A 55,211-nucleotide genomic window follows, 5' to 3' on the forward strand; every position below is an offset into this window, starting at 1 on the left:
CGAACCGGTCGCTCACCGTCGTCGCCGGCTCGCTCGACGACCTGCGCGGCGACGACACGGTGGTGCTGACCGCGTCGGCGAACCTGCGGCCGTCCGAGCCGTACGTGGTGGTCTTCGCCGACGGGACACCTGTGTCGTTGCGCGTCGTCGCCGTGGTCACCGACGACTCGCTCCCCGGTGATCTGCTGCTGCCCCGGGCGGTGGTGCGCACGCACGACCCGTCGGCGCTGACGTCCACGGTGTTCGTCCGGGACCGGATCGCAGCTCCAGCCGGAGCACGGGTCGTCGACGTCGCCACCTGGGCGGCCGAGGCGGACGCCGCCGAGGACCGCCTCGTCTGGCTCTTCACGCTGCTGCTGATCGGTGTGTCGGCCGGCTACGGTGCCATCGCGGTGGCCAACACGGTGGTGCTGGCCGCTGCCGGCCGGGCTGCGGACCTGCGGCTGATCCGGTTGGCCGGGGCGACCCGGCGGCAGGCCGTCTGGCTGGTCACGGCCGAGTCCGCAGTGGTGGTGCTGATCGGGGCGCTGCTGGGTGGGGGCGTCGCCTTCGTCGGTCTGCTCAGCATCCGCGCCGGCCTCGCCGAGCAGGTCGGTGCCGCCGTCGACCTGGTGGTGCCGTGGTCGGTGATCGTCGGCGTGCTGGGACTGTGCCTGCTGCTCGCCGTGTTGGCGAGCATCCTGCCGACGTGGCGGCTCCTGCGGCACCGCCCCGGGCGGTCACCGATCGGCCTCGTGGGATGACCGGGTTCCCACCCCCCGCGTGGGCGGTCGGGCGGCTACCGTCCACAAATGCGATCCGCGCGGCCGCTCGGGCTGCTCCTCTGCGCTGTCGCCGTCGTGCTCTGGGCGGTGGGCATGACCGTGTGGCAACCCCTGACCGAGCCGATCGGCCCGTGGTCGGAGCGCCTGCCCGGCAACAACACCTACTGGGCGCGCGACCTGCGGTTCCTGGCGATCATCGCGGTGACGCTCGGGCTGGTGCTGGCCGGTCGGGGTCTTCGGCACTGGAGCCGGACGGCGGTGGTGCTCGGTGGTCTCTGGGTTGCCGCCGACATCGCGATCGACCGGGTCGACCCGGTCGGCGTCCAGGCGACGGTGCTGCTCGCCGTCGGCGGTGGTGTGGTGCTCGCAGTGCTGACGGTGGTGCTGCTGGGCTGGGAACGCGGCCTGCCCCCGGCCGTCGACCGGAAGGCCCTGACCGGCGCGGCCTGTGTGGCCGGGGTGCTGACGCTCGTGGCGGCCGCCCTGGAGTCGCCGACCGACCGGGAGCCGGAGCTCGACCAGGGCGCTCTGGCCGTGGCGGCGCTGCTTGTCGTCCTGGCCGTCGGTGCCGCGCTGGCGGCGGCCCCGGCGCGTCCCCGCGCCCGCGTCGGGCTGGCGGCCGGCCTCGTCGTGGTGGCCCTGGCCGGCGTCGGGCTGGTGCGCGCCGCCCCGCCCGGCGCGCGTCTCCTGCCGGAGATGGCCCTCGGCGCGGTGCTGCTCACCGGGATCACCCTGCTGGCCTGGGACTGGCCGGGCGGCCGGCCGGTCTGGCGGCACCACGCGCTGGCCGCCCTCGCCGCGCTTGTGGGGCCGGTGGCCTTCCTGCTCGTCGCGGCGATCCCCATGCTGGTGCTACTGCCGGTCGGCCCGCAGTTCACGGCGCTGGCCGGCAACAGTCCGATCAACACCGCCGACTCCGACCTGCTGGTTTCGCTGTGCGGGCTGCTCTCCGGGCTCGCGATGGCCCTGCTGCTGGCCCGGCCGAGCACCGGGGACCGCCGGTAGCTCACTCGACGACCGGCAGCACGACCTCGTTACGGCGCAGGAACCACGGCTTCCACGGCAGGTCGTAGCGCGCGTACCGGATCGCGCCTGTCGGTTGCAGCCCGGCCGCGGTGACCGAGCGGCCGAGCATGGTGGCCCGCTGACTGAACGCCTGCTCGGTCCACCGCCCGGAGAACCGCATCGCCGCCGCCAGGTGCGCCGGCACCTCGCGGATCCGCACCCTCGGGTCGACAGGTTCGGGCAGGGTGGCGGCCGTGCGGGCGACCGGCATCACGAACTGGATCAGGTACGCCCCCGGCCGCTCGCCCTCCACCTGGACCACCGGAACGGTCATCGCGATCTTCTCCGAGCCGCTGGCCGCGGGCAGCGCCGACGCGGCCGTTCCGATCGGGTGCCGGGCCCGGTTGGCACCGCCGATGTACGCGGCCAGCGGCCGGAACGCCTCGATCGGCGCCCGGGTGAAGGACGCCTGGACCTGCATTTCGGCCACCAGGTGGGCCGGGTACCGACGCAGCTCGAAGCCGGGGTGTCGGGACACCACCCGGTACGGCTGCTGTTCGGTCATCGCGCGTCTCCCAGGGTCTGCTGGGACAGACGCTACCGCCCGTCCGGCTCCCGCTCGGCCGAAGTCGACTCCTCGGCCCCACCGGCGACGGCCCGCGCGGTCAGCCGCCAGTACTGCCGCTTGCTCTCGTCGCGCAGCACCACACCGAGCTGGGCCAGCTCGCGGCGCAGCTCGCGGGCGTCGTCGCGGCGGTCCCGCTCGATCGCCCGTTCCCGGGCACGCAGCAGCGCGTCCGCGGCGGCGGGCAGACCGGGCAGGTCGGGCACCCACAGCCGGTACGCCGACCGGTGCGGGTCGTCGTCCACCCAGCTCCAACCGTGCGTGCGGAACGCCTCCGCCAGTTTGGCGGCCGGCAGGTCCGTCGACTCCCGGACCAACTCCGCGCCGTCGCCGTCGAGCAGCACCAGGTGCTTGTCGGCGAGGAAGACCACCCGGGCGTCGGCCCGCGCGACGGCCCGGTCCTGGTCGGAGCGGCGCAGCCGGGCCTGCACCGCGTCGACGGTGACGATCAGCCGTTCGGCGGTGCCGATCCCGGCGACGACCAGGCCGGCCAGGACGCCCACCGCGACCGTGCCGGCGGTGGCCTGCGGCTCGGGCAGCCGGTCCAGCCACTCGACCAGGTCACCGAACGGCACCCAGGGCAGCCGGGCGAGCCAACCGGTCGTCGCCGCGAGGAGCCAGCCGAGGCCCGCACCGACCAGCGGGAAGCCACCCCACATGACGACCAGCTCGGTGACGCCGCCGCTGACGACGGTGCGTGGTCGGTAGCCGGACACGTCCATGGTCAGGACACCTCGCGGCGCAGCGTCCGGTACAGGCCGGCGGCCAGCGGGAGGACCATCCAGAACAGCAGGGACACCACCAGCCGCCCCCACTGCCCGCCGGTGACGGCGTCGCTGCTGAACAACGGTTCCATGGTCTTGCTGGTGTCCAACCACTCGGACGGGCCACGCAGGGGCCTGACCATCTCGCCGAGCACTCCCCAGATGGTGGGCAGCAGGAGATAGCCGACGATCGCCAGCGGCGGGTTGAGCAGCAACAGACCGAAGGCGGCACCCATCAGCACGCCGGTGACCTGGAGGATCGCCGCGTTCAGCAGCAGGGACCAGTCGAACTGCCAGGTGCCCGCGCCACCGGTGGCCGAGGCCACGAGCGTGCCGACGGCGGCGAAGACGAGGCTGGCCAGCACCGAGGCGAGTGCCGTCAGCATCACGGCGATCAGTTTGGCGACGACCACCCGTTCCCGGCGGGGCACCAGGGCGTACGTGGTGAGGGCCGTCCGCTGCGACCACTCGCTGGTGATCGACAGGATGCCGAGCACCGGCAGCAGCACCGACACCGGCAGCAGCGACGGGACGAAGAAGTTGGGGAAGGTCTGGTCGGCCTCCTTCGAGTAGATCAGTTGCAGGGTGACGATCACGGCGGTGACCAGGCCGATGGTGATCACCAGCCAACGGCCGGCCCGGGTGTCGACGAGCTTGCGCACCTCCACGGCGCTGAGCCGGAGCAGCGACGGACGGCGTACCGGAGTGTGCTGCCCGGGCGCGACGGTGCCGGTGGTGGGCGCGGTGGTGGTGGTCATCGGACGGCCTCCTTGGTGGATTCGCCGGCGGTCAGGGTGAGGAAGAGCTGTTCGAGGCCACCGCCGCCGGCCGGTCGCAGCTCGGCCAGCGCGACGCCGGCGTCGGCGGCGGCCTGGCCGACCGCCTCGGCGTCGGCCTGCACGAGCAGCCCCTCGGAGCTGTCGGCGGCGCTCAACCCGGCCCTGTCCAGTGCCCGGCGCAGCGACGCGTCGTCGCGGGCCCGGACCACCGTGCCGCCGCCGGCCAACAGCTCGTTCTTGTCGCCCTGGGCCACGATCCGGCCGCCCCCGATCACCACCAGCCGGTCCGCGACCGCCTCCACCTCGCGCAGCAGGTGGGAGGAGAGCAGCACCGTGCCGCCCCGGTCGGCGAAGTCGCGCAGCAAACCGCGCATCCAGAAGATCCCCTCCGGGTCCAGGCCGTTCGCCGGCTCGTCGAGGATCAGCACGCGGGGGTCGCCGAGCAGCGCCTGCGCCAGGCCGAGCCGCTGGCGCATACCCAACGAGTACGCCCGTACCCGACGCTTCGCCGCCACCGCGTTCAACCCGACCAGGTCGAGCTTCGCGGCGACCTCGCGCCGGTCCAAACCCATGGTGTACGCGGACAGCGTCAACGCCTCGCGGCCGGTGCGCCCGGCGTGCTGGGCGGAGGCGTCCAGCAGCACCCCGACCTCCCGCCCCGGGTTGGGCAGCTCCCGGTACGGGTGACCGGAGATGGTGGCGCGGCCGGCGGTCGGGGCGGTGAGCCCGCAGATCATCCGCATGGTGGTGGACTTGCCGGCGCCGTTGGGGCCGAGGAAGCCGGTGACGGTGCCCGGCTCGCACTGGAACGACACGTCGTCCACGGCCGGGTGTGGCCCGTATCGCTTGGTGAGGTTCTCTACCGTGATCATGCGGTTGAGCCTGCCCGCGCCGCCCGGCCATCGGCTGCGGCCACCGGTCGGTGCCCCGTCGACCTTGGTCGACGTTCGGGTCTCGACTTTGGTAGCTGGTCGTGGTGCCCGTCGGCTGCCTAGCATGGGGCCGTGACCAGCCTCGCCGTCCCGGAGCACCCCTGGCTGCTGCCAGGGGAGCTGGTGGTGCCGGCTGACCGTGCGCGTACGCGTCCGCGCCGCACCACCCGCGACTGGATCGTGGACAGCGTCGCGTTCCTGGTCTCCCTGGTCTGGGTGCTGTTCGCCACCGCCGACGCCCTGTCGGCCGACCCGTCGATGACCACCCCGCTCCCGCACGGCTGGATGACCGGCGCGGACGCGCTGCTCGGGCTGGTCTGTTGCGGGCTGCTCTGGGTGCGCCGCCGATGGCCGCTCGGGATTGTGGTGGCGACGACACCGCTGACCCTGTTCTCGATGGCCGCCGCCATCCCACTGTTGATCCTCTACTTCACGGTGGTGGTGCACCGCCGCACCGCGATCGCGATCGCGGTCACCGGTGCCGGCCTCGCCACCAACATGGTCTTCAGTTGGCTGCGCCCGGATCCGAACATGCCGTACTGGGCCACCGCGGCGTGGGGCGTGGTGCTCAGCTTCGCCGTGCTGGCCTGGGGGATGTTCGTCCGGGCCCGCCGGCAGTTGATCGTGTCGTTGCGGGAGCGGGCCGAGCGGGCCGAGGCGGAACAGCAGCTCCGCGTCACCCAGGCCCGCCACCTCGAACGCACCCGCATCGCCCGGGAGATGCACGACGTGCTGGCCCACCGGATCTCCCTGCTCAGCCTGCACGCGGGTGCCCTGGAGTTCCGCCCGGACGCGCCGGCCGACGAGGTGGCCCGAGCTGCCGGGGTGATCCGGGGCAGCGCGCACGCCGCCCTACAGGACCTGCGGGAGGTGATCGGGGTGCTCCGGGCCGAGGACGACGGTGCCGGCGACGCCCCCGAGCCACCCCAGCCGACCCTCGCCGACCTGCCGGCCCTGATCGCCGAGTCGCGGTCGGCCGGGGTGCGCGTGAACGTCAGCGACAGCGTCGCCAACCCGGGGCAGGCGCCGGCGGCGCTGGGCCGGGCCGCGTACCGGATCGTGCAGGAGGGGCTGACCAACGCCCGCAAGCACGCGGCCGGCGCGGCCGTCACCGTGGACGTGGCCGGCGGGCCGGGCGCCGGCCTGACCGTGGCCATCGGCAACCGGTGGCCGGTCGGCGCGCCGCCCGGGGGCACGCTGCCGGGCGCTGGCACCGGCCTGGTGGGCATCAGCGAGCGCGTCACGCTTGCCGGCGGCCGGCTGGCCTACGGTCGGGACGACGCGGGCGACTTCCGGCTCGCCGCCTGGCTCCCGTGGTCGGCGTGACCGGGCCCTCGGGTGTGGCCGGGCCCTCGGGCGTGGCCGGGCCGTCGGGTGTGAGTGGGCCGTCGGCGGCGGAGTCGGCCGTGCCGTCGGTGCGCGTGTTGATCGTGGACGACGACGCCCTGGTCCGGGCCGGCCTCTCGATGATCCTCGGCGGCCTGCCGGACCTGACCGTGGTCGGCGAGGCGGCCGACGGCGGCGAGGTGCCCGCCGCGGTGGCCGCGTACGCCCCGGACGTGGTGCTGATGGACATCCGGATGCCCCGGGTGGACGGGTTGACCGCCACCGAGGCGCTGCGCGCCCAGCCGCACCCGCCGGAGGTGCTGGTGCTCACCACCTTCGACGCCGACGAGCAGGTGCTGCGGGCGCTGCGCGCCGGGGCGGCCGGTTTCCTGCTCAAGGACACCCCGCCGGCGGAGATCGTGCACGCCGTACGACGGGTGGCGGGCGGTGAGGCCACGCTCTCCCCGACGGTGACCCGGAAGCTGATCGCCCACGTGACCGCCGCCACTGGAGGACCAGCCGGTCCCGACCCGCGCCGGGAGCGGGCACTGCGGCTGCTCAGCGGGCTCAGTGAGCGGGAGCGGCAGGTGGCGGTCGCGCTGGGGCGAGGTCAGACCAACGCGGAGATCGCGGGGGAGTTGTTCATGAGTGTGGCGACGGTGAAGGCGTACGTCTCCCGGCTGCTGACCCGACTGGACCTCAACAACCGGGTCCAGGTGGCCCTGCTCGTGCACGACGCCGGCCTGGTCTGAGCCCGCCGAAGGTCGCGCCGAGGCCCGTCTGTCGATCGCGGCAACACAGATGAGGTTACACTCATTCTTGGTTGTTTCATTTTTGGTTGTGTCAGGAGTGGTCATGGACGGCTTTGTCGGACGGGACCGTGAGCTCCAGCTCCTGGGCGGCATGCTCGATCGAGTACGGCGGGGTGGCAGAGCTGGCCGCCCAGGTCGCGCACTCCTCATGCGCGGTCGCCGACGGGTGGGCAAGTCCCGCCTGGTCGAGGAGTTCGTGGAGCGGGCCGAGGTGCCGTACCTCTTCTTCACCGCCTCCGCGCAGCCGAGCGTCGCCGCCGACCTGGCTCTCTTCGTGGAGGAGGCGGCAGCCTCGACGCTGCCGGACGCACAGCTACTTCGCGAGCAGCAACCACAGACGTGGGATGCCGCGCTGAGCCTGCTCGCCGCCGCGCTGCCGGCCGACCGGCCGAGCGTCGTCGTCCTCGATGAGATGCCGTACCTCATCGCGGGTGACCCGGGCTTCGAGGGGACACTGCAGAAGATCTTCGATCGTGAGCTTTCCCGACGGCCGGTCCTGCTGATCTGTGTCGGATCGGACCTGGCGATGATGGAGGCCCTGAACGGCTACGGCCGGCCGTTCCACCAGCGGGCCACCGAGATGGTCATCCCGCCGTTGAGCCCGGCCGACGTTCGCGACATGTTGGACCTGTCCGCCGCCGACGCGTTCGACGCCTACCTGGTGTCCGGTGGTTTGCCGTTGATCCTCGACGAGTGGCCGACGGGCGTGCCGGTGCATGACTATCTGGCCGACGCCGTACGGGATCCGACCTCGGCCCTGTTGGTCAGCGGCGAGCGGGCGCTGGCTGCGGAGTTCCCGCCCCAGTCCCAGGCGGGCCTTGTGCTGCGGGCCATCGGCTCCGGTGAGCGGACCTTCTCGCTGATCTCCCGCGCGGCGGGGGATCTTCCGCAGGCGTCCCTCAACCGCGCCCTGCGCCTGCTGACGCAGAAGCGGGCCGTGGAGGTCACCGTTCCGCTGTCCACCAGGCCGTCGCGGGAAACCCGGTACGCGGTGGCTGATCCGTACCTGCGCTTCTGGCTGTCGTTCCTGGGGCCGCACCTCTCCGAGATCGAACGGGGGCGGGGTGATCTGACCCTGGCCCGGATCCTCCGGTCCTGGACGTCCTGGCGAGGGCGGGCCATCGAACCTGTCGTTCGCGAGGCACTGCGCCGGCTACCCGACGAGTACCTGCCGGCGGAGGCGGCGACGGTCGGTGGCTACTGGACCCGGACAAACGATCCGGAGATCGACATAGTCGGTGCTGACCGGGAGCCCGTCGCGCGGCGCATCACCTTCGTGGGGTCGATCAAATGGCAGGAGGGCCGGCCGTTCGACGCGCACGACCTTGGCCGGCTGCTCCTGCACCGGTCCCAGCTGCCTGGTGCCGACGAGTCGGTACCCACCCTTGCCGTGGCGCGCAGCGGCACCGCCGTCGACGGGCTACACGTTCTGTCGCCGGAGGATCTGCTTAACGCGTACCGGAATTGAACTTTCGTCGGGTGCCGGCCGTACCCATGGCCGAGGATGTCGGTGCGGTGAGTCCGCCGTACCGCTGCCGAGCTGCGGGAGGCCTGCCGTGCGAGTTGGTGAGCAGTCGACGGATCCCATCGATCAGGTACTGGGAGAGGTGCCAATGCCGGCATCGCTGACCCCGGAGGACGTTCGGCTCGCGGTCCGGGCGGTGGTCGTGCACACCGCCGAGGAGTGGCCCACCGGGCCACTGTGCCGCAACGACGGTGCCTCCTACCCGTGCCGCCTGCACCGCTGGGGACGACGGGTGTTGGAGACACACGGGCTCAACGAGCGGCAGATCGAGGCGGTGATCCGGCACGGCAACCCGTTCGTGCACGTGCCCTTCCCCTTCACGGCGACCGGGCCGTCGCGGCAGCAGGCCGCGCGGGTCGTCTCGCCGGGGGCACGGTCCACCGCTGTGGGCCGGCCGGTGACGCCCCCCGTCGCCGCGCCGCGCTGGCCCCGGGCGAGCTGAGTACCCGCCCGACCCGGGGCGACACGACGCCGGCCCGACGCGAAGACCCCTCCGCGTCGGGCCGACGTCGCGCTGAGCGGACGGTTCAGTTGCCGACCCCGCAGTCCGGCGCGGACCAGCTCGTCGTGTTCGAGCTCTGGTCGCTGTTGTTCTCCCGTCGCGAGTCGACGTGCACGTGGTCGTCGTGGTCGGGGTAGCCCGGCCCGTAGATCCCGCTGAAGCCGTTGTTGCGGGCACCGCGGGCGATCTGGCACAGCGAGGACGACCGCGCGGTGACGTCGGCCGCGTTGCCGTACAGGTGCTGGCTGTCGGACGCGCCACCGACCTGGTTGTTGCAGGCGCGGCTGCGGAAGCCGCTGGACACGTCGAGGGGCTTGTCGCCGAGGCTCTTGCGGAGCGCCTCCAGCTTCCACATGGTGCGCAGCGCGTTCTGCCGGGTCTGGGCCGCCGAGAGCGGTCCGCCGCTGTATCCGGACCCGCCGCACCCGTTGTCCAGTTCGCTGTGGCTGAAGTGCGCGGGCGTGCAGTCGTTGTCCTGTAGCTGGTACAGCTTGGCGTAGGTCTGTGGGCCGGCGATGCCGTCGGCACGCAGCCCGTACGCCTGCTGGAACCGCTTGACCGCGGCGGCGGTCTTCGGCCCGTACTGGCCGTCGTTCTCCACGATGTCCCGATAGCCGGCCCAGCCGGCGACCCGGATCTGCAACTGGCGGACGTCGTTGCCCGAGCGTCCCTGGTACAGGTTGCGGGTCCAGGTGTAACAGCCGTCCGCGTGTGCCGCTGGCGCGGCGACCACCGTGGCGATTGCTGCACCGGGCAGCGCCAGGGCGAATGCGACGGCGACCCGCTTCAAGGTGTTTACGCGCACAGAAGTCCTCCCGATAGGAGAGCGAATGGGGTGGCTCCAGGACATCGACCGAGAAGTCCCGCGATTTCCACCCTGACACTGATCGGTGCGGTTGGAGGTGATTAACGAGAATCGTCCTCACAAATCGTCGCCCCTGGGTATTGGCTGGGAATTAGGCTGATTTGCCAAACAGTCATCGACCACCGATCGGGACCGCGTCGGCCAACAACGACCCAAGCGCACCGAACGTCGCAATCAGTCCGACCGAGGGTGATGTTCCCCGGTCACCGGTGGGCGGTAACGTCAGGCGCGGACGACGGACTGGCGGAGGTGCACGTGGCACGCGGTGGCGTCTTCTGTGTCGAGGGTCAGTGGCACCGCGACCTCAACGAGCGGGGCTCCGTGTTGCCCACCCTGGAGTTGCTGGAGCGACTGGGCAAGATCCGCTTCATCCACAAGGACGCGGCCACCCGTGACGAGTTGTTCTACTTCCTGGACCGCTGGCTGCTCAAGCAGTACGCCGACCACCGGGTCGGCTTCTTCGCCATGCACGGAGAGCCGAGCCGACTCTGCCTCACCGACTGGCAGTCCGTGGAGTTGAACGAGGTGGCCGACCTGATGGCCGGCCGCGCGGAGGGGCGGCGACTCTACTTCGGCAGTTGCTCGGTGCTGCGGGCCTCGGACGCGGTGTTGCGTGAGTTCCTGGAGGTCACCGGAGCCGCGCTGATCTGCGGTTTCAGCCGAGAAGTCGACTGGGTCGAGTCGGCGGCCTTCGAGACCGTCCTGCTCGACGTGCTCGCCAACGGTCAGCGGCACAACGCCGCCGAGCTGCGGATGGGCTCCGCCCACTGGGCGCCGCTCGCGGCGTACCTCGGCTTTCGGGTGATCTACGCCAACGGGCGGGCCTGGCGCCCGTCCAGCCGCCCCCGGGTGCCCACCCAGGCGGTGCACCGCTCCGCGGCCCGGCCGCGCTGACCCACTGCCACCGCGTCGCCGCCACCCTGGTAGGAACGGGGAATGGCGCGCAGCATCGCACGGAACACCCGGGTCGACCGGGACAGCCTGCTCGACTTCCTCCGGCCGCGACACCGCGTCGTGCTGATGACCACCCGGGCGGACGGCCGCCCGCAGTCGTCCCCGGTCTCCGCGGGGATCGACGGGCAGGGCCGGCTGGTGGTCTCCACCTACCCCGAGCGGGCCAAGGTGACGAACATCCGCCGCGACCCCCGGGTGTCGGCGTGCGTGCTCAGCGACGACTGGAACGGCCCCTGGGTGCAGATCGACGGCACCGCCGAGGTGCTCGACCTGCCCGACGCACTGGAGCCGCTTGTGGACTACTTCCGCAGCATCTCCGGTGAGCACCCGGACTGGGACGACTACCGGGCGGCGATGGTGCGCCAGGGCAAGTCGCTGATCCGGGTCACCATCGACGCCTGGGGTCCGATCGCCACCGGTGGCTTCCCGGCCCGCCTCGCCGACTGACCGTTCCTTCGGGGGATCCACAGGCTGGTATTCATCCAATACGGTGAGCCAGGCAAGATCCACTGACACGAACGGGGACCCATGAACAACCTTTCTGCTCCTCGTCGGCTGCTCGCCTGGGCGGTGCCCGCCACCCTGGCGTTCGCCGTCGTCGCCCCGGCCCTGCCGGCCCAGGCCGCTCCGGCCAACACCCCGACCTCGGCCGTCGTCGGCCCGGTCGACAAGGACCTCAACGGTGACGGCGTACCGGACCTGGTGGTCGTCGGCGGCACCGCCGGGCTCGACTCCGGCGTGTGGGCGGCGCGGGGTCGGGTCAACGCGACCACCGGAGTCGGCACTGGCCGCGTGAAGGTCCCGCCGGTGAACATCGGCGTGTATGGCAACGGGGTCTCCGGCAACGACGAGCCGGCCGCGGATTTCGATGGCGCCCAGGTGATCACCGGCCGCTTCTTCGGCACCGCGAACCAGGACTTCCTGGCCTACTACCCGGGTGGCGTCAACGCCGGAGGCGGCAGCTTCATCGCGGGCGTCGGCGACGGCACCATGGTGGACCCGTACCGCGGCAGCGGACAGGTCACTCTCATCCGCGAATACTTCGTCGACGAGTACGACAACTCTCCGATCCAGCTCGTCAACGGGTACACGGCTGACGGCGTCGACAGCGGCATCGCGGATCTGCTGGGCACCGTCGGCGACTCGACGAACGGCTACCGCCTTACCTACTACCCGAACCTCGGGGCGCCCAGCCTCTACTTCCCTCGCGTGCCGCTGAGCAACGCCACCCCGACAGGCGGCAGTGACTGGCAGAACTGGACCCTGGCCAGCACCGAGCTGGCCTCGGGGGCGGCGCTGGTGCTGCGGAACGCCACCACCGGTGACCTCTACCTCTGGCAGGGCGTCACCATGACCGACAACGGCGACGGGACCGGCACGCTCTCCTACACGCAGTACCGGCTCGCCTCCGGCTGGAACGCCGGTGTCGCGATCAGCGGCCTCACCACCGCCGACCTGAACGCCGACGGCGTGGCCGATCTGTGGGCGGTGTTCCCGGACGGCACCGTGCGGGCGTACCTGATCTCGAACCTCTCCGCCACCAAGCCGGCGAAGATCCGGGCGATCGAGGCGCAGCAGCTCCGCTGACGTGAGGCGTGGGGTCCGTCAGCCGCGGGTGACGGGCCCCACGCCGCTCAGTCGACCAGGGCGGCGTAGACGAGCTGGCGCAGCTGGGAGCGGAGCGGGTAGGTGCTCGACGGCATCAGCTGCGTGAACAGCAGCGCGGTGATCTCCTCGGCCGGGTCGACCCAGAACGCGGTGCTGGCCACCCCGCCCCAGTAGTACTCGCCCACGCTGCTGGGCAGCCGGCTGGGGATCGGGTCGTCGACCACCGCGAAGCCGAGGCCGAAGCCGATCCCGTCCAGGGTGGTCTCAGCGAAGCCGCCGGTGGACAGGGTGCCCAGGTCCTGACCGCCGGGCAGGTGGTTGCGGGTCATGAACCGCACCGTGCGCGTCCCGAGTAGCCGGACGCCGTCCAGCTCGCCGCCGCGCAGCAGCAACTGCGTGAATCGGTGGTAGTCGGCGGCGCTGGAGATCAGGCCGCCACCGCCGGAGAGCAGCGCCGGCTTGCTGAACGCGAGCGACCCCAGGCTGTCGTAGCGGACGGCCCGGCCGGTGCGCGGGTCCGGTGCGTAGAGCGCCGCCAGTCGGTCGGCCTCGTCGCCGTCCACCCACCAGCGGGTGTCGGTCATTCCCAGCGGGCCGAAGATCCGGTCGGCGAAGAACGCGTCGAGGCCCTGCCCGGAGATCACCTCGACGAGCCGGCCGAGCACGTCGGTGGCGACGGAGTAGCCCCAGGCGGAGCCGGGTTGGAACAGCAGCGGCAACTCGCCGAAGGCCGCACAGGCACCCGCGAGGTCGACCTCCTCCGGCGGGTGCAGGTCGTAACCGGCGGCCCGGTAGAGCCCGTCGACCACCGAGGTCTGGAGGAAGCCGTACGTCAACCCGGCGGTGTGGGTGAGTAGGTGCCAGACCCGGATCGGCTCGACCGCCGGCACGGTGTACGGCTTGAGCGTCGACCCCTTGGAGTAGACCCGCAGGTCGGCGAACTCCGGCAGCCAGCGGCTGATCTCGTCGGTCAGCTCGAACCGGCCCTCCTCCCACAGCATCATCGCCGCGACCGAGGTGACCGGCTTGGTCATCGAGTAGATCCGCCACAGCGTGTCGGCCTCGACCGGTGCGCCCGACTCCCGGTCCGCCAGCCCGTAGGTCGAGGAGTGCGCCACCTCGCCACGCCGGGTGACAACCACCTGCCAGCCGGCCAGCCGGCCGTCGTCGACGTACCGGCTGAAGTGCTCGTCGATCCGCGCCAACCGCGTCGGGTCGAAACCGATCTGATCCGGGTCCGTGCTTCGCGCCACACTCACGCCGCCGAACCTACTAGTCGGTACTCCGACATCGGAAGAGGGTCGCCACCAGCGACGTCGGCCCGTTGGCTGTCGGTGCTGGCCACTAGCCTGACCGGATGCCGGAGCTGACCGAGGACGTGACCTTCCGCAACGAGGACTGGTACGGCGAGGAGCTGGTCGACAGGCACTTCGTGGGTTGCGAGTTCTTCGACGTGGACCTGACGGAGGCGGCGAGCCGGGGCGCGGTCTTCACCGGGTGCACGTTCGGCAACGTGCGGTTCAACGCCTCCCGACACGTCGACTCCGCCTTCACCCGTTGCGTCTTCCGGCGGTGCAACTTCTTCGAGGCCGAGTTCTCCGGCTGCAAGCTGGTCGGCAGCACCTTTTTCGAGTGCGACCTGCGGCCGCTGGCGGTGGACGGGGGCGACTGGTCGTTCGTCGCGCTGCCCGGTGCCGACCTGCGGGGTGTCCGGCTGACCGGGGTGCGGATGCGCGAGGCGGATCTGACCAGGGCCAACCTCACCGGTGCCACGGTCACCGGGGTCGACCTGTCCGGCGCGCAGTTGCTCAACGTCCGGCTCGGCGGTGCCGACCTGCGCGGCAGCGACCTCACCGCGCTCGATCCGACGGTCGTCGAGCGGGCCGGTGCCATCGTCGACGCCGAGCAGGCCATCGTCATCGCGCAACTGCTCGGCTTCCGGATCGGCTGACCCCGAAAGGCGTTCGCGGTCTCGCCGGTCCGGTCCGGGCGGTCCCGGTTCGACCGACTGCGTTCGGTCGCGGGCTGGACACGTCCGGCGGTCCGGATCTAGCGTGTCGTCCACACCGGGATAAACGTGAAACGGCTTACAGTGGACGGTCCGGTCCGCGGTGGTCGATGGCTGCCGGGTGGTGGAGGTGGAGGGGTCGGTGGCGGACGAGGACCGCATGCGGGCACAGACCCGCGCCGCGCTGCGCCGGGTCGCCCGTGCCCGGCAGCGGCGGCGCTGGGCGGTGGAGGGGGCTGCCGTACTCGTCTGCCTGGTGGTGTTGGTCTCGTATCTCGCCAGCCGGTCCGACCCGGAGCCCGGCGACGACCAGGCGGGCGACGCGCCCGCGGGTGCCGCCCGTTCCTCGGTGCGCCCGGGCACCGAGGGGCGCACCGGCGAAGCGGGGCCGGCGATGCCGGGCCTGCGTCCGCGCCAGCGCCCGCCCTCGCCCGACCCGACACCCTCAACCAGCGCACCCGCCGCACCGCCCGCGTCGCCGGTGTCGCCGGGGTCCGCGGTGCTGTCGGTCAGCCAGGGGGAGATGCCCGCCGAGGTCGACCTCACCGCGGTGGGCACCCGGGACTGGGTGCACTGGGGCGAGCGCGGCGGCACCTCGACGGTCCGTAAGCGCTCCGGCTCCGGGGAGATCGTCGACGCGGGCGGCACCGGCACCCGGGTCGGTTGGGACGGCAACCAGGAGTACGTCCGCTGGTCCGACGGCTCGTCGCAACGGTCGACGAGCGGTACTGCCAACGGCGTCTACACCTGCGGTGCCGGCAACGGGTTCACCCTCACCGTCGCCGGCAGTGGCGAGCCGCGCACGGTCCAGGTCTACGGCGGCACCTGGATGGCCCGGGGCCGCCTGGAGGCGCGCCTGTCCACGGGTGGGCCCGCCCGCACCGCCGTACTCGAGGATCCGTACACCAGCCAGAGCGCGCAGTTCACCATCCGGTTCTCGCTGCCGAAGAGCGCCCGACTGCTGGTGACCTGGACCGTCGAGAAGGTCTTCACCCCACACTGCGGCAACGTCGGCCTCCAGGCCGTGGCGGTTCGCTGACCGAGCGGTCGCACAGCGGGACAGTTTGTCCGTCGCGCACCGTCGATGAGGCAGTAACTTTCTGCTGTTCCCATCCGACTATCCAGTGTGGAGGCAGCGGAGATGAGCAGCAGGACCGCCCACCCCGTCCGTCGCGCCGTTACGTCCGGTGCCGGTGAAACGTCCGGGGAGGTGCTCCGCGACATTCCCCTGCCGCCGTACGTGACCGGCGAGGACACCCAGTTCGCGGTGCGGGCGGTGGTGGTGCACGCCCCGCAACGGTGGTCCGGGGGCGTGGTCTGCCGCAACGATGCCAGCCCGCACCCGTGCCGCCTGCACCGCTGGGGCATCCGGGTGCTCGCACTGCGCGGGCTGCGGGCGGCCGAGATCGCCGCGCTGATCGAGCGCGGTGACCCGACGGCGGTGGTCCCCCCACCGGACCGTCCGGCCTGAGCGCAGGTCCGGCCGGGAGGCGCGGGTGCGCCTCCCGGCCGCCACTCAGCAGGTGGCGGCGATGCATGCGCTGATGCTGTCCTGAAGCCGACGGGCTACGTGGGCCGGCCGACCGATTTGTCGTGCCCGCCCCAGTAGTGCCGCTGCGCCCCCATCACCATCGGTGCGACAAGTGCGGCGAGCGCCCCGCCGAGCAGCGGAAAGACGACGAACACCCAGAGCTGCCGCAGGGCCACGCCACCCTCGAAGACCGCCGGGCCGAACGCGCGGGCCGGATTGACCGCGGCCCCGGTCAGCGTCACGCCCACCAGTTGGGTCGCGGCGAGGGCCAACCCGATGGCCAGACCGGCGGTGCCGGGATTCTCGCTACGACTGGTCACCACCAGGACGACAAGCACGAAGAGGAACGTCAGGATGAGTTCCAGCACCGCCGCACCGCCCCGATTGATGTGCGCTCCGTAGCCGTTCGTGCCCAGCGCGGCGGTCTGGTCCGCGACGTCACCCCAGCGGGTCAGCGCCCACAGCACGAAGGCGGCCACTGTCGCGCCGACGAACTGCGCGATCCAGTACGCCACCGCACCGATCACCGAGATCTTTCCGGAGAGCAGCACGCCCAGCGTCACCGCCGGGTTGACGTGGCTCCCGGACAGTGGGCCGATCGTGTAGACGAGAGCGACCATCACGAAGCCGAAGGCGAGAGCGACCACCACCACTCCGCCCTGGACCCGTGCGGCGACGGCGCTACCGACGCCGAAGAGGACCAGCAGCAGGGTGCCGAGGAACTCTGCCGCGTACCGACGAAAGTCGCTCATGTATTGAGCGTAAGTGCAGGTCAGGTGGCTGTTGTCGGAATGGCTATCTGCCCCGGACGCGACGGCCGTCCGGGGTCGGCTACCCACGTTCGGCCGGATCACACAGGCGCGCAGGCCCCCGCTCTCGACTGACCTGGCTCTATTTGACGGATGCCCGGCCAGCGGGCACGGTGGGGGTGCAGGGGCCGTCAGCTGCCCCGATTCGATGCGACGGCGACGACCGTTCGCCCTCCTGTCACCTCACACGTGCGCTCGTACGCGAGCCGACCGTCCGGTCCGGGCACCGCACCATGCCGACCGCGAGCCGAGAATCCACGAGGAGTTCCACAGATGCTCACCATGACCGACAACGCCGTGCTCGTCATCCGTGACCTCGCCAACCAGCAGGACGTGGCCCAGGACGGCGGCGTACGCATCGCCGCCGACACCGAGGCCGGCTCGCTGAGCGTGGAGTTGGTGCCCGAGCCGGTGCAGGGCGACCAGGTGATCGACAACCAGGGTGCCCGGATATTCCTGGACGAGGACGCCGCCGAGTTGCTCGGCGACGCCTCGGTGGACGCCACCGTCGACGACGAGGGCATCATCCAGTTCGGCTTCACCGAGCGGCAGTAGGCCCGTCACGCTGCCCCCCACTCACGCCGATCTTGCAGTTTCGGTCGCCGAAGCGCGTGGGATGTCCCCTTCTGGGGGGACAGAAAGTGCAAGATCGCGGTGGGAGGGGGGCCGCACACGAGCGCGCGGCGCCGCTTCGACCGTGGTCGGAACGTCGCCGCGCTCTGGCCGTCTCCCACCATCGCAGCCGTTCGGCGGTACGCCGGCGGGGACCTGGCTCGACCGGCCGTTCGTGCCGGTCCGGTGTGACGATCCCCGGTCCGCTGGGATCCAAACCCGCGGAGCGTCGGAAATCTCGCGGGTCCCGACGCCGTGCGGCGCAGGCCGTCGGCGTCTGCGGTGGCATCCGTCATTCCCGGCGTGGCCCGCTGCCGGACGGGGTATGAGCCTGGTCATGGAGCATTTCACGATCGCGACCGAAGCCGAGAAGAGCCCGGATTTCCGGCGGGTGCTGTGGACCGGTGAGCACACCCAGTTGGTCGTCATGACCATCCCCGAGGGTGGGGAGATCGGCGAAGAGGTGCACGAGGACGTCGACCAGATCCTGACCTTCGTCAGTGGCGTCGGCGAGGCCCGGGTCGCCGGCTCGAAGCGGAAGGTCGTCTCCGGTGACCTGGTGGTCGTGCCGGCCGGGACCAAGCACAACTTCGTCAACACCGGCCCCAACCCGCTGGTGCTGTACACCGTCTACGGCCCGCCGGAGCACGCCGACAAGGCCGTACACCGGACCAAGGAGGAGGCCGACGCGGCGGAGGCGGCGGGCAAGGACGAGCCACCGACCTCGTGACCGGTCGGGCAGCGGTCTGATCCAGGCCGATGCGGGTACCCCCGGCGGGTGGAGCAGCAGCCGGCGATCTCCGACTACGGATTCCTCTCGGACTCCCGTTCGGGTGCGCTCGTCGGCAAGGACGGCTCGATCGACTGGTGGTGCCCGCACCGGTTCGACGGGGCCTCCGTGTTCGGGCGGCTGCTCGACCCGACCGCCGGGCACTTCCGACTCGCCCCGGTCGGCGCCGGTGGCCCGGGGCACCGCGTGGAGCGCGCGTACCGGCCGGGCACGTTGGTGCTGCGCACGGTGCACCACACCCCGCACGGCAGCGTGGCGGTCACCGACGCGCTCGCCGCCGAGGTCGGCGCCCGCGCCCACGAACTGGGGATGAACTCGCCCGCCGTGCTGATCCGGGTGGTCGAGGGGCTGTCCGGGCGGGTCCGGATGGGCCTGGATTTCGTGCCCCGACCGGAGTATGGCCTGCTCACGCCGTACCTGCATGAGCAGCCGGATGGCGGGGTGCTGGCCGGTGCCGGCCCGGTGGTGCTGGTGCTGCACGCGCCGGGCCTGCGCCTGCGCGCCGGCCCGGACCGGGTGACGCACGAGTTCGAGGTGTCCACCGGTCAGGTGGTCGGGATGGACGTGGCCTACGGTGCCGCCTACGGCGACCCACCGGCCCGACTGGACCCGGTGGCCACGCTCGCCGAGACGAGCCAGGCGTGGGACGCGTACCGGGACGTGCACACGTACTCCGGCCGGTATCCCGATCTCGTCCGGCAGAGCGCGACGGTCCTGACCGGCCTCACGTACGCCCGCAGCGGCGCGGTCGCCGCCGCGCTGACCACGTCGCTGCCGGAGCAGGTCGGCAGCGACCGCAACTACGACTACCGCTACTCCTGGCTGCGGGACTTCTCGTTGACCATGCGGGCGCTGTGGGTGGCGGCCTGCCCCGACGAGGCGTCCCGGCTGTTCGCCTGGGCGTCGCGCTCGATCGGGCGGATCGGCGACCAGCCGGTGCCGGTGCTCTTCGGGCTGGAGGGCGAGCGGGACCTCTCCGAGCACCACTGCCATCACCTGCGCGGATACCGCGACAGCAGGCCGGTCCGGATCGGCAACGACGCCTGGCGGCAACGGCAGCTCGACGTGCCGGGTGAGGTGATGTCGGCGGTGTGGCGGCTGCGCGACTATCTCGGCGCGCCGTTCGAGGGCGAGCTGCGCGAGATGGTGCTCGGGTTGACCGAGCAGGTGGCGGCGACGTGGCACCTGCCGGACCGGGGCATGTGGGAGACCCGGGACGAGGAACGTCACTACCTGTCGTCGAAGGTGATCTGCTGGCTGACGCTGGACCGGGCGGTGGGTCTCGCCGACCGGCTCGGGGAGAGGGCCGACCCGCGCCGCTGGGCCGGGGTGCGCGACGAGATCCGCGAGACCGTGCTGCGCGAGGGCTGGAACGAGCGGATCGGGGCGTTCACGGGTGCCTTCGGTTCGGCGGAGCTGGACGCCTCGGCGCTGACCCTGCCCGTGGCGCACTTCCTGCCCGCGACCGACCCGCGGATGCGGTCCACGATGGCGATGGTCGAACGGGAGCTGGGCACGGACGGCGGGCTGGTCCGCCGGTGGTCGACCGACCCGGGCGGATTTCTGCTGTGCTCGTTCTGGTTGGTGGAGTGCCTGGTCATGGCGGGCGAGACACCGCGGGCCGAGGCGCTGTTCGAGCGGGTGGTGGGGTACGCCAACGACGTGGGGCTGTTCAGCGAGCAGGTCGACCTGGTCACCGGGGAGCAGCTCGGCAACACCCCGCAGGCGCTCTCCCACGTCGGGCTGATCAACGCGGCCTGGCGGTTGACCAAGCCGGACAGCTACTGAGTCACCCCACCGTGGGTACGCCGGACACGTCGACCGTGTCCGGATACTTCAGCCCGGCACCGGTGTTGAGCACCACCACCCGTTCGCCGGCCCGGATCCACCCGCCGGCGCGCAGTTGCCGCGCCGCCGTGAGGCAGGCGGCCCCCTCCGGGCAGAGCAGCAGCCCCTCGCGGGCCGCGAAGTCCCGGAGGTCGGCCAGGATGTCCGCGTCGTCGACGGCGACCGCGGTGCCGGAGGACTCCCGCAGCGCCGCCAGGATCAACTCGTCGCCCAGCGGGGCCGGCACGGTGATGCCGAACGCCACGGTGTGCGCGTCCGCCCACGGCTGCGCCCGGTCCTTACCGGCGGCGAACGCCCGCACGATCGGCGCGCAGCCGGTCGACTGCACCGCCACCAGCCGGGGCAGCTTGTCGCCGACCCAGCCCAGCTCACGCAGCTCGTGCAGTGCCTTGTGGATGCCGATCAGCCCGACCCCGCCGCCGGTCGGGTAGATGATCACGTCGGGCGTCTGCCAGCCGAGCTGCTCGACGATCTCGTACCCCATCGTCTTCTTGCCCTCCAGCCGGTAGGGCTCGCGCAGCGTGCCGGCGTCGAAGATCGCCCCGTCCGACTCCGCGACCAGCTCGGCGACCCACCGGCCGGCGTCACTGATCAGCCCGTCGATCAGGCGCAGGTCGGCCCCCGCGGCGACGCACTCGCGCCGGCAGATGCTCGGGGCCTCCAGCGGCATGACGATCGTCGCGCCCATCCCGGCCCGCGCGGCGTACGTGGCCCAGGCCGACCCGGCGTTGCCGTTGGTGGGCATCGCGATCCGCCGCACGCCCAGCTCGCGGGCCCGGCTCACCCCGACCGCCGCGCCGCGCGCCTTGAACGAGCCGGTCGGGACCAACCCCTCGTCCTTGACCATCAGGTCCGCGATGCCGATCTCGGCACCGTACGCGGGAGCGCGCAGCAGCGGAGTCCAGCCCTCGCCGAGCGTCGTGACGTGCCGCGGGTCGCCGACCGGCAGCAACTCCCGGTAGCGCCACAGGTCGGCCGGGCGCAGTCCGAAGCGTTCCGGGGTGACCGCCTCCGCCACCGCCGGCAGGTCGTAACGGGCCAGCAGCGGGGAGCCGCACTCGCAGAGGTTGTGCAGCGCGTCGGCGGCGTACTCCTTGCCGCAGCGCGGGCAGTCCAGATGGGTCAGGTACACGTCGCTCCTCGCCGTCAGACCGCGTCGATCCTCAGCCAGCACCGGCTGCGCCCCGGCACGCAATCCGGGCCCGACCGGTAGGTCACACCCGCATTCTGCGGCAAACCGGATCGGTGCGCTGGATGCCGGAGTGTCCGGTTCGCTCGCGGCCGAGGGCTCGGCGGGGTAGAACGGACCTCATGGACCTCACCGACCAGCCCACAGTTCTGCTTCCGGGCGACGTACGGATGCCCCTGCTCGGCTTCGGCACCTGGCAGGCCACCGGCCAGGCCGGTTACGACGCGGTGCTGGCCGCGCTCGACACCGGCTATCGGCACGTCGACACCGCCACCGTGTACGGCAACGAGCGCGAGGTCGGCCGGGCGGTGCAGGAGAGCGGGCTGCGCCGGGAGGACATCTTCATCACCACCAAGCTCCCGCCGAACCGGGTGGGGCAGGAGCGCGCGACGTTGGAGGCCAGCCTGGAGGCGCTCGGCGTCGACCAGGTGGACCTCTGGTTGATCCACTGGCCGCCGTCGTCGCCGTCGGACAGCATCCCGCTCTGGCGTGAGCTGCTGGCAGCCCGGGACGAGAACCTGGTCCGGGCGGTGGGTGTCAGCAACTACAGCACCGGGCAGATCGACGAGCTGATCCAGTCGACCGAGGAGAATCCGGCGGTCAACCAGATCGAGTGGAGCCCGGCGTTGTACGACCGGCAGCGGCACGCCGAGCACCGGGACCGGGGTGTGGTGCTGGAGGGTTACAGCCCGTTCAAGACCAGCGACCTCAGTGACCCGGTGTTGACGAGGATCGCCGCCGCGCACGGGGTCTCGCCCGCGCAGGTGGTGCTGCGGTGGCACATCGACCACGAGATCGTGGCGATCCCGAAGTCGGTGACCCCGGAGCGGATCACCGCCAACTTCGACGTCTTCCACTTCTCGCTCACGGCGGAGGAGATGCGCGACATCGACGCTCTCGGCGAGGTCTGAATCGGCGGTTTCCTTCAAGGGCTGATTCGGTGCTGAAGGGTATCGACATCGACGTTCGTGACGGTATAGCGTGCCCGTCATTACGTTCGTCGATGCGTTAGCACCCGCCGTCGTTGGAGGATCGCCATGGCCCGAACCTCGTCCGTCCGTCTGCGCCGCCGTGGGGTGCTCGGCATCCCCGCCCTGGTGGCCGCCGCGCTGACAGTCGTCACCCGACCCGCTCCGGCGAGCGCCGCACCGAAGGCCGAGTGCCTGGCCGACCTGATCCAGGACGCCTGATGGCGACGATTCCCTGGCTGGTGGACGTGCTGCGCGCCGCCGGGGTCCAGGTCGTCGTCGAGGGCGACTGGCTCAACCGGATGCGACCGGGCACCTTCGACCCGATCGGGGTGCTCTGGCACCACACCGCCTCGACCTCCAGCGCCAGCAACCCGCACCCGGCGCTCGGCATCTGCGTCAACGGCCGGTCCGACCTGCCGGGGCCGCTGTGCCAGGCGCTCGTCGACTACCACGGCGTCTTCCACGTCATCTCCGCCGGCCGCTGCAACCACGCCGGGGTCAGCGGTGGCAGCGGGCCGATCCCCGCCGGGGACGGCAACACGCTCATGATCGGGTGGGAGATCGACTACAACGGCGTCAGCCAGGAGATGACCGCCGCGCAGTACAACGCGTCGCTCGCCGCCACCGCCGCCGTGCTCACCCGTCTCGGACGGGACAGCAGCTACGCCCGGGGGCACCGGGAGACAAGCACCACCGGCAAGATCGACCCGTCGTTCATCGACCTGAACGTGATGCGCGCCGACGTCGCGGCGAGGATGGCCGGCGGCACGGCCTGGTCCTCCACCGTGGACAACACCACCGCCGGTCGGTTCACCGCCAGCGCCAACTGGGGCGTGTCCACGTACTCCAGCCAGCGGTACGGTGCCGACTACCGCTACGCGGAGCCGGTCGCGGCCAGCGACCCCGCCTGGTACCGGTTCAACGTGCCGGCGGCCGGCAACTACCGGGTCGAGGCCTGGTGGCCGACGAACTCGGGCTACAACAGCGCCACCCCCTACATCGTCGCCACCAGCACCGGCAACAGGACGGTGTACGTCGACCAGCGGGTGACCGGTGGGCAGTGGCGGGTGCTGGGCACGTTCACGCTGCCGGCCGGGGACGCCAACCGGGTGGCGGTGAGCCGGTGGAGCAACGCCACCGGCCTGGTCATCGCCGACGCCGTCCGCCTCACCCGGATCTGACCTCGGCCGCCGGCGCTTGCCCTCGGCCGCTGGCGCTTGCCCTCGGCCGCTGGCGCTTGCCCTCGGCCGCCGGCGCTCGATCGACGCTGCCCGCGCTTGATCGACTCGACTTACTGAAAGTCGGGGGGTCCAAGGCGTGATGATGCCCCGACTCCAGGTAACCCGAGTGGATCAAACCGGGTGCCGGATGTCGGTGGATTGATCTAAGGTCGTCGCTCCACCTCAACAAGGGAGCACAGTGATCCGTTTTTCCACCGTCCTGGCCGCCGGCATCGCTGCCGCCGCCACGGTCACGCTGGTCGCCGGCCCGGCGCAGGCCGACACCGTCAACCGGTCCGCGCACGCCCACTTCGACGGCGACGCCAGCATGTTCGTCGACGTGACCCGGCCGGCGGTCGGCGACACGGTTGTCGACGTCGAGTGGCAGAAGAGCGTTTGTGTGGTCACCGACGGCGTGCGCGGCTGCGACACTGTCTCCCGCCGCGCGTACGACGTGCCGGTCACCCGCTTCTCGTTCTCGTTGACGGGTGCGAAGCTCACCGCGACGGTGCCGTACCAGGAGTCTCAGCAGCACTGCGACTTCGTCGACGGGGACGAGATCTGCGGCGAGCGGCAGGAAAGCGCGGGCACCACCACCCTCAAGGTCACCTGGGTGGCTCTCGACGAGCCGCTCCGGCGCGAGCGGTGGACGGGCGAGGACGGCAGCGTGCACATCAGCACGTCCGCGTGGACGACCGTGTCGGGCAGCGGTTTCGGCACCACGTACGACGAGTCGGCGACCAGCTTCGGCGTACTGAGCCGGACGCGGACCATCCCGCCGGCCGCCTGAGCAAGGCCGGCACCGACAGACGCCGCGGGGGCGTGACCTGAATCGTCACGCCCCCGCAGCCTGTCGAGAGCACTCAGCTCCGGGAGCAGCTTGACCCGTTGAGCGAAAAGTTGGTCGGGGACGAGTACGACCCGCTCAGCGTGCCCTGGTAGCCGAAGCTGGCCGTGCCGCCGGGTGCGATGGACCCGTTGTGGCTGATGTTCCGGGCGGTCACCGAGGACCCGCTCTGGCTCACCGTGGCGTTCCAGGCGTTGGTGACCTGCTGCCCGCCGGGCAGGCTGTAGTTCAGCGTCCAACCGTTGATCGCGCTGGACCCGGTGTTGCTGATCAGCACGTCGGCGGTGAAGCCGTTGTTCCACGAGTTCGCGGTGTACTTCACCGCGCAGCTCGCGCCACCGCCCGGCGGCGGGGTCGTCGGGTTGTTCGGCTGGCCGCCGCCGTTGACGTTTGCCGAGAACGAGGTCACCGCGAGGCCGACGCCGCCCTGCCAGGGCTCGAAGCCGGCCTGGATGCTGGTCAGGTACCAGGAGTTGGTGATCGCGCCCCGGTTGCGGGTGTCGTTGACGAACTCCATGACGTTGAAGTTCAGGCTGGAGATCGCCGACTGCGCCACGTACGAGATGACGTTGTTGGAGCCGTTGCTGCCCCGCCACACCTGCCACGTCCGGCCGGCCAGGTTCGTCGTGCCGACCACCGAGCCGATGGGCTGGATCGAGCCCTGCCGGTTGAGCCAGATCATGATCTCCATCTGGTTCACCCCGTCCCGCTTCGGTGACGGGTCCAACCAGATGTCGTACGAGGCGTTGTAGGTCGCCCCGCTGACGTAGCGGTAGGAGATGCTGCTGGTGGCACTGCTGATCTGGCTCACCTGGATCGGCAGGTTCGTGCCGGGGGAGCAGTTGGTGTAGTGACAACCGTAGAACACCGAGGGGTACGCCGTCGGGGCGCCGTTCGTGGGGCTGCTGCCGTTCAGGGTGGTGATCTCGAAGCCGTTGTTCGTGGCGTTGATGCACTGCTGGGCGGTGGTGCCCCAGCGGTTGTTCTGCACCACGTACCGACCCTGGATCACCGTGGAGCCGAACTGTTCGCAGATCTGGGTGTCGGCGGAGGCGGTGCCGCCGAAGGCCACCGCTACGAGCGAGCCGGCGAGCAGCACGCCGGCCGCGGCCAGGGCCCGAAGTTGACGTTTCATGACGCTCCTTGACTCGGCGCATGCCGGGCGCCGGATGTGGTGGGGTCGTGCGGGAGCGCTCCCACGCTCAATGACACATTTACATGCCTGAAACTACTGCGCAACTGCACGCGTCAAAGTGAGGAATCGTACGGATTGCCGCCCCCTACCGGACGGCTGTCCGCGGGCTACCGGCTCACGGCCGCGACACGCCGACGGGCGGCTTCGGGCGGCCGATCGGGCCTGGCGTGCGTCGATCGCTCCGAGTAGCGTGTTGCCTCCAACGCGTTCCGCTCCCCCTCCGGAGGCGTACACCACCATGGGTGGCTCCCCCCTGCGCATTCTCGTCGTCGGCGCGGGCATCGCCGGGCTGGCCGTGGCCCGGGCACTGCGCCTCGCCGGCTTCCGGCCCGACGTCACCGAGAAGCTGCCACCGGGGGAGTCCACCGAAGCCGGCCTCTACCTGCCCGGCAACGCCGCCCGCGCGCTGCACCGGCTCGGCCTGCACCACCCGGTCCGCCCGCTCGGGCAGGTGATCCACCGGCAGCGATTCTTCGACGCCACCGGCGCACGACTCTGCGAGGTCGACCTGGACACCCTCTGGGCCGGCGTCGGCGAATGCCGGGCGCTGCCCCGGGCCGACCTGCACCGGGTGCTGCTCAGCGGCGCCGGCGGCGCCGTCCGGCACGGCGCCGAGGTCCGCACCCTGGAGCTGCTGCCGGGGGCGGTCGGCGTCACTTTCACCGACGGCACCACCAGCGAGTACGACCTGGTCATCGGCGCCGACGGGCCACGCTCCTCGGTGCGCGCGCTGGCCGCGCTCGGCGGGCCGCCCCGCCCGGTCGGCCAGGTGGTCTACCGGGCGGTGCTGCGCGACGGCCCACCCGTCACCGAGTGGACCGCCCTGCTCGGCCAGCGCTCCGGGTTCCTCATGGTGCCGATCGGCGCCGGGCGACTGCACCTCTACGCCGACGAGGCCGGCACGGCGGCGCCCGCCGACCCACTGGCCCGGCTGCGCGACCTCTTCGCCGACTACCGCGGCCCGGTGCCGGAGGTGCTGGCGGCGCTCGACCGGGTGCACGTCGGGATCACCGACGAGGTCGAGTTGGGCCGCTGGTACCGGGGGAGAGTGCTCCTGGTCGGGGACGCCGCCCACGCCACCGCGCCCACGCTCTCCCAGGGTGCGGCGATGGCGCTGGAGGACGCGGTGGTGCTGGCGGAGTCACTGCGCGCCGCCGGCAGCGTGGAAGCAGCCCTGGTGGCGTACGAGAGTCGTCGTCGTCCGCGTACCCGATGGGTGCGGGACCGGACCCGGGACCGCAACCGGACCAGGGACGTGCCGCCGGCGCTGCGCGACCCGTTGCTGCGCGGGCGCGGCGGCCGGATCTTCGGGGAGCACTACCGGCTACTGCTCGGCCCGCTGTAGGCCCGTAGTAGATCGTGTCACGCCACCCCACGCGGCGCTGCGACCTGCCGGGGACTATCCTCCTTGCGGATGACGGCCCGCCGATAACCAGCGTGTGCCGAGCGGGACAACCGAGAACCGGAGGCCACTCGTGACCACCGTCGCACCCAAGCCGGTCGTGACCCGGCCCTGGCCGGTCCGGGAGCCGGTCAAGGGGTCGGCCATCGCGCGGCTGCTGCGAACCACGGACGCGAAGCAAATCGGGATCATGTATATGGTCACCGCGTTCGTGTTCTTCATGATCGGTGGCCTGATGGCCCTGATCATGCGGGCTGAGCTGGCCCGACCCGGGCTGCAGTTCCTGTCGCCCGAGCAGTACAACCAGCTCTTCACGATGCACGGCACGATCATGCTGCTGTTCTTCGCGACGCCGATCGTGTTCGCTTTCGCCAACTACATCGTGCCGATCCAGATCGGCGCGCCCGACGTCTCCTTCCCCCGCCTGAACAGCTTCGCCTACTGGCTGTACCTGTTCGGTGGCACGATGGCGACCGCCGGGTTCCTCACCCCGGGTGGCGCCGCCGACTTCGGCTGGTTCGCGTACGCGCCGCTGAGCAGCGTCGAGCACTCGCCCGGCGTCGGCGCCAACATGTGGATCATGGGCCTGGCCATCTCCGGTCTGGGCACCATCCTCGGCGCGGTGAACATGATCACCACGGTGCTCACCCTGCGCGCGCCCGGCATGACCATGTTCCGGATGCCGATCTTCACGTGGAACATCCTGGTCACCAGCCTCCTGGTGATCCTGGTCTTCCCGCTGCTGGCCGCCGCGCTCTTCGCGCTCGCCGCGGACCGCATCCTCGGCGCCCACGTGTACGACCCCGCAACCGGTGGGCCGATGCTCTGGCAGCACCTGTTCTGGTTCTTCGGGCACCCCGAGGTCTACATCGTCGCGCTGCCGTTCTTCGGCATCATCAGCGAGGTCATCCCGGTCTTCTCCCGCAAGCCGATCTTCGGCTACAAGGGTCTGGTCGCCGCGACCGTCGCGATCGCCGCGCTCTCCATGAGCGTCTGGGCGCACCACATGTTCGCCACCGGCCAGGTGCTGCTGCCGTTCTTCAGCTTCCTGAGCTACCTGATCGCCGTGCCGACCGGTATGAAGTTCTTCAACTGGATCGGCACCATGTGGCGGGGTCAGGTCAGCTTCGAGACGCCCATGCTCTGGGCGATCGGCTTCCTGGTGACCTTCCTCTTCGGTGGTCTCACCGGTGTGCTGCTGGCCAGCCCGCCGATCGACTTCCACGTGTCGGACTCGTACTTCGTGGTGGCGCACTTCCACTACGTGCTCTTCGGCACCATCGTGTTCGCGGTCTTCGCCGGCATCTACTTCTGGTTCCCGAAGATGTTCGGCCGGATGCTCGACGAGCGCCTGGGCAAGGTGCACTTCTGGCTCACCATGATCGGTTTCCACACCACGTTCCTGGTGCAGCACTGGCTCGGCAACGAGGGTATGCCCCGCCGGTACGCCGACTACCTGCCCGGCGACGGCTTCACCACGCTGAACACGATTTCCACGATCGGCGCGTTCATCACCGGTATCTCCACGCTGCCGTTCATCTACAACTGCTGGAAGTCGTACAAGACCGGCCCGGTGGTCGAGGTGAACGACCCCTGGGGTCACGGCAACTCGCTGGAGTGGGCGACCAGCAGCCCGCCGCCGCTGCGCAACTTCGACCGGATGCCCCGCATCCGCTCCGAGCGGCCGGCGTTCGACGAGAAGTTCCCGGAGCTGGCCGCCGGCGGCCAGAGCCTGGCCGGTCCGCCGGAGGGTGGCTCGAAGCCGCTCACCAGCGAGTCCGACGGCGGTGCCAGCTACCGCGAGGACACCGCAAGCGACATCGACAGGCACTGACGAGCAAGCCCAGCCGTACGACGGGCGTCGCCCCCGGGACCACCGGGAGCGGCGCCCGTCGCCCTGTGCGCCCCCGCGCCTCCGCCCCCACCCGCCCCGCGCTCGCGCCGCGTCCCCGCGCTCGCGCCGCGTCCCCGCGCTCGCGCCGCGTCCCCGCGCTCGCGCCGCGTCCCCGCGCTCGCGCCGCGTCCCCGCGCTCGCGCCGCGCCGCGCCGCGCCGCGCCGCGCCGCGCCAAGATCCAAGCAACTTCCCGGATGTTGTTGCCTGCGGCGTGCGGGAGGCAGCAATATCCCTGATATTGCTCGGATTTTGGCGCAGCGGGCGAGGAACTGGAGTGCGGCAGGGTGTCGGGTGCGCAGGGGCGGGGTGTCGGGCGGAGACCCGCTGTGCGGCGGGTTGGGTTGCTGCGTGCCGGCTGGCGGGCGGGCATGCGGGCGGGCCGGATGTCCGGCCGACACCCGACTGGTCGTCGCCACGCGGCAGGCCCCGGACTGATCGGGTGGCTGCCCTCCGACCGTCAACGCGTCGGCGGGAGACCTGTCGGGGCGGCGCAGTCAGCGGGCGGCGGGGGTGAGGTCCGTCTCGACGGGCTGCGCGGCAGCGGCCGCGTCGGCGGTACGGCGGCGACGTAGCTCGATCGGGAGCACCACCAGCGTGACGAGTGCGCCGAGTGCGCCGGTGACCACGAAGCCCCAGAGCGGCGCGGTGGCGTCGATGACCGCACCGGCGAGCGGCGCGCCGATCGCGATGCCGACGGTGACCGCCGATCCGTGCAGGCCCATGGCCTCACCGCGGACGGCGGCCGGGGCCAGACGGCTGACCGCGTCGGAGGACGCCGCGATGGTTGGCGCACAGAGGGCGCCGGCCGGGATCAGCGCCAGGCACAGCAGCCACCAGTGTGCGCCGCCCAGCCCGACCGGGATGGTGCACAGGGCGAGTGCGGCGGTCAGTGCCAGCGGGGAGAAGGAACGGCGCACGGCCCCGTAGGCGAACCCGCCGACCAGCGAGGCGACCGCCCAGATGGCCAGCACCGCGCCGGTCCAGCCGACCTCGCCGCTGGCCCGCAGGACGGCGACCACCGCCACGTCGGTGCCACCGAGCACCAGGGTCGCTGCGGCGCTGAGCGCCAGCACGGCGAGCAGTCGCGGCGTCAGCCACTCCCGACGCGGCACCCGGCGCTGCGGACCGGTGGTCTCGGCGGCGCCTCGGGTCGGCGGATTGACCACCCACAGGGCGATCCCGGCGGCGACGATTCCGCCGCCGACCAGGTACATGGTGGTCTGCGCGGAGATCGCGGTGACCAGGGCCACCGCCAACGCCGGGCCGATCATGAAGGACAGTTCCACGGACATCGAGTCCAGCGCGTACGCGGGGCGGCGTTGGTCCTCCGGGGCCAGCGTGGCGATCGACTGCCGGACCACGGAGAAGATCGGCAGGGCCAGGCAACCGGCCACGAAGGCGGCCGGCAGCAGCAGTGGGTACGGCAGGCCGGGCGCGGTGGACCAGAAGATCGCCTCGGCGATGGCGGTGAGCACCAGGACCGGGCGCAGGCCACGCCGGTCCACCAGTCGGCCCAGTAGTGGTCCGCCGATCGCCGCGCCCACGGTGACGGCCGTGCCCACCAGGCCGGCTGCCCCGTAGCCTCGATCGAGGTCGAGCACGACGTGGAAGGTCAGCGTCACACCGGTCGCGGTGAGCGGGATGCGGGCAAGCACGGCGACCAACAAGAGCGACCGCAGGCCGGGCAGGGCGAGCGCCTGCCGGTAAGGCTTCATGTTCACGTGGGTCCGTACCTCCGGCGACATCCTCGGCCGGCGGCGGCCCGATGGCCAACGAATTACGGTCTTATGCGGCCCTGATCACAGGCTCGCCGTGCAGGGTCACCCCGGCGCCGTCCATGGCACGTAGTGCCACGTCGGTGGTCGCCGGAGCGACGGCGGCGGTGAGTTCGAGCAGCACGGTGGTGGCGAACCCCTCCCGGGCGGCGTCCAGCGCGGTCGCCCGGACGCAGTGGTCGGTGGCGATGCCGACCACGTCTACCCGGTCCACGTCGTGCCGGCGCAGCCAGTCGGCCAGGCACTCGCCGTCGTCGGCGTGCCCCTCGAACCCGGAGTACGCCGCCGCGTGCTCGCCCTTGTGGAAGATCGCCTCGACCCGGCCGGTGTGCAGCTCGGGGTGGAACTCCGACCCGCTGGTGCCGACCACGCAGTGCCGCGGCCAGGACTCCACGAAATCCGGCGGATCGCCGAAGTGCGCACCCGGGTCGACGTGGTAGTCCTTGGTGGCGACCACGTGCGACCAGCGGTCCGGCTCGGAGGCGAGCAGTCGGGAGATGCCGGCGGCCACACCCGCGCCGCCCGCGACGGCCAGCGAGCCGCCCTCACAGAAGTCGTTCTGCACGTCCACGATGATCAGAGCGTTGGCCATTGGGGGGTCCCTTCGAGGTCGGATCGGGCGGAAGGCTCAGTCGGCGGGCACGACGGAGACCGGCACCGCCGGATCGCCGGCCGAGAGCTTCAGCCCCTCCCACGGGATGGAGATCAGGCATTCACGTAGGTGCTCGCGCGACTCGTCGAGGGTGGGCAGCGACACCGGCTCGCCCGTGACCACGTACGAGTGTTGGAGCATGCGGTCGTTGGGCTGCCGGTCCGGTACGCCCTGCGGCACGATGATCTCCTCGGTGGCGGTGCCGGTCGGCTTGTGCCGGCGGACCGCGACCTTCCGGCCGCCGATCGTCGCCTTGTGCTCGGAGCGCTTCACCACCGGCCGTCCCTCGACCTCGACGAGCTTGTAGACCAGCCCGGCGGTCGGCGCGCCGGAGCCGGTCACCACTGCCGTGCCGGCGCCGTACATGTCCACCGGTTCGGCGGCCAGTGCGGCGATCGCGTACTCGTCCAGGTCGCCGGAAACAATGATCTTGGTCTCGGTGGCGCCCAACGAGTCGAGCAGCTCCCGGGACTGTTGGGCGATCACCGCGAGGTCGCCCGAGTCGATCCGTACCGCCCGCAGCTCCGGCCCGGCGACCGCGATCGCGTTGCGGATGCCCTGACTGATGTCGTACGTGTCGACGAGCAGCGTGGTGTCCTTGCCCAGCGTGGCGACCTGCGAGGCGAACGCCGCCCGCTCGTCGTCGTGCAACAGGGTGAAGGCGTGCGCCGCCGTGCCCGCCGTCGGGATGCCGTAGCGCGCACCGGCGGCGAGGTTGGACGTGAACCGGAAGCCGGCCAGGTACGCGGCCCGCGCCGCGGCCACCGCCGCCTCCTCGTGTGCCCGGCGCGACCCCATCTCGATGAGCGCTCGACCCCGTGCCGCGGTCACCATCCGCGCCGCCGCCGCGGCCACCGCGCTGTCGTGGTTGAGCACGGAGAGCACAAGCGTCTCCAGCACCACACACTCGGCGAAACCGCCGGAGACGGTGAGGATCGGTGAACCGGGGAAGAACAGCTCACCCTCGGCGTACCCGTCGATGTCGCCGGTGAAGCGGTAGTCGGTGAGCCAGGCCGCGGCCGCGTCGTCGACCACCCCGGTCCGCAGCAGGAAGTCGACCTCGGTGGGGTCGAAGCGGAAGTCGCGGATCAGCTCGATCAGCCGGGCCGTTCCGGCGACCACGCCGTAGCGGCGGCCACTGGGCAGCCGGCGGCTGAAGACCTCGAAGACGCACCGGCGGTCGGCGGTGCCGTCCTTCAGTGCCGCGCTGACCATGGTCAGCTCGTAGTGGTCGGTCAGCAGCGCGGGGCGGTGGATGCTCACGGCCCCAGCCTAAGGTTCAGTTCCCGTCGCCGCCCTCGTGGCCCGGGATCGCGCGCAGCGCGGCCCCCAGCTCGGCTCGGCCGGCCACGCCGAGTTTGGTGTAGATCCGCTGGAGGTGGTTCTCCACCGTGCGCGCCGAGAGGTAGAGCCGTTCCGCGATGGCCCGGCTGGGCGCGCCGTTCGCGGCGAGGCGGGCAACCTGCCACTCGCGTTCGGTGAGCACCGGTGCGCCCGCGTGCAGCGCCGGCGTCCGGATCAGGTCACAGCCCCCGAGCAACCCCGCCAGGCGTTCCCGGGCGTCGTTGGCCGCCGTGGAGTGCTGCCGGCGCAACCGCTGCACGGCCTGGGAGGTGGCCTCGGCGGCATACACGGCCAACTCCAGTGCGGCGTAGTCGTCGGCGACCGCGAGCAGATCCGCGGCGGAGTCGGTCACCGCCGCGCGGGCGTGCCGGGCCAGCAGCGGAGGCAGCACCCCGTCGACCCGCTCGGACAGCTCGGCCAGGCGCTGCGCCACCGTGCGTCGGCTGCCGTCGGAGCAGGTGGGCCCGACCGGCATGCCGGCCTGGTCCAGCCGGACGAGGTCGTGCAGGACGTGCACCTCGTGCCCGGCGAAGCCATCCGCGCGCAGCCGGTCCACCAGGTCGCTGAGCTGTTTGACCGCACCCGGCAGGTCGCCCGACGCGGCGAGCGTCGCACCGCGGGCCTGCTCCAGCCACGGGTAGAGCACCGCCATGCCGGGTGCGTGGGTGCGGTCCGCCTCGGCCATCGCCACGGCGGCCTGCGTGGCGTCACCACGCAGCGCGGCCGACTGGGCTCGCTCGGCCTGGGCCAGACCGGCGTAGACCCGGCTGGTGGCCAACACCGCGCAGGCACCCAGCGAGGCCCGGATGGCGGCGTCGCTCTGCCCGCGCAGCCGGGCCGCGTACGACTGGAGGATGGCCAGGTAGCCGGTGCCGAGCCGGAAGTCACCGGCACCGGCGAGGTCGGCGAACTCGTCGGCCACTATCGCGTCGATCCCGGCCAGGTCTCCGGTCAACATGAGCCGGGTGCCCCGGGCCAGCTCCAGAGCCAGTTGCAGGTACGGCATGTCGGTGCGCCAGTTGGCGACGGCGGAGTGCACCTGGGCGATCGCCGTACCGCTGCGGGTCAGCTGGCCCTGTGCGGCCTGGACGTACGCGATGGTGCAGCGGGCCAACTCGCGGGCGGCGACGCCGGCGGCCGGCCGGTCCAACACCTGTTGGCTGAGTCGGACCGCGGTGGTCGTGTCCAGTCGGTGCAGGCGCATGATCGCCTCGAAGGCGTGCACCCGGGACCGGTCCGCGGAGTCGCTGAGCTGCTCGACGCGGCTCGCGATCTCCTCCACGGTGGACTCCTGGCTCAGCCCCCAGTAGCTGACCATCCCGCGCACGGTCAGCCAACGGCAGAGCCGCCACTCGTCGCCGGGCTCGGGGGTCACCGCGTCGAGGACGTCGATGGCCTCGTCCGGCCGGTCGGCGAACATCAGGATGGTGGCCAGCAGCTCCGCCGCGTCGGAGCCGCCACCGGCGTGCAACGCGGCACGTGCCAGGCGGGTCGCCAGCGGCACGTCGTAGCGGGTGAACGCCTGGATCGCCGCGTCCAGCAGCAGGGCCGGGTCCTGTGCGGTGCCCGAGTCGAGGCGCCACACCGCGACCCGCAGCAGGTCGTCGCGGCGACGCTTGCCGACCTGCTCGAGCAGCTCCGCGAGGTGCGCCTGAAGACGGCGGGTGCGGCTGACCGGGCAGCGGCGGCGCATCACCTCGCCGTAGAGCGGGTGGGCCAGCCGTACGTTGGTGCGCCGGTCGTGCTGGACCACGCTGATCAGCCCGCGCTCCTCGGCGGTCTCCACGTCCGACTGGTCGGCGGCCTGCCGCAGGAGGTGCAGGCCGAGTGGTTCACCGAACGCGACGAGCTCGACGACCGCGCGGACGCCGTCGGTGAGTTTGCCGACCCGGGTGTCGATGAGGTCGGTCAGGTTGGGCGCCAGCTCCAGCCGCCCGGTCCACTTCCAGATCCCGTAGGTGCGTTTCAACTCCTTGCTGCCGCTGGCGGCGTGCACCAGCTCCCGCAGCAGCAGCGGGTTTCCGGCCGACAGCCGGCCGAGCCGGTCGGCGGAGCCGGCGTCGACCGGGCCGCCCAGGATCGCCGCCAGCAGACCAGCGGTCTCCGCCTGCGGCATCGGGGTCAGCTCGACGTGCTCGACCAGATCGTCGGTCCAGAGTGCGCGGATCGGCAGGGGAATCTGCTCGCCGTCGCGCAGGGTGCCGACCACTGTGGCGTTCTCCGAGCGGGCGACCAGGTGGACCAGTGCCGCCGAGGGAGGGTCGAGCAGGTGGGCGTCGTCGATGGCGAGCACGATCCGTCGACCAGCCGCCTGCTGTTGCAGCACGTTGAGCGCCCAGCGCAGGATGCCGGCGGGGGAGAGGCCCTGGGGCTGCTCGGCGGGGAGGACCTGCACCAGGCCGCCGAACGGCAGCGCCGCGGTGGTGGCGCTGGCCGCGATGGTCCAGATCGCGAAGCGTTCGGTGGGCAACGTGCCCAGGCCCTCGCGCAGCAGCCGACTCTTGCCGATCCCGGCGCTGCCGCTGAAGAAGAGCCCACGACCAGCCTCGCCGGTCACCGCCGCCAGCAGGCGGTTGAGCTCGTCGGTCCGGCCGACGAACTTCCATCGACTCATTCGCGCAGCATATCGACCGGAATCCGTCCGCGCCCGTACCGTCACTCACCGAAGTTGAGTAGTCGCACAATTACCGGTGAGTATCCGAAGTGTTCCACCTGGTTGCCGGCCCGCACGTAGTCTTCCGGCATCCGGGTGTCTTCACCGGATTTCGCACCCGACCGGGCGTCCGGTCGCCTGCCCCGGGAGGCCACCTGATGAAGCAGGGCCCTCTCCCCTCGGTCGACTCGTCGGACGACGTGGCCGGCCCGGTCGATCTGCCCAGCTGCGGTCCGCTGCCCTCCCGGGTCGGCGTGACCGGCCCGGCCGCGGACGAGCCCCTTGGTGTGGTCGCGGTCGGCCCGGCCGGTGCCGAGCGGCGCGCCGTGCTCGCCACGCTGCTCGGGCTCGACCCGGTCATGCTCACCGTGCCGGCCGGCAGTTGGCTGCTGGTCCGCAACGCCAAGGTGCCCACCCGGGCGGCGTTCGTGCCCGGCTACCGCCAGCCCCACTCGTACGGGGCGGACCGACACGCGGCCGGCCCGGCGCTGGCCCGTCCACCCCGGCGGGTCGAGTTGAGCGTGCCCGAGCCGCTGCTGCGGCACTTCACCCTGATCGACTCACCGGACACCGCCACGTTCGGCCTGGCTGGCAGGCCGGTGCTGCTCGACGCGGTGGGCCGGGCCGGTGCGCTGCTCTTCGTGATCGCCGCCGACCAGGCGTTCACCGCCGCCGAGTTGAACCTCCTCGCCGAGGTCGCCCCGACCTCGGTGGAGGTCGTCTTCGCGGTGACTCCCGGCGCGGCAGGTTGGGCCCCGCCGGCCGACGGTTTGGCGACGACGGAGGACGCGGGGGCGTCCGTCCCGCCGGCTGCTGGTCGGGTGACCGAGGTGGACGCGGCCGCGGTGACCGTGGCGGCCCACCGTGCGGCGTTGCTGGCCGCGGTGCCGGCGCTGGCCGGCGCGCGGTGGTTCCCGGTCGACGCCCACTCCGCCGACTCCGCCGCCGACCTGCGGCGGGCGCTGGTGGGTTGGTCGTCGGAGGAGGGGCTGCGGCGGGCCAGCGCCGACCCGCCGGCGCCGCCGGGCCAGCACGACCGGGTCGCCGTGGTCGCCGATCCGGGTGGCTGGTCCGAGCAACTCGACCGGCAGACCCGATCGTGTGCCCAGCGGATCCGTCAGCATCTCGCCCTGGAGTTGGCGAACATCCACCTGCGGGCCGTCCAGGAGATCGTGTTCGGGGTCGGTTGCGCGGGCCTACCGGATCTCCTGGATCGGGAGATGGCGGCGTTGTCGCTGTTCGTCACGGCCCAGTGCGACCAGGCGGTGCGCGGCATCATGGCCGACGCCGCGGCCCGGGTGCTCGGTGGGCCGCCGGTGGAAGGAGTGCGGCGGCGGATCGCCACCGCCGTGCGGTACGGCCTGGCCGATGATCGACCCGGCCACGAGCTGGACAAGGTGCTCCTGATCACCAGCACGGCCGGGGTGGCCACGTTGACCGGCTCGGAGGCGATCGACGCCCTCGCCAACTATCCGTCCGCGTCCCGCGACGAGGTGCTTCCGCCGGTCGCGGTGGCGCTCTCCGGTGGGTGTTGGCAACAGTGGCGTACCCCCGGCAACGACGACCACAGCGCGGCGCGGGCCTGGTCCCAGCGCGCGGTGCGGGAGGTCGAGTTGGGGTTGTCCCGGGAGGTCTCCCGGCGGTTCGAGGTGATCCGCCTCTCGCTGGGCGCGGTGCTCTCCGATGCAGTCGATCACGGCATTCTGCTCGCCTGACGGCGTGGCCGCCCCCGCGTCCGGGGCCGCGCCGCCGCACGCGTTCGACGGTGTTCGGGGCGGGTCAGGGGTGTCCGGGGTGGGCGATCCGCGCCGGGCCGGCGTTCCGGTTCCTCGGTTCCGGGAAACCGGTGGCACGATGGGGGGTATGGCGGCTCCACAGGTTGCACCGGTCGAGACGCCGGACACTGACGAGGTGCCGGCGGCGGACCGGCAATGGGTGACGATCGTGTGGGACGACCCGGTCAATCTGATGACGTACGTGACCTGGGTCTTCCAGAAGCTTTTCGGCTACAGCCGGGAGAGGGCCGAGCAGTTGATGCTGGACGTGCACCACAAGGGCCGTGCCGTGGTCTCCACCGGTGCACGGGAGCGGATGGAGCACGACGCGTCGCAGCTGCACGCGTATGGGCTGTGGGCGACGGTGGACAAGTCGTGAGCATGTTCCGCCGCCAGGCCGGCCGCTACGTCGCGACCTTCGCCGTCGACGAGGTGCGGGTGCTGCGCAAGGTCGCCTCCGAGGTGGTTGGCCTGCTCACCGACGGCTTCGACCACACCGACCCGGTCGTCGGCCGGCTCTTCCCGGCGGTCTATCCGCAGGACGCTCCCGGGACGGCCGAGTTCCGCCGTTACACCGAGGGCGACCTGAAGACCGCGAAGATCGATCAGGCGGGGGCGATCCTGGCCGCGCTGCCGGACGACGCCGGCGGTGAGGTGCGGCTGGACGCCGAGGCGGCCGAGGCGTGGCTGCGGGCACTCAACGACGCCCGGCTCGCGATGGGCGTCCGGCTGGAGATCAAGGACGGCACGGACCTGGGCGAGGAGTTGGACGACGCGGTCTCTGCGGACCCGGGGTCCAGCCGGGTGTTCCAGCTTTCGGTCTACGCGTACCTCGGATATTTGCAGGAGTCGCTGCTCAACGCCTTGATCGACTAAGCGTGACCGGCACCACTTCGGCCCGTGCCCGACAGGCGTTAGGCTGGTGCACGTGCTGAGCATCGACCGGTCGATCATCGACGCGATCGTCGCCCACGCGCGCCGGGATCACCCCGACGAGGCGTGCGGCGTGGTCGCCGGTCCCGTCGGCAGCGACACCCCGACCCGGCACATCCCGATGGACAATGCCGCGCGATCGATGACCTTCTACGAGTTCGACTCGATGGAGCACCTGCGCGTGTGGCGGGAGATGGACGACCGGGACGAGGAGCCCATCGTCATCTACCACTCGCACACCGCCACCGAGGCGTACCCGTCGCGCACGGATGTCTCCTTCGCCGGTGAGCCGGGCGCGCACTACCTGCTCGTCTCGACCCGCGAGCCCGACGCGGAGGAGATCCGGTCCTTCCGGATCGTCGACGGCGTGGTCGCCGAGGAGCCGGTCCAGATCGTGGAGGCCGGGGTCGACCCGCATGCCGTTCAGTCCTACATGTTCGGGCAGAGCCCGGCGACTGTCGACTACGAGTGTTCCGGCCGCTGATCCGTCAGCCCCCGCACTCGTCTCGTCCCGTCACCGTAGGCACACCCGATCGAGGAGTTCGACATCATGGCCATTGAGGTTCGCATCCCCACCATCCTGCGCAGCTACACCGGCGGCGCCAAGGTCGTCGACGGCGCCGGCGACACCCTCGCCGATCTGCTCACCGACCTGGATTCCCGGCACGGCGGCCTGCGGGGCCGGCTGATCACCGAGACCGGCACGCTGCACCGTTTCGTCAACGTCTACGTGAACGACGAGGACGTCCGTTTCCTCGGTGCCCTGGACGCCAAGCTCTCCGACGGTGACAGCGTCACCATCCTGCCGGCCGTGGCCGGCGGCGCGTTCGGCTTCGCCGCCGCCGCGGCGATCAGTTCGCACAGCGCCGCCGCCGCGGCGATCAGCTCGCACAGCGCCGCGGCAGTGGCGGCCAGCGGGCACGCCACCGTCGCGGCTCGCTGAGGTCGGCCGCCATGGCGCGGTACGACAGCCTGCTCGACGCGTGCGGGGGCACGCCGCTTGTCGGCCTGCCCCGGCTCTCCCCGACGGTGCCCGACGGTGCGCCGCCGGTGCGGCTCTGGGCCAAACTGGAGGACCGGAACCCGACCGGCAGCATCAAGGACCGCGCGGCGCTGTTCATGGTGCGGGCGGCGGAGGAGGCCGGCCGGCTCCGGGCGGGTGACACCATCCTCGAACCGACGAGTGGCAACACCGGTATCTCGCTGGCGATGGTGGCCAAGCTGCGCGGCTACCGGCTGGTCTGCGTGATGCCGGAGAACGTCTCCACCGAGCGGGTCCAGTTGCTCCGGATGTACGGTGCCGAGATCATCTTCTCGCCGGCGGCGGGTGGTTCCAACCAGGCGGTCGTCACCGCCAAGCAGATCTCGGCGGAGCACCCCGACTGGGTGATGCTCTACCAGTACGGCAACGAGGCCAACGCGCGGGCGCACTACGAGACGACCGGGCCGGAGCTGTTGCACGACCTGCCCAGCATCACGCACTTCGTGGCCGGGCTCGGCACCACCGGCACCCTGATGGGCAGCGGGCGCTACCTGCGGGAAAAGGTCGAGGGCATTCAGATCGTGGCCGCCGAGCCGCGCTACGGCGAGTTGGTCTACGGCCTGCGCAACATCGACGAGGGGTACGTGCCGGAGCTCTACGACGCCTCGGTGCTCTCCCGGCGCTTCTCGGTCGGCACCCGGGACGCGGTGCTGCGTACCCGCCAACTCGTGGAGGTGGAGGGCATCTTCGCCGGCTTCTCCACGGGTGCCATCCTGCATGCCGCGCTCGCGGTGGCGCACGAGGCGGTCCGCGACGGTCGACGGGCCGACGTGGCCTTCGTGGTCTGCGACGGTGGATGGAAATACCTGTCCACCGGTGCGTACGGCGGGACGCTCGCCGATGCCGAGGACGCCCTGGAAGGGCAGCTCTGGGCCTGACCGAACCGGTCTTCCCGGTACGGGCCGTCGACGTGTGTCGACGGCCCGTACCGTGTCCGCCGCACCGTGAGTGTGTGTCACGTTCGTGACAACTTCCGGCGGATGATTATTGCCGCCCGGTGCCCCAGCGTAGGCTGCGCAGCGTGACGTACGCGTCGGTAGAGATCATGGCTGAGGCAATGGCCGGCACGGATGCTACTGACAGTGACAGCGAGACGACTCGATGCGACTGACCGTCCTGGGCAGTGCCGGCAGTTTTCCCGGCCCCGAGTCGCCCTGCTCGGCCTACCTCGTCGAAGCCGACGGTTTCCGGCTCCTCGTCGACTTCGGTTCCGGCTCGTTGTCCAGCCTCCAGCGGTACGCGGGGCTGCACGCCCCGGACGCGATCCTGCTGACCCACCTGCACTGCGACCACATGTTCGACGCCGTCTTGTACGTGGTCGTGCGCCGGTACGCCCCGGACGGCCCCTATCCACCGTTGCCGGTGTATGCGCCCGCGGGCGCACCGGACCGGCTCAGTGCCGCGTACGGCGACGACGGCTCGGTGGAGGACGTCTACCAGTTCTACGCCCTCCAGCCGGGCACCTTCCCGATCGGCCCGTTCGCGGTCACCGTCGACCGGGTCAACCACCCCGTCGAGACGTACGGCGTGCGGCTGGAGCACGGCGGCCGGTCGTTGTGCTACTCCTCGGACACCGCGCCCTGCGCGGCGCTGCTGCGGCTGGCCCAGGACGCCGACGTCTTCCTCTGCGAGGCCAGCTACCTCGATGGCATGGACAATCCGCCGGATCTGCACCTGACCGGCCGGGAGGCCGGTGAGGCGGCGACGAAGGCCGCGGTGGGCCGGCTCCTGCTGACCCACCTGGTGCCCGCCTGGGGGAGCGAGGCGCACACCCTGGAGTCGGCCGCCGGCGCGTACACCGGGCCGATCGACGTGGTCCGACCCGGCGCGAGTTACGACGTCTGACCCGGTGGGGCGGGTCGGGCCGCGGTGTTGTGCCGCATGCGGACCGCATAAGGTGCAGGGATGGCGCGACCTGACGGGCGAGGGCCCAATCAACTTCGACCGGTGACCCTGACCCGAGGCTGGAGCACCCATCCGGAGGGCTCGGTGCTCGTCGAGTTCGGCGGCACCCGGGTGCTCTGCACGGCGAGCGTCACCGAGGGGGTGCCCCGCTGGCGCAAGGGCTCCGGGCTCGGCTGGGTGACCGCCGAGTACGCGATGCTGCCCCGGGCCACCAACACCCGCTCCGACCGGGAGAGCGTCAAGGGCCGGGTCGGTGGCCGTACCCACGAGATCTCCCGGCTGGTCGGCCGGAGTCTGCGGGCCAGCATCGATCTCAAGGCGCTCGGCGAGAACTCGATCGTGCTCGACTGCGACGTGCTCCAGGCCGACGGCGGCACCCGTACGGCGGCGATCACCGGCGCGTACGTCGCGTTGCACGACGCGGTGACCTGGCTCGCCGCGCGCAAGGCGTTGGCCGGTAAGCCGGAGAAGGTGATGCACCGGTCGGTTGCCGCGGTCAGCGTGGGGATCATCGCCGGCGAGGCGCGACTGGACCTCTGCTACACCGAGGACGTCGCCGCCGAGGTGGACATGAACGTGGTGTGCACCGGTGCGGGTGACTTCGTCGAGGTGCAGGGCACGGGCGAGGCGGGCGTGTTCGCCCGCGACCAGCTCGACAGCCTGCTCGACCTGGCCGTCGCGGGTTGCGCGGAGTTGGCCGAAGCCCAGCGGAAGGCACTGCTATGAACAAGGTCCTGCTCGCCACCCGTAACCGTAAGAAGCTCGTGGAACTCCAGCGGATCCTGGACGGCGCGCTCGGTGCGCAGCGGATCGCCCTGCTCGGGTTGGACGACGTCGAGCAGTACGCGGAGCTGCCGGAGACCGGCCTGACCTTCGGCGAGAACGCGCTGATCAAGGCGCGGGAGGGTTGCCGGCAGACCGGGCTGGCGACCATCGCCGACGACTCGGGGCTCGCGGTCGACGCGCTCAACGGGATGCCGGGGGTGTTCAGCGCCCGCTGGTCCGGTCGGCACGGCGACGACCGGGCCAACCTCCAGTTGGTGCTGGACCAGATCGGCGACGTGCCGGACGAGCAGCGGGCGGCCTCGTTCGTCTGCACGGTGGCGCTGGTGCTGCCCGGCGGCAAGGAGCACCTGGTCGACGGTCGGCAGTCCGGGCGGGTGCTGCGCGCCCCGCGCGGCGACGGCGGGTTCGGCTACGACCCGATCTTCCTGGGCGACGGACAGGACCGGACAAACGCCGAGCTGACCCCGGCCGAGAAGGACGCGATCAGCCACCGGGGCAAGGCGCTGCGCGAACTGGCCAAGCTGGTCGCCAAAGTCCTGCCGCCGGCCGCCTGACGGGCGCGAGGTCCTGCCGCCCGCCGCCTGACCCGCGGCGGGCGACGGCGACCCGACGAGGTCAGCCCAGCGGGCCGACCTCCCGTTCGATGGCGGCGCGCAGCTCCGGCCCGGCGACGACGGCGCGGGCCGCCTCCATCACCGGGGCGAGGAACACGTCCGGGCCGGGCTCGCCGGCCGCCGGGCCGAGCGCGGCGACGGCGGCCCGGCCGGCCGGGGACGGCTCCAGCGGCGCGCGCAGTTGCAGACCGCGTACGCCGGCCAGCAACTCGACCGCCAGCAGGCTGGTGAGGTTGTCCAGGACGGTACGCAGCTTCTTGGCCGCCGCCCAGCCCATCGAGACGTGGTCCTCCTGCATGCCGCTCGTGGGCAACGAGTCCACCGACGCGGGGGCGGCCAGCCGGCGGTTCTCGGCGACGATCCCGGCCGCCGTGTACTGGGCGATCATCAGCCCGGAGTTGACACCGGCGTCGGGGGACAGGAACGCCGGCAGTTCCCGGGAACGGGTGACGTCGAGCAGCCGGTCCACCCGCCGCTCGGCGATCGCGCCCACCTCGGCGGCGGCGATGGCGAGGAAGTCCGCCGCGAACCCGAGCGGCGCGCCGTGGAAGTTACCTGTCGACTCGACCCGCCCGTCCGGGAGCACGACCGGGTTGTCCACCACGGACACCAGCTCCCGGCCGGCGACCGTGCGGACGAAGTCCAGGGTGTCCCGGGCCGCACCGGCCACCTGCGGTGCACACCGCATCGAGTACGCGTCCTGCACGGCGTGCGCCAGGTCGTCGCGGTGTGAGTCCATCACCCGGGAGTCCTGCAACAGTCGGTGGATGTTCGCCGCCGACGCCGCCTGACCGGGGTGCGGCCGGATGGCGTGCAGCTCCGGCAGGAACGGCCGCTCGGAGCCGAGCATCGCCTCGATGGCCAGCGCGGCCGTCACGTCGGCCATGGCGAACAGGTGCGCCGCGTCGTGGATGGCCAGCAGCAGCATGCCGAGCATGCCGTCGGTGCCGTTGATCAGCGCCAGCCCCTCCTTGGCGGCCAGCTCGATCGGCGTGAGCCCGGCGGCGGTCAACGCGCCCGCCGCGTCCTGCCGTTCGCCGTCGGGCCCGAGGACCCAGCCCTCACCGAGCAGCACCAGCGCGCAGTGCGCCAGCGGCGCCAGGTCACCGGAGGCACCCAGCGAGCCGTGCTCTGGCACCCAGGGGGTGATGTCGTGGTTGAGCAGGTCGACAAGGGCCTCCGCGACAAGCGGCCGGACCCCGGAGCGACCCAGCGCGAGGGACCGGACCCGCAGCAGCATCATGGCCCGCACCACCTCGCGCGGCATCGGCGCACCCACCCCGGCGGCGTGCGACCGGATCAGCGCGTGTTGCAGCTCGGCCCGCCGCTCCGGCGCGATGAAGGTGTTGGCCAACGCGCCGAACCCGGTGGAGACCCCGTAGACGGGGCGGCCGGACGACTCGATGCCGTCCACGATGGCCCGGCTCGTCGCCATCGCCTCGATGGTGGACGGGGCGAGGACGATCGTGGCGGTGCCGCGGGCCACCGCGAGAACGTCGTCGGCGGAGATCCCGGTTGGCTGGATGGTCACGGTCGTCATTGCACTACTCCGTTGCGTATTACCTGGCGGATCAGGGGGACACCGGGCCGGTAGGCCAGATGCAGGTAGGAGGGGGCGTCCAGCACGATCAGGTCGGCCCGCGCGCCGGGTGTGAGCACACCGATGTCGTCGCGGCGCAGCGCCCGCGCGCCACCGGCGGTCGCGGCCCAGACCGCCTCCGCCGGGGTCATCCGCATCTCACGCACCGCGAGGGCCACGCAGAACGGCATCGACGACGTGTACGACGAGCCGGGGTTGCAGTCCGTCGCCAGCGCCACCGTGACACCGGCGTCGAGCAACCGCCGCGCGTCCGGGTAGGGCGAGCGGGTGGAGAACTCCGCACCGGGCAGCAGGGTCGCCACCGTCCGGGTCCCCGACCCGTCGCGGTGGGCCGTGCCGGCCAGCGCGTCCACGTCGGCGTCGCTCAGGTGGGTGCAGTGGTCGACGCTCGCCGCGTCCAGCTCCACCCCGAGCCGCACCCCGCCGCCGGGGCCGAGCTGGTTGGCATGGATCCGGACGCCCAGCCCGGCGGCCCGACCGCTGGCCAGGATGGCCCGGGCGTGGTCGGAGTCGAAGGCGCCCCGCTCGCAGAACACGTCGACCCACCTCGCGTACGGCGCGGCGGCGGCAAGCATCGGCCCGCAGACCAGCCCGACGTACTCGTCCGGGCGGTCGGCGTACTCGGCGGGCACCACGTGGGCGCCCAGGAAGGTGGTCTCGGTGCTGCTCTCGGCGGCGATCCGCAACGAGCGGGCCTCGTCGTCGACGGTCAGCCCGTACCCACTCTTGATCTCCATGGTCGTGGTGCCCTGGCGCAGCGCCTCCCCACGCAGCCGGCGCACGGTGGCCCGCAGCTCGTCGTCGGTGGCGGCCCGGGTCGCGTCCACAGTGGTCCGGATGCCGCCGCCGGTGTAGGGCGCGCCGGCCATCCGGGCGGCGAACTCGGCGGCCCGGTCCCCGGCGAAGACCAGGTGGGCGTGGCTGTCCACGAAGCCGGGCAGCACGGCGGCCCCACCGGCGTCGATCCGCCGGTCGGCGGCCGGCGCGGACGCGGACGGCCCGACCCAGGCCACCCGGCCCTCCTCGACCAGCACGGCGGCGTCACAGCGGATGCCCAGCGGACCCTCGCCGGCACCGTTGGTGACCAGCTCCCCGATGCCGTCGACAAGCAGACTGCCGCTCATGCGGGGAGCACCGCCTCGATGGCGGCGGCCAGCTCCGCCGGCACGTCCACGCTCAGGTGTTGGCCCTCGGCGACCACCACCCGGCCGTCCACCAGCACCTGCTCGACGTCCCCCGTGGTGGCCGCGAAGAACACCCCCACCGGCGGTACGCCTGCGGTGCGGGCGCTGTCCAGTCGTACCGTCACCAGGTCGGCGCGGGCGCCCACGGCGATCCGGCCGGCGTCGTCCCAACCCAGCGCGGCGTGCCCGGTGGCGCTGGCCGCCGTCACCAGGTCCAGCGGCGCGAAGTGGCCGCGCCGGCGGGTCCGCAGCCGTTCGTCCAGCTCCACCGCGCGGGCCTCCTCGAACAGGTCGATCACGGCGTGGCTGTCGCTGCCCAGGCTCAACCGGATCCCCGCGTCGGCCATCCGGCGGGCCGGGCCGATCCCGTCGGCGAGGTCCCGCTCGGTGGTCGGGCAGAGGCACACCCCGGTCCGGCTCTCACCGAGCAGGGTCAGGTCGGCGCTTGTCGGATGGGTGGCGTGCACGGCGGTGGTGCCCGGCCCGAGGACGCCGTGCTCGGCGAGCAGCGCGGTGGGGGTGCGCCCGTGCACGGCCCGGCACTCGTCGTTCTCGGCGGGCTGCTCGGAGAGGTGCACGTGCAGCGGTGCCCGCCGGTCCCGGGCCCAGTCGGCGACCGTACGGAGTTGGTCGGCCGGGACCGCCCGCACCGAGTGCACGGCCGCGCCGACCCGCGCGTGCGAATCGGCCGGCTGGAACGCCGCCGCCCGCTCGGCCCAGCGGGCCGCGTCGCCGTCACCGAATCGCCGCTGCGGCCCGGTGAGGGCCCGACCGTCCACGTGGGAGGTCAGGTAACAGGCGTCCAGCAGGGTGAGTCGGATCCCGGCGTGTGCCGCGGCCTCCACCAGCGCCGCACCCATCGCGTTGGGGTCGTCGTAGGCGCCGCCGTCCGGCCGGTGGTGCAGGTAGTGGAACTCGCCCACGCCGGTGATCCCGGCGAGCGCCATCTCGGCGTACACGGCCCGGGCCAGGGCCAGGTAGGTGTCCGGGTCCAGCCGGTCCGCGACGGCGTACATCCGGTCCCGCCAGGTCCAGAAGTCGCCCCGCCCGCCGTGGGTACGCCCCCGCAGCGCCCGGTGGAAGGCGTGCGAGTGCACGTTGGCCAGGCCCGGCAGGGTCAGGCCGGGCAGCGGCCTGGCGTCGGCGTACACGTCGACCCCGGCCGGTGGCCTACTGCCGGGGGTCAGCGGCGTCACCGCCGTGATCCGGCCCCCGTCGACCTCGATCAGCACGTCGGGCGTGGGTTCGGCGTGCTCGGGCAGCCAGGCGTACTCCGCCAGCCAGCGGGTCGGTGTCAGCGGCATGTCAGCTCCTGGAGCACCCGGGCCAGCGCGCGTACCCCGGCGGCGCAGTCGTCGTCGGTGGCGGCCTCGGCGGGGGAGTGCGACACCCCGGTCGGGTTGCGCACGAACAGCATCGCGGTGGGCAGGTGCGCGGCCAGCACCCCGGCGTCGTGCCCCGCGCCGGTCGGCAGCACCGGCGCGTCCAGCAGCGTGGCCAGCCGTTCGGCCAGTCCGCCGTCGAAGGCGACGAGCGGCGTCGCCGACTCCTCGGTGACCGTCACCGCCGTACCGTCACGGCGGGCCCGCTCGGCGAGCTTGCCCCACACCGCCTGGACCAGCCCGTCCAGCGTCTGCGCGTCGGCGGCGCGGGCGTCCAGCCAACCTGTCACCTTCGACGGGATCGCGTTCGTGGCGTTGGGTTCGACGGCGACCCGGCCCACCGTGGCGTGGGCGTCGCGCAGCCGGGCCTCCTTGTTGGCCGCCAGCACCGTGAACGCGTAGGTGAGCATCGGGTCACGGCGGTCGGCCATCCGGGTCGTACCCGCGTGGTTGCCCTCGCCCACGACGTCGAAGCGCCACCGGCCGTGCGGCCAGATCGCGCTTGCCACCGCGACCGGCGCGTCCGTCTCGGCCAGCACGCGACCCTGCTCGACGTGCAACTCCACGAAGGCGCCGAACCGGCCCAGCAACTCCGGGCGGGCGCCCGCCGGCCGGTCACCGAGCGCCTCGGCGAAGCTCACCCCGGCCGCGTCGCGCAGGCCGGCCGCGCGGTCGGGGGACAGCGCCCCGGTGAGCAGCCGAGACCCCAGGCAGGGTACGCCGAAGCGCGCACCCTCCTCCTCCACGAACGCGGCAAGCACCAGGGGCCGGTCCGGGGTGACACCGCGAGCGCGTAGCTCGTCCACGGCGAGGAACGCGCTGACGATGCCGAGTGGCCCGTCGTACGCCCCGCCGTGCGGCACCGAGTCGAAGTGGCTGCCGGTGAGCACCGCGTCCGCGCCCTCCGGGTCACCCCAGTGGGCGAAGAGGTTGCCGTTGCCGTCCTCGGTGACCGGCAGGGCGCGGTGCTCGGCCTGCGAGCGGAACCAGGCGCGCAGCTCCCGCTCCGGCTCGGTCAACGCGTACCGCAGGTAGCCGCCGCTGTCGGCGTCGCGCCCGACCGGCGCGATCTCGTCCCACAGGGCCCGGAACCGGCCGGGAAGGTCGTCGCTCATGCTCTGCTCCTGTTGGTCGCCGCGACCGCGGGGCTCCGCCGCGCCACGCTCCCCGCGCTCACGCGGATCCCTCGGCCATCGGTGTGCGCAGGCCGGTGCGGTCCGCGACGTCGCGGGCGATGTCGTAGCCGGCGTCGACGTGCCGGATCACACCCATCGCCGGGTCGTTGGTGAGCACCCGCTCGATCTTCTGCCCGGCGAGGGCGGTGCCGTCGGCGACACAGACCTGCCCGGCGTGGATCGACCGGCCGATGCCCACCCCGCCGCCGTGGTGGATCGACACCCAGGACGCGCCGCTGGCCGTGTTGACCAGGGCGTTGAGCAGCGGCCAGTCGGCGATCGCGTCGGAGCCGTCGGCCATCGCCTCGGTCTCCCGGTACGGGCTGGCCACGCTGCCGGCGTCCAGGTGGTCGCGCCCGATGACGACCGGGGCGGAGAGTTCGCCGGAGGCGACCATGTCGTTGAACCGCACGCCCGCCCGGTCCCGCTCGCCGTACCCGAGCCAGCAGATCCGGGCCGGCAGGCCCTGGAAGGCGACCCGCTCGCCGGCCAGCCGGATCCAGCGGGCCAGCGGCTCGTTCTCCGGGAACAACTCCAGGATGGCCCGGTCGGTGGCCGCGATGTCGGCCGGGTCGCCGGAGAGCGCCGCCCACCGGAACGGGCCCCTGCCCTCGGAGAACAGCGGCCGGATGTACGCCGGTACGAAACCGGGGAAGTCGAAGGCGCGCTGATAGCCGGCGAGCTGTGCCTCCCCGCGGATCGAGTTGCCGTAGTCGAAGACCTCGGCGCCGGCATCGAGGAAACCGACCATCGCGGCCACGTGCCGAGCCATCGACGACCGGGCCCGGTCGGTGAACTCGGCCGGCTTCGCCGTCGCGTAGTCCCGGGCGTCGGCCAGCTCCACCCCCACCGGCAGGTACGACAGCGGGTCGTGGGCGCTGGTCTGGTCGGTCACGATGTCGATCTCCACCCCCTGCACCAGGAGTTCGGGGAAGACCACCGCCGCGTTGCCGACCACGCCGACGGAGAGCGCGCGCCGGTCCCGCTTCGCGGCGAGCACCCGTCGTACCGCGTCGTCAAGCGAGTCGGCGACCTCGTCCAGGTAGCGGTCGTGCACCCGACGGTCCAGCCGGGTGCGGTCCACGTCGACGATCAGGCAGACGCCGCCGTTCATGGTGACGGCCAGGGGCTGCGCGCCGCCCATCCCACCGCAGCCGGCGGTCAGTGTCAGCGTGCCCGCGAGGTCGCCGCCGAACCTCTTGGCGGCCACCGCGGCGAACGTCTCGTAGGTGCCCTGGAGGATGCCCTGGGTGCCGATGTAGATCCACGAACCGGCGGTCATCTGCCCGTACATGGTCAGCCCGAGCTGTTCGAGGCGGCGAAACTCCGGCCAGGTCGCCCAGTCGCCGACCAGGTTGGAGTTGGCCAGCAGCACCCGGGGCGCCCACTCGTGGGTCCGCAGCACACCGACCGGGCGGCCGGACTGCACGAGCATCGTCTCGTCCTCGCGCAGGTCGGTGAGCGTGCGGACCAGCGCGTGGTACGACGGCCAGTCCCGTGCCGCCTTGCCGGTGCCGCCGTAGACCACCAGGTCGTCGGGACGCTCGGCCACCTCGGGGTCGAGGTTGTTCATCAACATCCGCAGGGCGGCCTCCTGCTGCCACCCGCGGGCGGTGAGCTGGCTGCCCCGTGCGGCACGGACGGGCTGGGTCATCTCGGGTCTCCTCCGGTCATCCGCGGAACAACTGTCGGCGGGCCGCGGAGGCCTCGAACGCCTCCAGTCGGCGTTGGGTGTCGGCCGGCGCGGCGTCGCAGATCGCCTGCAACAGCACCATGGCCAGCGTCATCGGGGCGGTGTGCAGGTCGAAGACGAGCTGCGCGCCGACCGCCGCCGGCAGCACCACGTCGGAATGCTCGGTGGCGGGGCTTACCGGTGAGTCGGTGATCGCCACCACGGTCAGCCCGGCGTCGCGGGCGTCCCGGAGAGCGTCCAGCGTCTCCCGGGGGTAGCGGGGCAGGACGAAGGCGAGCAGGGCCGACGCGCCGGCCGCTGCCGCCTGCTCCAGGCGGTCGGTGAGCAGGCTGCCGCCGTCGTCGAGCACCCGCACGTCCGGGTGCACCTTCGCCGCGAAGTACGCGAAGTACGCGGCCAGCGGCGCGGCGGCGCGCAGGCCGAGCACCGGCAGCGGGCGGCTGGACGCGAGCAACCGCCCGGTCTCGGCGATCCGGTCCCGGTCGGCGAGCTGACCGGCGAGCCGGTCCAGGTTGCCCATCTCGGCGCGTACCGCCTGCTGTAGCTCGTTGCCGGCGTCCGCCGACCCGGCCGGCGTCGCGACGGTCAGGTCCCGCAGCCGGCGGCGCAGCGCCGGGTACCCGTCGTGGCCGAGCGCGACGGCGAACCGGGTGACCGACGGTTGGCTCACCCCGGCCAGCTCGGCGACCTCGGCGGCGGACAGATACGCGACGGCGGGAGCGTGCTGCACGAGGCAGTGCGCGATCCGGCGCTGGGTGGGGGTCAGCCGCACCCCGTCGAACAGGTCGAGCAGATCGGTGCCGCGCGCACCACTTTCATTCACGGTCCGACTCTATGCATGGAATCTTTCACCTGGCAAGGTGGCGTCCTCCGACGTCACGGTGCGGTTTCGCGCCGTCCGGAGGGTGTGCGAGGGGCACGTGCTGACGGGGCAGTCCGGACTCGGAGGTCATCGGTACTATCCGCTCGGCGAAACGACGGAGGAGCGCGCATGCAGCCGGAAAGTCCCTACAGGTTCACCCGCGTGCTCGGCGGGTCTCTGGTGGGAAAGGCATGGGCCGCCGTCGACGGGCAGGAACGCCCCGTGACCGTCATCCTGCTGGACGGACCGGCGGCGACGGACCCACGCTGGCGTGCGGCCTTCGCCCAGGCCGTCGGGATGTTGTCCCGGGCGCCCGGTGGTCACCCCTACGCCGAGGCCGACCTGACCTCGACGAACCCGTGGGTGGCGTACGAGGGCGACCAGCCGGAGGTTCCGGAGCGACTCTTCCGACTCCTCCAGCAGGACTACCGGGCCGAGGACGCCACCGTGTCGCTCGGTGATTCCACCGCCCCGGTGAGCGGCACCCCGGTGTCGACCGGCGCCTGGAGCCAGGGCCCGGCGGGTGACGCCACCCCGGGCGCGCTGGCCGAGACGACCCAGCAGGTCGCCCTGTATGCGCGGGCGCCGTCGTCCCAGCCGGTCTCGGCGGCTCCCTCGTCCGGCGTGCCGGTCCCGCTCGACCGTGAACCGTTCGGGATGCCCGGCCGGCGGATCGCGCCGGTCCAGGTCGTCCGGAAACGCCGCGGCTGGCTCCCCCTCGTCGCCGGCGGCCTGGTGATCGCCCTCGTCGCCGGTGCCCTGGGGTACGCCCTCGGCGGGTCCGGTGACGAGGAGAAGGCCCCGTCCGAGAGCACCGCCCTCTCGCCCTTCCGGGCCACCCAGTCCGCCATCAACAAGGCGAAGTTCATCGGCGAGCTGGCACCGCTGGGCGAACCATGGCTGGCCGACCTCAGCGGTTGCGTGGTCTACAACGACGACGGCGGCCCGGACCTGCCAGCGAACGAGGAGCGTCACGTCTACTGCCCCGACGGGGCACTGCAACTGCACTTCGTGCTCTTCCGGGAGCAGGCCCAGCGGGACGCGGCGCGCGCACACCGCCAGGAGCTGAACCTCGCTGCCGGTTCGCTCGCCCCCGGGCTGAACGCGGCGAGCCGCACGACCGGCGGCAAGACCGGTGTGCCCGGCAGCTACGTCGAGTACGCGTTCAAGGTCGAGACCGGGACGTACTGCGGCCTCTGGTGGAATCGGGACGACTCCAACGGGGTCCTGGTCATCGAGACGCCGTGTGAGGCCGGCATCGCGGGCAACTGGGAGGCGCTGCGAGACCTGTGGCGCCGGCACAGTTGAGGCTCGGCGTGCGGCGACCCGCTCTGGGCAGGGACGGCGATGGAGGCCGGCGTCCGTTGACGGCGGCTGCTCCGTACGATCGCACGGTGCACATGGTGACCGACCGGTTCAACAGCCTGGGGCGCCCGGCGCGCTACGTCGCCCTGTGCCTGCTGTTGGTGGCAGTGGCGTTCCTGGTCCTCGGCAGGTGGGACCTCGCGCTCGCCATCGGCGCCGGTGCCCTGCTGGGGTGGGTGCTGTTGAAGCCGGTCCGGATCACCTGGGCCATCTTCGCGGTGGCCTTCATGGTCCCGGTGACCATCGACCTCGGTTACCCGACAAATCCGTCGTACTCGCTGCTGCTGCTCCTCTTCGTCCTCGCCGGCTGGGGGCGGCTGCACCGCGCCGAACGGGACGGGTGGCCGCCGCGACGGATCGGTGCGGCGCTGCTGCTCCCGTTCTGCGCCGTCCTCGCGGGCGTGCTGCACTGGCACGGCATCAAGCCGGTGGTCGTCGGTGTCGCGCCACTGCTGTGCATCGGCGTGCTGGGCTGGCACCTCATCGAGGAGGCACGCCGTGACCCGAAGCTGATCCTGCGCATCGCCGAGGTGTTCACCTGGGTCAGCGTGGCCGTGGCCGCGCTCGCCAAATACCAGACCCTCACCGGCACCTGGCCGCTCTTCGACCAGTTCGCGTACGACTGGACGTACACGTCCGTGTTCGATCCGACCCGGGCGGCCGGGTTCTTCGGTCACCCGATCGTCTACGGGTCCTTCGCCATGGCCATGGCGCTCGTGGCGCTGACCATCCGGGGCAGGTACTGGTACGTCCCCTTCACCGCCAACCTCATCGGGCTGGTGCTCTCCGGCACGCGCAGCGCCTGGGTGGGCACCGCCCTCGCGCTCGGGATCTGGCTGCTGCTGAACGTGCGGAAGATCGCCTGGCGTGGCGTGGCCACCGGGGCCATCATCACCGTGGTCGCCTTCGCCGCCGTCGCGGTCAACCCGTCGACCTTCCGGGTCGGCACGTCCGAGCCGCCACCGACCTGGGTCAGCCCGACCGAACCGGGCACCAAGCCGTCGCCGAGTCCCTCGACATCCTCCGTGGACTCGGTCGGCGTGGCGGGAGCACGGATGTCCGACCCGGTGGGATCGGCAAGCGCGAGCGCCCGCTTCGAACGCATCGCCGTCGCCTGGGACGGCATCACCCGGGACTGGTCCACGGTCATCTTCGGCAACGGGCCGGAGTCCAGCGTGCGCTACCTGGAGGACGTCGGGATCGGCGACGGGCAGGCGCAGGTCTTCGACAACACCTACCTGACCATCTGGCACAACTTCGGTCTGGTCGGTCTGCTCAGCCTCCTCGGCCTCCTGCTGGCGCTGTTCTGGCGTTCCCGGTCGCTGGCCGGTCGACTGATCATGGTCGGGTTCACCGCGCAGATCTTCTTCTTCGACGTGTGGCTGTGGCTGAGCGCCGTGGCCGTCCTGCTCCTGGCGATCAGCCTGGGCGCCGTGGGTGACCCAGGAGCATCGCCTCGGGCCCGGTGGGGCCGGCTGCCCGGCCGGCAGCGGGTCGCCGGGCGGGACAGCGCCGCCCACAGTCACTGACCGCGCGACCCCCGATAACAACCCCTTGAAAAGAATGGCCCCAATGAACGACGACACTGGTCCCCGTGGCCGGACCACGCGTGCCGGCGGTAGGTTCGTCCGCGGCATCTGGCTCTTTCCGGCCCTGCTCACGGTCGTTCTGCTGGGGCTGACGGCCCTGCAGATCAACGGCTCCTCGGTGGGCATGGTGCACACCATGTTCTACGGCACGCAGCCGGACCCGGACCTCCTGTTCAACAATCCACAGGGAATCCGGGCCGACGAGTGGAACGTCAACACCCAGATCACCGTCGCCCAGGAAGCCGCCAACTACCCCCGGATCAACCCGAACGTCGGGCAGGGCGAGGACATCTCCCTGATCAGGGATGTCCCGTACAAGGAGTGGTCGGCGGTCTTCAAGCCGCACAACCTGGCCTTCCTGGTGCTGCCGTTCGACTTCGCGTTCGCCTTCAAATGGTGGCTGATGGGCTACCTGCTCATCCTGAGTTGCTACTTCTTCGTGCTGGCGCTGATGCCCGGGCAACGATGGTTCGCCGCCGGGCTCGGGCTGGCCCTGTTCTTCAGCCCGTTCGCCCAGTGGTGGTACCAGTACGTCACGTTGTCGTCGATGTACTACGCCCTGTTCGCGGCCACGGCGCTCATCCTCCTGATGCGGTCGAAACGGTTGCTCACCACGATCGGCTGGGGTGCACTCCTGGCGTACGTGCTCACCTGCTTCGCGCTCGTGCTCTACCCGCCGTTCCAGGTCGCCTGCGCCCTGGCGGTGGCTCCGTTCGCCGTGGGCTTCCTGATCGAGCAGCGTCGTGCGCTACCGGGCCGGCTGCTGCTGCGGCAGTTGAGCGTCGTCGTCGCGTCGCTGGCGGTCGCGGGTGCCCTGATCGGTGCCTTCGTCGCGACCCGGATGACAGTCATCGAGACCATCCAGAACACGGCCTACCCCGGTAAGCGTGTCGTGGAGAGCGGCAACTTCGCCTTCGTGCACCTCTTCTCCGGGCACACCAGTCTCAACCTGCAGTTCTCCGCCAAGGCCGAGCTCTACAAGGTGATGAGCAACCAGAGCGAGAACTCCAACTTCCTGCTCGTCTTCCCGTTCCTGGTAGTGCCGAGCGTGTTCCTGCTGATCAAGCTGTACCGTGCCCAGCGGATCATCGACTGGCCACTGCTGCTGGTCAGCATCACGCTGCTGGGGTCCCTGGTCTGGCTGTTCGTCCCCAACCTGGAGCTGCTCGGCAAGATCCTGTTCCTCAACCTGGTGCCGCACGCACGGCTGCTCATCGGCATCGGTCTGCTCAGTTTCGTGGGGGTGGTCCTGTTCGTGCGGCGACTGCTCGACGAGCGCCTGGGCCTGCCGAGCCGCAAGCTCGTCATCGCGTACACCCTCGTCGTGCTGCTCGCCCAGGCGCTGCTCACCCTGCAAGTGGAGCGGGCCTTCCCGGACTACATGCAGGATCGCGGCCTGGTCCTGTCACTGATCCCCATCCCGCTCGTCGTGTTCCTGCTGCTGCGTAGGCGGTTCGCCTGGGGCGCGGCCGTTCTGCTGGTCTTCTCGGTCGCCATGACGGCGTTCATCCACCCGCTGTACCGCGGCACCGAGGTCCTGACGCGTACGCCGCTGGCGGAGTCGATCCGCGCCATCGAGGCCGAGGACCCCGACGCCTCCTGGGCCATCGAGTCGGGTGGTGTGCAGAACTTCGCCTACATGAACGGCGCCCGCTCGTTGTCCGGCGTCTACGGCTACCCGCAGTTGGATCTGTGGCGGACGGCGGACCCGCAGGGCGAGCAGGACTTCATCTACAACCGCTACGCCCACGTCTGGTTCGTGTTCGACCGGGATCCCGCCAAGACCGTGCCCACCAAGTACGCGCTGGGGACCTCCGACCACTTCGAGATCACCACCGAGCCGTGCGGCGACTTCCTCCGCCAGCACCAGGCCCGGTACCTGCTGACCGTGGAGCCACTCAACGAGCCGTGCCTGGAACTGCGCGAGACGGTCCGTTATCCGGCCGCCACGTTCCAGATCTACAAGGTGCGCTGAGGAGTCAGAGCCGGGGGGGGGCCGCCGCCCCCCCCCGCCCCCCCCCCCCCCCCCCCCCGGGTGGGGGGGCCCCCCGGGGGGGGCACACCACCGCCACCCCCCCCCGCCCCGCCCCCACACGCGCGCGCG

General features: G+C 71.8%; 52 protein-coding genes (1 of these 52 only partly in view). 33 read left to right on the plus strand and 19 right to left on the minus strand.

What is annotated here, in order from left to right:
• Nucleotides 1–743, plus strand: partial view of an FtsX-like permease family protein gene (locus tag ACGFIW_RS28405; RefSeq protein ID WP_393321958.1) — the 3' end only. 1,687 nt of this gene lie to the left of the window's left edge; 743 of the gene's 2,430 nt are visible here — the last part of the coding sequence; its start codon lies off the left edge, out of view; its stop codon occupies nucleotides 741–743.
• A 48-nt stretch (nucleotides 744–791) separates the two neighbouring features.
• On the plus strand, nucleotides 792–1,769 hold the full coding sequence (locus ACGFIW_RS28410; RefSeq protein ID WP_393321961.1) for a hypothetical protein: 978 nt from the start codon (nucleotides 792–794) through the stop codon (nucleotides 1,767–1,769).
• 1 nt (nucleotide 1,770) lies between these two features.
• On the opposite strand, the gene ACGFIW_RS28415 is transcribed toward ACGFIW_RS28410, so the two are convergent.
• From ACGFIW_RS28415 to ACGFIW_RS28430, 4 genes are read right to left on the minus strand one after another with little or no spacing between them, the layout of a single operon-like run.
• Nucleotides 1,771–2,334, minus strand: a complete 564-nt coding sequence (locus ACGFIW_RS28415; protein ID WP_393321964.1) for an SOUL family heme-binding protein — start codon at nucleotides 2,332–2,334, stop codon at nucleotides 1,771–1,773.
• Between the two features lie 32 nt (nucleotides 2,335–2,366).
• On the minus strand, nucleotides 2,367–3,116 hold the full coding sequence (locus tag ACGFIW_RS28420) for a hypothetical protein (RefSeq protein WP_393321966.1): 750 nt from the start codon (nucleotides 3,114–3,116) through the stop codon (nucleotides 2,367–2,369).
• A gap of 2 nt (nucleotides 3,117–3,118) precedes the next feature.
• The gene (locus tag ACGFIW_RS28425) at nucleotides 3,119–3,916 is read right to left on the minus strand and encodes an ABC transporter permease (protein ID WP_393321969.1); all 798 of its coding nucleotides are present in this window, start codon (nucleotides 3,914–3,916) and stop codon (nucleotides 3,119–3,121) included.
• Nucleotides 3,913–4,809 carry an ABC transporter ATP-binding protein gene (locus ACGFIW_RS28430; protein ID WP_393321972.1) on the minus strand — a complete coding sequence of 299 codons (897 nt, stop codon included), beginning with the start codon at nucleotides 4,807–4,809 and terminating at the stop codon, nucleotides 3,913–3,915. Before ACGFIW_RS28430 ends, ACGFIW_RS28425 begins: the two co-directional genes overlap by 4 nt.
• Before the next feature lie 132 nt (nucleotides 4,810–4,941).
• On the opposite strand from ACGFIW_RS28430, the gene ACGFIW_RS28435 reads away from it, so the two are divergent.
• From ACGFIW_RS28435 to ACGFIW_RS28450, 4 genes are all read left to right on the plus strand, one after another.
• Nucleotides 4,942–6,195, plus strand: a complete 1,254-nt coding sequence (locus ACGFIW_RS28435) for a sensor histidine kinase (protein WP_393321975.1) — start codon at nucleotides 4,942–4,944, stop codon at nucleotides 6,193–6,195.
• Nucleotides 6,174–6,947: a response regulator gene (locus ACGFIW_RS28440; RefSeq protein ID WP_393322091.1), complete on the plus strand. Its 774-nt coding sequence runs from the start codon at nucleotides 6,174–6,176 to the stop codon at nucleotides 6,945–6,947. Before ACGFIW_RS28435 ends, ACGFIW_RS28440 begins: the two co-directional genes overlap by 22 nt.
• Nucleotides 6,948–7,050: 103 nt before the next feature.
• Nucleotides 7,051–8,475 carry an ATP-binding protein gene (locus ACGFIW_RS28445; protein ID WP_393321978.1) on the plus strand — a complete coding sequence of 475 codons (1,425 nt, stop codon included), beginning with the start codon at nucleotides 7,051–7,053 and terminating at the stop codon, nucleotides 8,473–8,475.
• Between the two features lie 145 nt (nucleotides 8,476–8,620).
• Complete coding sequence (locus ACGFIW_RS28450; RefSeq protein WP_393321981.1) at nucleotides 8,621–8,974, plus strand: hypothetical protein; 354 nt, start codon at nucleotides 8,621–8,623, stop codon at nucleotides 8,972–8,974.
• 85 nt (nucleotides 8,975–9,059) lie between these two features.
• Here ACGFIW_RS28450 and ACGFIW_RS28455 read toward each other — a convergent pair whose 3' ends face one another.
• Nucleotides 9,060–9,839 (minus strand): D-Ala-D-Ala carboxypeptidase family metallohydrolase, encoded by a 780-nt coding sequence (locus ACGFIW_RS28455; RefSeq protein ID WP_393321984.1) that lies wholly within the window; start codon nucleotides 9,837–9,839, stop codon nucleotides 9,060–9,062.
• A gap of 315 nt (nucleotides 9,840–10,154) precedes the next feature.
• Between ACGFIW_RS28455 and ACGFIW_RS28460 the strand changes: the two genes are divergently transcribed.
• The 3 genes from ACGFIW_RS28460 (at nucleotide 10,155) to ACGFIW_RS28470 (ending at nucleotide 12,440) form a co-directional block, all read left to right on the plus strand.
• A complete protein-coding gene (locus ACGFIW_RS28460) occupies nucleotides 10,155–10,793 on the plus strand; it encodes a DUF6642 family protein (protein ID WP_357072223.1) in 639 nt (212 codons plus the stop codon).
• A 42-nt stretch (nucleotides 10,794–10,835) separates the two neighbouring features.
• Nucleotides 10,836–11,300, plus strand: coding sequence for a PPOX class F420-dependent oxidoreductase (locus ACGFIW_RS28465; RefSeq protein ID WP_393321987.1), 465 nt, complete (start codon nucleotides 10,836–10,838; stop codon nucleotides 11,298–11,300).
• 81 nt (nucleotides 11,301–11,381) lie between these two features.
• Nucleotides 11,382–12,440, plus strand: coding sequence for a hypothetical protein (locus tag ACGFIW_RS28470; protein WP_393321990.1), 1,059 nt, complete (start codon nucleotides 11,382–11,384; stop codon nucleotides 12,438–12,440).
• A gap of 47 nt (nucleotides 12,441–12,487) precedes the next feature.
• Here the strand turns inward: ACGFIW_RS28470 and ACGFIW_RS28475 are convergent, their stop codons facing one another.
• Nucleotides 12,488–13,720 (minus strand): serine hydrolase domain-containing protein, encoded by a 1,233-nt coding sequence (locus ACGFIW_RS28475; RefSeq protein WP_393321991.1) that lies wholly within the window; start codon nucleotides 13,718–13,720, stop codon nucleotides 12,488–12,490.
• A gap of 98 nt (nucleotides 13,721–13,818) precedes the next feature.
• On the opposite strand from ACGFIW_RS28475, the gene ACGFIW_RS28480 reads away from it, so the two are divergent.
• The 3 genes from ACGFIW_RS28480 (at nucleotide 13,819) to ACGFIW_RS28490 (ending at nucleotide 15,940) form a co-directional block, all read left to right on the plus strand.
• Nucleotides 13,819–14,412 carry a pentapeptide repeat-containing protein gene (locus tag ACGFIW_RS28480; RefSeq protein WP_393321994.1) on the plus strand — a complete coding sequence of 198 codons (594 nt, stop codon included), beginning with the start codon at nucleotides 13,819–13,821 and terminating at the stop codon, nucleotides 14,410–14,412.
• A 199-nt stretch (nucleotides 14,413–14,611) separates the two neighbouring features.
• Nucleotides 14,612–15,508: a hypothetical protein gene (locus ACGFIW_RS28485; RefSeq protein WP_393321996.1), complete on the plus strand. Its 897-nt coding sequence runs from the start codon at nucleotides 14,612–14,614 to the stop codon at nucleotides 15,506–15,508.
• Nucleotides 15,509–15,610: 102 nt separating this feature from the next.
• Nucleotides 15,611–15,940, plus strand: coding sequence for a hypothetical protein (locus ACGFIW_RS28490; protein WP_393321999.1), 330 nt, complete (start codon nucleotides 15,611–15,613; stop codon nucleotides 15,938–15,940).
• Nucleotides 15,941–16,035: 95 nt separating this feature from the next.
• On the opposite strand, the gene ACGFIW_RS28495 is transcribed toward ACGFIW_RS28490, so the two are convergent.
• Nucleotides 16,036–16,752 (minus strand): MIP/aquaporin family protein, encoded by a 717-nt coding sequence (locus ACGFIW_RS28495; protein ID WP_393322001.1) that lies wholly within the window; start codon nucleotides 16,750–16,752, stop codon nucleotides 16,036–16,038.
• Between the two features lie 330 nt (nucleotides 16,753–17,082).
• Here ACGFIW_RS28495 and ACGFIW_RS28500 point away from each other — a divergent pair, with 330 nt between their 5' ends.
• The 3 genes from ACGFIW_RS28500 to ACGFIW_RS28510 all read left to right on the plus strand — a co-directional run bounded on the left by ACGFIW_RS28500 (nucleotide 17,083) and on the right by ACGFIW_RS28510 (nucleotide 19,999).
• On the plus strand, nucleotides 17,083–17,364 hold the full coding sequence (locus ACGFIW_RS28500) for an adhesin (RefSeq protein WP_393322004.1): 282 nt from the start codon (nucleotides 17,083–17,085) through the stop codon (nucleotides 17,362–17,364).
• A gap of 394 nt (nucleotides 17,365–17,758) precedes the next feature.
• A complete protein-coding gene (locus ACGFIW_RS28505) occupies nucleotides 17,759–18,151 on the plus strand; it encodes a cupin domain-containing protein (protein WP_357557251.1) in 393 nt (130 codons plus the stop codon).
• Between the two features lie 48 nt (nucleotides 18,152–18,199).
• Entirely contained in the window at nucleotides 18,200–19,999 is a 1,800-nt protein-coding gene (locus ACGFIW_RS28510; RefSeq protein ID WP_393322006.1) for a glycoside hydrolase family 15 protein, read from the plus strand.
• Nucleotide 20,000: 1 nt separating this feature from the next.
• Here ACGFIW_RS28510 and ACGFIW_RS28515 read toward each other — a convergent pair whose 3' ends face one another.
• Nucleotides 20,001–21,191, minus strand: coding sequence for a threonine synthase (locus tag ACGFIW_RS28515; protein WP_393322009.1), 1,191 nt, complete (start codon nucleotides 21,189–21,191; stop codon nucleotides 20,001–20,003).
• A gap of 179 nt (nucleotides 21,192–21,370) precedes the next feature.
• Between ACGFIW_RS28515 and ACGFIW_RS28520 the strand changes: the two genes are divergently transcribed.
• The 4 genes from ACGFIW_RS28520 (at nucleotide 21,371) to ACGFIW_RS28535 (ending at nucleotide 24,229) form a co-directional block, all read left to right on the plus strand.
• A complete protein-coding gene (locus tag ACGFIW_RS28520) occupies nucleotides 21,371–22,159 on the plus strand; it encodes an aldo/keto reductase (RefSeq protein WP_393322012.1) in 789 nt (262 codons plus the stop codon).
• 126 nt (nucleotides 22,160–22,285) lie between these two features.
• A complete protein-coding gene (locus tag ACGFIW_RS28525) occupies nucleotides 22,286–22,438 on the plus strand; it encodes a hypothetical protein (protein WP_393322015.1) in 153 nt (50 codons plus the stop codon).
• The gene (locus ACGFIW_RS28530) at nucleotides 22,438–23,400 is read left to right on the plus strand and encodes an N-acetylmuramoyl-L-alanine amidase (RefSeq protein WP_393322018.1); all 963 of its coding nucleotides are present in this window, start codon (nucleotides 22,438–22,440) and stop codon (nucleotides 23,398–23,400) included. Before ACGFIW_RS28525 ends, ACGFIW_RS28530 begins: the two co-directional genes overlap by 1 nt.
• 238 nt (nucleotides 23,401–23,638) lie before the next feature.
• Nucleotides 23,639–24,229, plus strand: coding sequence for a hypothetical protein (locus ACGFIW_RS28535; RefSeq protein ID WP_393322020.1), 591 nt, complete (start codon nucleotides 23,639–23,641; stop codon nucleotides 24,227–24,229).
• 73 nt (nucleotides 24,230–24,302) lie between these two features.
• Here ACGFIW_RS28535 and ACGFIW_RS28540 read toward each other — a convergent pair whose 3' ends face one another.
• Complete coding sequence (locus tag ACGFIW_RS28540) at nucleotides 24,303–25,421, minus strand: cellulose binding domain-containing protein (protein ID WP_393322023.1); 1,119 nt, start codon at nucleotides 25,419–25,421, stop codon at nucleotides 24,303–24,305.
• Nucleotides 25,422–25,719: 298 nt separating this feature from the next.
• Between ACGFIW_RS28540 and ACGFIW_RS28545 the strand changes: the two genes are divergently transcribed.
• On the plus strand, nucleotides 25,720–26,826 hold the full coding sequence (locus ACGFIW_RS28545; RefSeq protein ID WP_393322026.1) for an FAD-dependent monooxygenase: 1,107 nt from the start codon (nucleotides 25,720–25,722) through the stop codon (nucleotides 26,824–26,826).
• Nucleotides 26,827–26,956: 130 nt separating this feature from the next.
• A complete protein-coding gene (gene ctaD, locus ACGFIW_RS28550; protein WP_393322029.1) occupies nucleotides 26,957–28,717 on the plus strand; it encodes a cytochrome c oxidase subunit I in 1,761 nt (586 codons plus the stop codon).
• 555 nt (nucleotides 28,718–29,272) lie between these two features.
• On the opposite strand, the gene ACGFIW_RS28555 is transcribed toward ctaD, so the two are convergent.
• From ACGFIW_RS28555 to ACGFIW_RS28570, 4 genes are read right to left on the minus strand one after another with little or no spacing between them, the layout of a single operon-like run.
• Nucleotides 29,273–30,523, minus strand: coding sequence for an MFS transporter (locus tag ACGFIW_RS28555; protein ID WP_393322032.1), 1,251 nt, complete (start codon nucleotides 30,521–30,523; stop codon nucleotides 29,273–29,275).
• A gap of 40 nt (nucleotides 30,524–30,563) precedes the next feature.
• A complete protein-coding gene (locus tag ACGFIW_RS28560; RefSeq protein WP_393322035.1) occupies nucleotides 30,564–31,145 on the minus strand; it encodes an isochorismatase family protein in 582 nt (193 codons plus the stop codon).
• 36 nt (nucleotides 31,146–31,181) lie between these two features.
• Complete coding sequence (locus ACGFIW_RS28565; protein ID WP_393322038.1) at nucleotides 31,182–32,468, minus strand: nicotinate phosphoribosyltransferase; 1,287 nt, start codon at nucleotides 32,466–32,468, stop codon at nucleotides 31,182–31,184.
• A gap of 16 nt (nucleotides 32,469–32,484) precedes the next feature.
• Nucleotides 32,485–35,163 (minus strand): LuxR C-terminal-related transcriptional regulator, encoded by a 2,679-nt coding sequence (locus ACGFIW_RS28570; RefSeq protein WP_393322040.1) that lies wholly within the window; start codon nucleotides 35,161–35,163, stop codon nucleotides 32,485–32,487.
• 197 nt (nucleotides 35,164–35,360) lie between these two features.
• On the opposite strand from ACGFIW_RS28570, the gene ACGFIW_RS28575 reads away from it, so the two are divergent.
• The 9 genes from ACGFIW_RS28575 (at nucleotide 35,361) to rdgB (ending at nucleotide 42,197) form a co-directional block, all read left to right on the plus strand.
• Nucleotides 35,361–36,917: a hypothetical protein gene (locus ACGFIW_RS28575; protein WP_393322043.1), complete on the plus strand. Its 1,557-nt coding sequence runs from the start codon at nucleotides 35,361–35,363 to the stop codon at nucleotides 36,915–36,917.
• A 148-nt stretch (nucleotides 36,918–37,065) separates the two neighbouring features.
• The gene (gene clpS, locus ACGFIW_RS28580) at nucleotides 37,066–37,356 is read left to right on the plus strand and encodes an ATP-dependent Clp protease adapter ClpS (RefSeq protein WP_139583456.1); all 291 of its coding nucleotides are present in this window, start codon (nucleotides 37,066–37,068) and stop codon (nucleotides 37,354–37,356) included.
• Between the two features lie 2 nt (nucleotides 37,357–37,358).
• Entirely contained in the window at nucleotides 37,359–37,853 is a 495-nt protein-coding gene (locus ACGFIW_RS28585; protein ID WP_393322093.1) for a DUF2017 domain-containing protein, read from the plus strand.
• A 52-nt stretch (nucleotides 37,854–37,905) separates the two neighbouring features.
• Entirely contained in the window at nucleotides 37,906–38,394 is a 489-nt protein-coding gene (locus tag ACGFIW_RS28590) for a Mov34/MPN/PAD-1 family protein (protein WP_393322046.1), read from the plus strand.
• A gap of 66 nt (nucleotides 38,395–38,460) precedes the next feature.
• Nucleotides 38,461–38,853 (plus strand): MoaD family protein, encoded by a 393-nt coding sequence (locus tag ACGFIW_RS28595; RefSeq protein ID WP_393322049.1) that lies wholly within the window; start codon nucleotides 38,461–38,463, stop codon nucleotides 38,851–38,853.
• 11 nt (nucleotides 38,854–38,864) lie between these two features.
• Nucleotides 38,865–39,830, plus strand: a complete 966-nt coding sequence (locus tag ACGFIW_RS28600; protein WP_393322052.1) for a PLP-dependent cysteine synthase family protein — start codon at nucleotides 38,865–38,867, stop codon at nucleotides 39,828–39,830.
• A 223-nt stretch (nucleotides 39,831–40,053) separates the two neighbouring features.
• The gene (locus ACGFIW_RS28605) at nucleotides 40,054–40,797 is read left to right on the plus strand and encodes an MBL fold metallo-hydrolase (protein ID WP_357557270.1); all 744 of its coding nucleotides are present in this window, start codon (nucleotides 40,054–40,056) and stop codon (nucleotides 40,795–40,797) included.
• Between the two features lie 60 nt (nucleotides 40,798–40,857).
• On the plus strand, nucleotides 40,858–41,583 hold the full coding sequence (gene rph / locus ACGFIW_RS28610; protein ID WP_393322055.1) for a ribonuclease PH: 726 nt from the start codon (nucleotides 40,858–40,860) through the stop codon (nucleotides 41,581–41,583).
• Nucleotides 41,580–42,197 (plus strand): RdgB/HAM1 family non-canonical purine NTP pyrophosphatase, encoded by a 618-nt coding sequence (gene rdgB / locus ACGFIW_RS28615; RefSeq protein WP_393322058.1) that lies wholly within the window; start codon nucleotides 41,580–41,582, stop codon nucleotides 42,195–42,197. The genes rph and rdgB overlap by 4 nt, the downstream gene beginning before the upstream one ends.
• Nucleotides 42,198–42,258: 61 nt before the next feature.
• On the opposite strand, the gene hutH is transcribed toward rdgB, so the two are convergent.
• The 6 genes from hutH to ACGFIW_RS28645 are packed head-to-tail and all read right to left on the minus strand — an operon-like array spanning nucleotide 42,259 to nucleotide 50,114.
• Entirely contained in the window at nucleotides 42,259–43,797 is a 1,539-nt protein-coding gene (gene hutH, locus ACGFIW_RS28620; protein ID WP_393322061.1) for a histidine ammonia-lyase, read from the minus strand.
• Nucleotides 43,794–44,981 carry an imidazolonepropionase gene (gene hutI, locus ACGFIW_RS28625; RefSeq protein WP_393322064.1) on the minus strand — a complete coding sequence of 396 codons (1,188 nt, stop codon included), beginning with the start codon at nucleotides 44,979–44,981 and terminating at the stop codon, nucleotides 43,794–43,796. The genes hutH and hutI overlap by 4 nt, the downstream gene beginning before the upstream one ends.
• Complete coding sequence (locus tag ACGFIW_RS28630) at nucleotides 44,978–46,345, minus strand: formimidoylglutamate deiminase (RefSeq protein ID WP_393322067.1); 1,368 nt, start codon at nucleotides 46,343–46,345, stop codon at nucleotides 44,978–44,980. The genes hutI and ACGFIW_RS28630 overlap by 4 nt, the downstream gene beginning before the upstream one ends.
• Nucleotides 46,336–47,538 (minus strand): allantoate amidohydrolase, encoded by a 1,203-nt coding sequence (locus tag ACGFIW_RS28635; RefSeq protein WP_393322070.1) that lies wholly within the window; start codon nucleotides 47,536–47,538, stop codon nucleotides 46,336–46,338. Before ACGFIW_RS28635 ends, ACGFIW_RS28630 begins: the two co-directional genes overlap by 10 nt.
• Before the next feature lie 58 nt (nucleotides 47,539–47,596).
• Complete coding sequence (gene hutU / locus ACGFIW_RS28640) at nucleotides 47,597–49,252, minus strand: urocanate hydratase (RefSeq protein WP_393322073.1); 1,656 nt, start codon at nucleotides 49,250–49,252, stop codon at nucleotides 47,597–47,599.
• A gap of 16 nt (nucleotides 49,253–49,268) precedes the next feature.
• The gene (locus ACGFIW_RS28645; RefSeq protein WP_393322076.1) at nucleotides 49,269–50,114 is read right to left on the minus strand and encodes a MurR/RpiR family transcriptional regulator; all 846 of its coding nucleotides are present in this window, start codon (nucleotides 50,112–50,114) and stop codon (nucleotides 49,269–49,271) included.
• A gap of 168 nt (nucleotides 50,115–50,282) precedes the next feature.
• On the opposite strand from ACGFIW_RS28645, the gene ACGFIW_RS28650 reads away from it, so the two are divergent.
• The 3 genes from ACGFIW_RS28650 (at nucleotide 50,283) to ACGFIW_RS28660 (ending at nucleotide 55,082) form a co-directional block, all read left to right on the plus strand.
• On the plus strand, nucleotides 50,283–51,461 hold the full coding sequence (locus ACGFIW_RS28650; RefSeq protein ID WP_393322079.1) for a hypothetical protein: 1,179 nt from the start codon (nucleotides 50,283–50,285) through the stop codon (nucleotides 51,459–51,461).
• A gap of 92 nt (nucleotides 51,462–51,553) precedes the next feature.
• Nucleotides 51,554–53,047 carry an O-antigen ligase family protein gene (locus ACGFIW_RS28655; RefSeq protein WP_393322096.1) on the plus strand — a complete coding sequence of 498 codons (1,494 nt, stop codon included), beginning with the start codon at nucleotides 51,554–51,556 and terminating at the stop codon, nucleotides 53,045–53,047.
• 43 nt (nucleotides 53,048–53,090) lie between these two features.
• Nucleotides 53,091–55,082, plus strand: a complete 1,992-nt coding sequence (locus ACGFIW_RS28660; protein WP_393322082.1) for a hypothetical protein — start codon at nucleotides 53,091–53,093, stop codon at nucleotides 55,080–55,082.
• Nucleotides 55,083–55,211 lie beyond the last annotated feature (129 nt).

Source organism: Micromonospora sp. NPDC048935 (genome assembly GCF_043197875.1).
In the GTDB taxonomy this organism is placed as follows: domain Bacteria; phylum Actinomycetota; class Actinomycetes; order Mycobacteriales; family Micromonosporaceae; genus Micromonospora.

Bases quoted from the DNA above. Each gene is read 5' to 3' on its own strand.
- ACGFIW_RS28420 (WP_393321966.1), bottom strand. From the start codon at position 3,116: ATGGACGTGTCCGGCTACCGACCACGCACCGTCGTCAGCGGCGGCGTC.
- hutI (WP_393322064.1), bottom strand. From the start codon at position 44,981: ATGAGCGGCAGTCTGCTTGTCGACGGCATCGGGGAGCTGGTCACCAAC.
- ACGFIW_RS28465 (WP_393321987.1), top strand. From the start codon at position 10,836: ATGGCGCGCAGCATCGCACGGAACACCCGGGTCGACCGGGACAGCCTG.
- ACGFIW_RS28635 (WP_393322070.1), bottom strand. From the start codon at position 47,538: ATGAGCGACGACCTTCCCGGCCGGTTCCGGGCCCTGTGGGACGAGATC.
- ACGFIW_RS28555 (WP_393322032.1), bottom strand. From the start codon at position 30,523: ATGTCGCCGGAGGTACGGACCCACGTGAACATGAAGCCTTACCGGCAG.
- ACGFIW_RS28600 (WP_393322052.1), top strand. From the start codon at position 38,865: ATGGCGCGGTACGACAGCCTGCTCGACGCGTGCGGGGGCACGCCGCTT.
- ACGFIW_RS28575 (WP_393322043.1), top strand. From the start codon at position 35,361: ATGAAGCAGGGCCCTCTCCCCTCGGTCGACTCGTCGGACGACGTGGCC.
- ACGFIW_RS28545 (WP_393322026.1), top strand. From the start codon at position 25,720: ATGGGTGGCTCCCCCCTGCGCATTCTCGTCGTCGGCGCGGGCATCGCC.
- ACGFIW_RS28430 (WP_393321972.1), bottom strand. From the start codon at position 4,809: ATGATCACGGTAGAGAACCTCACCAAGCGATACGGGCCACACCCGGCC.
- ACGFIW_RS28650 (WP_393322079.1), top strand. From the start codon at position 50,283: ATGCAGCCGGAAAGTCCCTACAGGTTCACCCGCGTGCTCGGCGGGTCT.
- ACGFIW_RS28655 (WP_393322096.1), top strand. From the start codon at position 51,554: ATGGTGACCGACCGGTTCAACAGCCTGGGGCGCCCGGCGCGCTACGTC.
- ACGFIW_RS28500 (WP_393322004.1), top strand. From the start codon at position 17,083: ATGCTCACCATGACCGACAACGCCGTGCTCGTCATCCGTGACCTCGCC.
- ACGFIW_RS28445 (WP_393321978.1), top strand. From the start codon at position 7,051: ATGGACGGCTTTGTCGGACGGGACCGTGAGCTCCAGCTCCTGGGCGGC.
- rdgB (WP_393322058.1), top strand. From the start codon at position 41,580: ATGAACAAGGTCCTGCTCGCCACCCGTAACCGTAAGAAGCTCGTGGAA.
- ACGFIW_RS28520 (WP_393322012.1), top strand. From the start codon at position 21,371: ATGGACCTCACCGACCAGCCCACAGTTCTGCTTCCGGGCGACGTACGG.
- ACGFIW_RS28480 (WP_393321994.1), top strand. From the start codon at position 13,819: ATGCCGGAGCTGACCGAGGACGTGACCTTCCGCAACGAGGACTGGTAC.
- ACGFIW_RS28425 (WP_393321969.1), bottom strand. From the start codon at position 3,916: ATGACCACCACCACCGCGCCCACCACCGGCACCGTCGCGCCCGGGCAG.
- ACGFIW_RS28530 (WP_393322018.1), top strand. From the start codon at position 22,438: ATGGCGACGATTCCCTGGCTGGTGGACGTGCTGCGCGCCGCCGGGGTC.
- ACGFIW_RS28560 (WP_393322035.1), bottom strand. From the start codon at position 31,145: ATGGCCAACGCTCTGATCATCGTGGACGTGCAGAACGACTTCTGTGAG.
- ACGFIW_RS28585 (WP_393322093.1), top strand. From the start codon at position 37,359: ATGTTCCGCCGCCAGGCCGGCCGCTACGTCGCGACCTTCGCCGTCGAC.
- ACGFIW_RS28495 (WP_393322001.1), bottom strand. From the start codon at position 16,752: ATGAGCGACTTTCGTCGGTACGCGGCAGAGTTCCTCGGCACCCTGCTG.
- hutH (WP_393322061.1), bottom strand. From the start codon at position 43,797: ATGACGACCGTGACCATCCAGCCAACCGGGATCTCCGCCGACGACGTT.
- clpS (WP_139583456.1), top strand. From the start codon at position 37,066: ATGGCGGCTCCACAGGTTGCACCGGTCGAGACGCCGGACACTGACGAG.
- ACGFIW_RS28470 (WP_393321990.1), top strand. From the start codon at position 11,382: ATGAACAACCTTTCTGCTCCTCGTCGGCTGCTCGCCTGGGCGGTGCCC.
- ACGFIW_RS28505 (WP_357557251.1), top strand. From the start codon at position 17,759: ATGGAGCATTTCACGATCGCGACCGAAGCCGAGAAGAGCCCGGATTTC.
- ACGFIW_RS28490 (WP_393321999.1), top strand. From the start codon at position 15,611: ATGAGCAGCAGGACCGCCCACCCCGTCCGTCGCGCCGTTACGTCCGGT.
- ACGFIW_RS28660 (WP_393322082.1), top strand. From the start codon at position 53,091: ATGAACGACGACACTGGTCCCCGTGGCCGGACCACGCGTGCCGGCGGT.
- ACGFIW_RS28605 (WP_357557270.1), top strand. From the start codon at position 40,054: ATGCGACTGACCGTCCTGGGCAGTGCCGGCAGTTTTCCCGGCCCCGAG.
- rph (WP_393322055.1), top strand. From the start codon at position 40,858: ATGGCGCGACCTGACGGGCGAGGGCCCAATCAACTTCGACCGGTGACC.
- hutU (WP_393322073.1), bottom strand. From the start codon at position 49,252: ATGACCCAGCCCGTCCGTGCCGCACGGGGCAGCCAGCTCACCGCCCGC.
- ACGFIW_RS28450 (WP_393321981.1), top strand. From the start codon at position 8,621: ATGCCGGCATCGCTGACCCCGGAGGACGTTCGGCTCGCGGTCCGGGCG.
- ACGFIW_RS28595 (WP_393322049.1), top strand. From the start codon at position 38,461: ATGGCCATTGAGGTTCGCATCCCCACCATCCTGCGCAGCTACACCGGC.
- ACGFIW_RS28570 (WP_393322040.1), bottom strand. From the start codon at position 35,163: ATGAGTCGATGGAAGTTCGTCGGCCGGACCGACGAGCTCAACCGCCTG.
- ACGFIW_RS28540 (WP_393322023.1), bottom strand. From the start codon at position 25,421: ATGAAACGTCAACTTCGGGCCCTGGCCGCGGCCGGCGTGCTGCTCGCC.
- ACGFIW_RS28415 (WP_393321964.1), bottom strand. From the start codon at position 2,334: ATGACCGAACAGCAGCCGTACCGGGTGGTGTCCCGACACCCCGGCTTC.
- ACGFIW_RS28630 (WP_393322067.1), bottom strand. From the start codon at position 46,345: ATGCCGCTGACACCGACCCGCTGGCTGGCGGAGTACGCCTGGCTGCCC.
- ACGFIW_RS28525 (WP_393322015.1), top strand. From the start codon at position 22,286: ATGGCCCGAACCTCGTCCGTCCGTCTGCGCCGCCGTGGGGTGCTCGGC.
- ACGFIW_RS28410 (WP_393321961.1), top strand. From the start codon at position 792: ATGCGATCCGCGCGGCCGCTCGGGCTGCTCCTCTGCGCTGTCGCCGTC.